Raw genomic sequence first — 56,817 nt, 5'->3', positions numbered from 1 at the left:
GTCGCTCATGCCGCGCGGCTCGTCGGAGTGGGGCACCCGCACCGAGACCAAGAACGTCAACTCGCTGCGCAGCGTCGAGCGGGCCGTCCGGGGCGAGATCGAGCGCCAGGCCGCCATCCTCGCCGACGGCGGGCGGATCATCCAGGAGACCCGGCACTTCCACGAGGACACCGGGCAGACCACGTCCGGCCGGTCGAAGGAGGAGGCGCAGGACTACCGGTACTTCCCCGAGCCCGACCTGCTGCCCATCGCCCCCGACCCCGAGTGGGTCGAGACGCTCCGGGCCGCGCTGCCCGAGCTTCCGTCCGTACGGCGCAAGCGGCTGCAGCGGGAGTGGGGCGTGTCCGACCTCGACATGGAGGCCATGCACAACGCGGACGCGATCGACCTGGTCGAGGCGACCGTGTCCGCCGGTGCCCCGCCCGCCGACGCGCGCAAGTGGTGGATGGGCGAGCTGGCCCGCCGGGCCAACGAGTCGGCCACGCCGCTCGCCGACCTGCCGATCACGCCCGAGCAGGTCGCCCGGGTGACCGCGCTGGTCGCCTCGGGCGCGCTCAACGACAAGCTGGCCCGCCAGGTGCTCGAAGGCGTCCTCGCCGGCGAGGGCGGCCCGGACGAGGTCGTCGAGAGGCGCGGCCTGCGGATCGTCAACGACGAGGGCGAGCTGGCGGCGCTGATCGACCAGGTGCTGGCGGACAACGCCGACGCCGCGGAGAAGGTGCGCGGCGGCAAGATCGCGGCCGTGGGCGCGCTGGTCGGCGGCGTCATGAAGGCCAGCCGTGGCAAGGCCGACGCCGGCCGTGCCCGCGAGCTGATCCTGCAGAAGCTCGGCGTCGAGGAGTAGGCTCCGGCCCCTCCGCCGCCCGCGTGTCAGGGGCGGCGGAGGACTCTGTTACGGCCTTCCTCCATAAAACCGGCGGGCTGCGGAGACGGATGTGGCAGGGCCGATTTCACTGGTCTAGAGCGACACATCCGACACCTGTGAGAAGACCGTTGTTTTCTGACATATCCAGCAGAGGGTGCCTTAGGGTTAACTGACCGAAGTTACCCATGAGCCGGAGGAGACCGAGGCGTGCGGAACGCCGGAGCGTCCATCGACCCCCCGACGGATCCGTCCGCGGCGGGGCCCGACGACGCACCCGGCGCCGGTTCCGCGTCCGCCGGCTCAGCGGTCCCCGGCCCCAAACATCCGGTGCGCCTGGCGTCGGCGTCGCTTCCGCGCGGGGTCTCGGCGGACATCTTCGGCGAGCGGTCCCATCCCGTTCCCGCGGCGGCCCGGGGCCCCCGTAAGAGCTCCCTGCCCCCGCCCGCCCCGCCCGTCGAGCCGTGGGTGGTGGTCGAGCGGAAGGTCCAGGAGGAGCCGCCGGTCATCCTCATCGACCCCGAGCCGGAGTCCCGGGGCCGTACGCTGCGCTACGCGCTGATCGCGCTGTTCGGGCTGCTCGTGCTCGCCTACCTCGTGCCCGCCGTCTCGATGGCCGGGCGCATCCTGCCCGGCACCACCGTCCTCGGCGTCGACCTGGGCGGCCAGGGCCAGCAGGAGGCGGCCGATACGCTGCGCGAGCGCCTGTACGCCCAGACGCGGGCGCCCATCATCGTCCGGCAGGGCATGCGGCGGCTGACGGTCAACCCGGAGGACGCCGGTCTCGCGCTCAACGTGGAGCAGACGGTGTCCCGGGCGATGACCAGGTTCCCCAGCCCGGTCCAGGTGTGGACGGCGCTGACCGGCACCCACGAGATCGGTCCCGTGGTGTCCGTGGACAGGGCGAAGCTGGCGGCGGCGGTCGCCCGCGACGTCGCCGGGCACCTGGAGGAGCCCGGCCAGGAGGGCGGGGTCACGTTCAGGGGCGTCGTCCCGGTGCCGCAGTTCCCCAGACTGGGACGCAGGGTCGACGCGGCGGCCGTCGCGAGCGAGTTGCAGAAGGCCTATCTCAGCCCGGACGTCACGGTGGTCGTGCCCACGCTCCGCCAGGAGCCGCACGTGAGCCGCGCGGAGGTGCGGCGGGCGCTGGCCTGGGCCCGCCAGGCCGTCGCCGGGCCGGTCACGCTCGCCAACGGATCGGCGACCGCGCTGCTGCCGCCGGAGACGATCGCGCGGCACCTGACCTTCGTGCCCGACGGCGCGACGCTACGGCCCCACTTCGACGCCGCGGGAGCCCTCGCCGGGCTCGAGGCGCGGCTGGTCGACCCCGCGGACGCCGCCCGGGACGCCACCTTCACGGTCACGGACGGGACGCCGTCGCTGGTCCACGCCCGTCCCGGCAAGCGGATCGACGCCGACCGCCTCGCGTCCGACCTCGTCGAGGCGCTCGGGAACGGGAGCCGTACGGTCGCCGTGTCGGTCGTGGACGGCCAGCCGGAGATCTCCGACCAGGACGCGCTCGGCATGGGCGTCAAGGAGGAGGTGGGCCGGTTCACCACCTCCTTCCCCTGCTGCGTGCCCCGCGCGGCCAACATCAAGGCCGCGGCCGGGATGCTGGACGGCCGGCTGGTGAAGCCGGGGGAGACGTTCTCGTTCAACGCAGCACTGGGCAGGCGGGACGCGACCGCCGGGTTCGGCGGGCTCGGCCCGACGACGATCCGCGGGCGCACCGGCTCCGACGTGCCCGGGATGTCGCAGGTGGCGACGGCCCTGCTGAACGCGGTGCTGCGGGCCGGCCTCCAGGTGTCCGACTTCACGCCTCCGGACGTGCACGCCGCACAGCTCCCCGCCGGGACGGAGGCGGCCGTCAGCTACCCCGATCCCGACTTCTCCTGGAAGAACGACTCGCCGTACGGCGTGCTGGTGCAGGCGTCCGCCACGGGAAGCTCGCTGACCGTCCGGCTGTGGAGCACCAAGCGGTACGACGTGGAGATCCAGGACCCGATCAAGGGCGCGGTGACGACCCTGCCGGTCGTCCGGGGCGGCGGCGACGGCTGCGTGCCCGTGCCGCGGGAGGACGGGTTCACTGCCGAGGTGACGCGTATCCTGCGGCACGACGGCACGGTGGTCGACCGCCAGACGTTCCGCACCGTCTACCGGCCGCAGGCCCAGGTCGTCTGCTCCTGATCCGCCGCCCGCCCCATCAGGAACCGTTCTCACCCGGGTTTGATCACGAGGATCCGGTCGTCGCCCCGCCGGGGGGATCCGCGGCCGTCGCGGTTGCTGGTGGAGACCCACAGCGTGCCGTCGGGGGCCGCGGCGACGGCCCGCAGCCGGCCGTACTCGCCGGTGAACCGGGCGACGGGACGGCCGGCCCGGCCGGACGCGTCGACGGGGATCTGCCACAGCCGCTCCCCGCGCAGCGCGCCCGCCCACAGCGACCCGGCGGCGTACGCGAGGCCGGAGGGCGACGCCTCGTCGGTCGACCAGGTGAGCAGGGGATCGGTGTAGCCCGGCCGCCCGCCGACCCCCTCGACCTCGGGCCATCCGTAGTTGCGGCCCTTCTCGATCAGGTTGATCTCGTCGTAGGTGTTCTGGCCGAACTCGCTGGCGTACATGTGCCCGTGGCCGTCCCAGGCCATCCCCTGGACGTTGCGGTGGCCGTAGGTCCACATGAGCGTGCCGAAGGGGTTCCCGGGGGCGGGCCGGCCGTCCGCCGTCATCCGGAGGATCTTGCCGCCGAGGGACCCCTTGTCCTGGGCCAGCCCCCGCTCGCCGGTCTCCCCGGTGGACGCGTAGAGGTAGCCGTCGGGGCCGAAGGCGAGGCGGCCGCCGTTGTGGATGGTGCCCTTGGGGATGCCGGTGACGATCGGAACGGGGTCGGACAGGCCGCCGTCGTACCGGTACCGGACCACCCGGTTGTCGCCGGCGGAGGTGACGTACAGGAACACCCGGTGGTCGGTGGCGAAGTCCGGCGAGACGGCCACGCCGAGCAGGCCGCCCTCCCCGCTGGGGTCGACGCCGTCGACGACCGCCACCCGCCGGACGCGGCCGTCCGGGGAGACCCGCAGCAGCCGCGCCGAGTCCCGCTCGGTGACGAGGGCGTCGCCGCCGGGCAGGAACGCGATCGCCCAGGGCACGGCGAGATCGGTGACCAGTGTGCGCGGCGTCGGGGGCGACGCCTGCGGGGTGCCCGGGGCCGCCGGCGTCGCTGCGCCGGTGGCCGGCGCCGGGTCGAGAGGGGCGGGCGTGCGCGCCGTGCCGACGCCGCCCTGCGAGCAGCCCGTCAGCGCCGCCGCGCCCACCGCCACCGCCAGGAGCAGGGCTCCGCGGCCCGTACCGACCATGATTGCGACCTCCTCGTCCCCTCCATACTCGCGTCTCCCCGGGAAGGTTCCCTAGGTTTGTCCTCGTGAAGATCTGGGTCGCCTCACAGGCCATCGCCGACGCCCTGTCCGACCTGCCGGAAGGCATGCCGGCTCTCGACTGTTCGGTGTACGACGGGAAGGGACCGCTGCCCGGCCGTCCCGAGGAGGTCGAGGTCTGGGTGCCGCCGCTCGTGCCGGTGCCCGACATCCCCGGGCTGCTCGGCCGGATGGGCAAGCTGCGCCTGCTCCAGACCGTGACCGCGGGCGTGGAGCCGTACCTGCCGCACGTGCCCGAGCACGCCGTCCTGTGCAACGCCCGGGGTGTGCACGACGCCGGCACGGCCGAGTGGGCGGTGGGCGCGATGATCGCCGTGTTGCGGGAGTTCCCCGGCTTCGCCGCCGCCCAGGCGCGCGGCGAGTGGACCTACCACCACACCGGCGTGCTGGCCGACGCGACCGTGCTCATCGTGGGGTACGGCTCGATCGGCGAGGCGGTGGAACGGCGCCTGGCCGGGTTCGAGGTGGAGATCGTCCGGGTGGCCCGGACGGCCCGTCCGGGCGTGCACGGCCAGGACGAGCTGCCCGCCCTGCTCCCGTGCGCCGACGTCGTCGTGCTGCTCGTGCCCGCCACCGCGTCCACCGCGGGCCTGGCCGACGCCCGGTTCCTGGCCGCGATGAAGGACGGCGCGCTGCTCGTGAACGCCGCCCGCGGCTCGGTCGTGGACACCGCCGCCCTGCTGGCCGAGCTCGAGTCGGGCCGCCTGCGGGCCGCCCTCGACGTCACGCCGGTCGAGCCGCTGCCCGCCGATCACCCGCTGTGGACCGCCCCCGGCGTGTTCATCACCCCGCACGTGGCGGGGAGCACGCCCGCCTCCGTACGGCGGACCACGAAGCTGGTGCGGGAGCAGGTGATCCGCCACCTCACGGGCGAGCCGCTCGCTAACATGATCACTGGGCATTACTGACCGCTCCGTTAAGGATTCCGGAACGTGGCTGCCCCGTGACCTGGGGTGCGTACGGTGATGCACATCGCACGGCTGGTTATCAGATCGGTGACGACTCGGTCGTTGTCCTCCTGTCGATCAGCGGCTGTGCGCACACTTGCCATGTGACAGGGAGAGTAAAGCCGAGTCGAGGACGGGAGGGGCAGTGATGTCAGACCCCGCCGGACTCGGCGACGCCGACACGACTCCGTCCCCGGTCGCCGAGGCGACGGGCATGGCCGCCACCGGTCCGGACGCCCCTGACGGGCCGACGGCCGGGGCGATCGGCATCGGCACCGGCGCCGCCGTCACGGCGGTTCCGACGACACGTACAGAGGCGACGCACGTGAACGGCAGGCGGGACCCCCGGGTCTCCCTCAGCGCCGCGGCCGGGCTGGGCGCGGCGGCGATCGCGGCCGCCCTCCTCGCGGGCGCCTCGGCCTCCGTCGTGGCGGCCGTCTCCGGAGTCGTCACCGGCCTCCTCGCGGCCGCCTCCCTGAGCGCCGCGGCCTCCCGCGTCGTCCCCGGTCACGGCCGCCAGCCCGCCGCGTGGCGGTGGCTGTCGGCCGGCGCGCTCACCTGGCTCGTCGGCATCGGGGTGCGGCCGGCGGCCGACGGCACCCCGTTCGTGCTGACCTTCGCCGACCTGCTGATGCTGGCGGGGTCGCTGCTCCTGGCCATCGGCTGCGGGCTGTCGGTCAAACCCCCCGCCTACAGCAGGGGCGTGCTGAGACAGGCCACCGACGCCTACCTGGGCGCGGCCTCCATCCTGTCGGTGGCCTGGGTCACCGTGCTGGGCCCCGCGTTCGCCAAGGCGGAGGAGCCGGGCGCCTTCTTCTTCACGCTGGCGCTGCCGGTCGTCTGCCTGCTCGCCGCGTGCGCCGTCACCCCGGCCGTGGCCACGTCCCGGTCGGGCGGCCGCCTCGTCGGCCTCACCGGGATCGGCGTGCTCGCCGCGGTCACGGTCGCCGAGACCGCCACGGCCCTCGCCCGGATCAACGGCGACTCCCCGCCGCTCGCGGCCGTCCTCGTCGCGCCCGCCGCGTTCCTCGTCCTCGCCGTCGTGCCCTGGGTGCGCCGGGACCCGCGGCCCCGGCGGTCGCCGCCCGCGGCGCTCGCGGCCGCCGCGCCGCTCGTCATGGTGGCCGTCGCGACCGTCGTCGTGGCCCTGCACGCGGCCGGCGGCCGTGACGCCGCGCTGGCCCTGGTGGCGGCCTCGGCCGTCCTCGTCCTGCTCGGGCGGCTGTTCGTGCTGCTCGTGGAGACCGCGGGGATGCGCCGCCTGGTCGACGTGGGCGAGCAGCAGCTGCGCCAGCTCGCCGAGAACACCGGCGACGTCGTGCTCGTCTGCGACCTGGACGGGATCATCCAGGAGATCGGCCCGGGGGTCGAGGCCACCTACGGCTACCCCCCGGACGAGCTGATCTGCCACCCCGTCTTCGACTACATGCACCCCGAGGACGTCCCCGCCATCCAGTCGCTGCTGCGCCGCCTGGCCGCCGAGGAGGACGGGCCCGACAAGCACGGCAGCTGCCGGGTCTCCTGCCGGGTCCGCGCCGCCGACGGCACCTGGCGGCCGACCGAGTCGGTGGCCACCCGCCATGTCAGGGGCGACGACCTGATCCTGGTCACCGTGCGCGACCTGAGCGACCAGGTCGCCCTGCGCAACCAGGTCACCCACCTGACCTTCCACGACGGGGTCACCGGCCTGCCCAACCGGGCGTACTTCGAGGAGCGCGCCCGCGACCTGCTGACCCGCCGTGGCGCGGGCGGCACCGCCGTGGTCTTCCTCGACCTCGACGGCTTCACCGCCGTCAACGACTCCGTGGGCCACGCCAGCGGCGACTACCTGCTCGGGCAGGCCGCGCGCCGCCTCCGCTCAGCCGTACGGGCGGACGACACCCTCGCCCGGTGGGGCGGGGACGAGTTCGCCGTGCTGCTGGAGGGCGGGACCTCCGCGGGATCCGACGCGCAGACCGCGATCGACCTGGCCGAGCGGCTCGTCCGCGCGGTCTCGAACGAGCCGTTCCGGGTCGCCGACCGGGACATCGCGCTCACCGCCAGCGTCGGGGTCGCCTTCGCCGAGGACGGCCTGCCCGCGGGCGACCTCCTGCGCAACGCCGACGTGGCGATGTCGCGGGCCAAGGAGCTCGGCGGGCGCCGCGTCGAGGTCTTCGCCACGCACATGCACGCCGACGTCGTACGCCGCCTGGAGATCGCCTCCGACCTCCAGCGGGCGCTGCACGAGAACCAGTTCGCCGTGGAGTACCAGCCCGTCGTCGACCTCGCCACCTCCCGCGTGACCGCCGTGGAGGCCCTGGTCCGCTGGTGGCGGGGGAGCACGTTCGTGCCGCCCGAGCAGTTCCTCGGGCCGGCCGAGGACACCGGCATCATCGTGCCGCTCAGCGAGTGGATCCTCCGGGAGGCATGCCGCGAGGTGGCCGCCTGGCGGGCCTCCTCGTGGGACATCGGGCTGTCGCTGAACCTGTCCGCCCGGCAGATCCTGGCGCCCCGGTTCGTCGAGAGCGTCTCCGAGGCGCTCGCGGAAAGCGGCCTGCCGGCCAGCGCGCTCACCCTCGAGGTGATCGAGGAGATGCTGGTCGAGGACGCCGAGGAGACCGTCACCAAGCTGTCGGAGCTGCGCGCCCTCGGCGTGCGGCTGGCCATCGACGACTTCGGCACCGGCTACGCCTCGCTCGCGTTCCTCCGCCAGCTGCCCGTCGACATGATCAAGATCGACCCGTCGTTCGTCGCGGGGCTCGGGCAGGACGAGACGCTGACCCTGCTCACCCGCACGATCGTCCGGCTCGGCCACGACCTCGGGCTCATCGTCGTCGCCGAGGGCATCGAACGGCCCGAGCAGCTGGAACTGCTGCGCGAGATGGGCTGCACCCGGGGCCAGGGCTACCTGGTCGCCCGCCCGATGGCCGCCCGCGGCGTCGACTCCCTCATGCGCACCACCCTGCAGAACACGGCGTAGCGTCCGGCTTCCCTCGGCCCGCGCGGTCCACAGTGTGAGATCGGCGTCCCACATGATTTGACGTGGAGGGCGTGCATCGGACATGGTGTAGCCATGCATAGCGGTGGGATTCTCGTAGTACTTCGCAGGCGCGCAGCCTGACGAAGCACTAGGTCCTGCGCGCGCCCCAGCTCCGCTCCGGCGGGTGGGGCATTTTTTATGCCGGAAGACACTTCAGCCACGCCAGCTCAGCCACAAGGAACGAGCCGATGACCGAACAGATGACAGGTGCCCAGGCCCTCGTGAGGGCGCTGGAGCACGTCGGGGTCGACACGGTGTTCGGGATCCCGGGCGGTGCCATCCTCCCCGCCTACGATCCCCTCTACGACTCGGTCAAGGTCCGGCATGTGCTCGTACGGCACGAGCAGGGCGCCGGCCACGCGGCCGAGGGCTACGCGCAGGCGACCGGCAAGGTCGGGGTGTGCATGGCCACCAGCGGGCCGGGGGCGACCAACCTGGTCACCCCGCTCGCCGACGCCTACATGGACTCGGTGCCGATCGTGGCGATCACCGGGCAGGTGGCCACCCCGCTCATCGGGACGGACGCCTTCCAGGAGGCGGACATCTCGGGCATCACGATGCCGATCACCAAGCACAACTTCCTTGTCACGAAGGCCGAGGACATCCCCAGGACGATCGCCGAGGCGTTCCACATCGCCTCCACGGGCCGTCCGGGCCCGGTGCTGGTGGACATCGCCAAGGACGCCCTGCAGTCGCTGACGACGTTCTCGTGGCCGCCGGTCATGCAGCTGCCCGGCTACCGCCCGGTGACCCGGCCGCACTCCAAGCAGATCCGCGAGGCCGCCCGGCTGATCGGCGAGGCCCGCCGGCCGGTCCTGTACGTCGGCGGCGGCGTGCACAAGGCCCGGGCGTCGGCCGAGCTGCGGGAGCTGGCCGAGCTGACCGGCATCCCGGTCGTCACGACGCTGATGGCGCGCGGCACGTTCCCCGACAGCCACCCGCAGCACATGGGCATGCCGGGCATGCACGGCAGCGTCTCGGCTGTCGGGACCCTGCAGCGCTCCGACCTGCTGATCGCGCTCGGCACCCGGTTCGACGACCGCGTGACGGGCCAGCTGTCCAGCTTCGCCCCGCACGCCAAGGTCATCCACGCCGACATCGACCCGGCGGAGATCTCCAAGAACCGCCACGCGGACGTCCCGATCGTGGGCGACTGCCGCGAGGTGATCGGCGACCTGATCAACGCGGTGCGCAACGAGCAGAACGAGGGCCGCAAGGGCGACTACGCCGACTGGTGGCGGGTCCTCAACGGCTACAAGGAGACCTACCCGCTGGGCTACGACCAGTACGAGGACGGCTCCCTGGCCCCGCAGTACGTCATGGAGCGGCTGAGCGCGCTCGTGGGCCCGGACGCGTACTACGTCGCGGGCGTCGGCCAGCACCAGATGTGGGCGGCGCAGTTCATCGGCTACGAGAATCCGGGGACGTTCATCAACTCGGGCGGCGCGGGGACGATGGGCTTCGCCGTCCCGGCCGCGATGGGCGCCAAGATGGGCCGGCCGGACGCCACGGTGTGGTGCGTCGACGGCGACGGCTGCTTCCAGATGACCAACCAGGAGCTGGCCACCTGCGCCATCGAGGGCGTGCCGATCAAGGTGGCGGTCATCAACAACGGCAACCTCGGCATGATCAGGCAGTGGCAGACGCTCTTCTACGAGGAGCGGTACTCCAACAGTGACCTGAACAGGGTCAAGCGGATTCCCGACTTCGTGAAGCTCGCCGACGCGTACGGTTGTGTCGGCCTGCGGTGCGAGCGGCCGGAGGACGTCGACGCGACCATCCGGAAGGCCATGGAGATCAACGACGTGCCCGTGGTGATCGACTTCGTCGTCCACCAGGACGCGATGGTCTGGCCGATGGTGGCGGCCGGGACGAGCAACGACGACATCAAGTACGCCCGCGACATGGCGCCGAAGTGGGAGAGCGAAGAATGAACGAGCGGAGCAACCGGACCGGCGCATCGGGGAGGTCGGCATGAGCAGGCACACGCTGTCGGTTCTCGTGGAGAACAAGCCCGGCGTCCTGGCCCGGGTCGCGGCTCTGTTCAGCCGCCGCGGGTTCAACATCGACTCGCTGGCCGTCGGGCAGACGGAGCACGACGACATCTCCCGGATGACGATCGTCGTCAACGTGGAGGAGCTCCCGCTGGAGCAGGTCACCAAGCAGCTCAACAAGCTGGTCAACGTCATCAAGATCGTGGAGCTCGACAACACGCAGTCGGTGCAGCGCGAGCTGATGCTGATCAAGGTGCGGACCGACTCCGACAGCCGGTCCCACGTGCTGGAGCTGGTGAACCTGTTCCGGGCGCGCTGCGTCGACGTCGCCCCGGACGCCGTGACGATCGAGGTCACCGGCACCACCGACAAGCTGGAGGCCTTCGTCCGGGTCCTTGAGCCGTACGGCATCAAGGAGCTCGTGCAGTCGGGCATGGTGGCCATCGGCCGCGGCGCCCGTTCCATCACCGATCGCTCGCTTCGCGCCCTCGACCGCAGCGCCTAGCCGTACGGCGTCGAGCCACGCACGTCGCGACAGACCAATTCCGAAAGGCAAGCATGTGACTGAGATCTTCTACGACGACGACGCCGACCTGTCGATCATCCAGGGCCGCCACGTCGCCGTCCTGGGCTACGGCAGCCAGGGCCACGCGCACGCGCTGAGCCTGCGCGACTCGGGCGTGGACGTGCGCGTCGGCCTGCCGGAGGGGTCGAAGAGCAGGGAGAAGGCCGAGGCCGACGGGCTGCGCGTGCTCACGCCGTCGGAGGCCGTCGAAGAGGCCGACCTCACCATGATCCTCGCGCCCGACCACGTCCAGCGGCACCTGTACGCCGAGCACGTCGCGCCGAACCTCGTCGAGGGCGACGCGCTGTTCTTCGGCCACGGCCTCAACATCCGGTACGGCCTCATCGAGGCCCCGGAGGGCGTGGACGTCGCCATGGTGGCGCCCAAGGGCCCCGGCCACCTCGTCCGCCGCCAGTACGCCGCCGGCCGCGGCGTGCCGTGTCTGGTGGCCGTCGAGCGCGACGCCACGGGCGACGCCTGGCCGCTCGTCCTGTCGTACGCCAAGGGCATCGGCGGCACCCGGGCCGGCGCGCTCAAGACCACGTTCACCGAGGAGACCGAGACCGACCTGTTCGGCGAGCAGGCCGTGCTCTGCGGCGGCGTGTCCGAGCTGATCAAGGCCGGTTTCGAGACGCTGATCGAGGCGGGCTACCAGCCCGAGGTCGCGTACTTCGAGTGCCTCCACGAGATGAAGCTGATCGTCGACCTGATGTACGAGGGCGGCGTCTCCAAGATGTACTGGTCGGTCTCCGACACGGCCGAGTACGGCGGCTACACCCGCGGCCCGCGCGTGGTGAACGCCGAGACCAAGAAGGAGATGCGCCGCATCCTCGACGAGGTCCAGGACGGCCGCTTCGCCCGTGAGCTGGTCGAGGAGTTCGACTCCGGCCAGACCAACTTCAAGCGCTTCCGCGAGGAGCTGGCCGGCCACCCGATCGAGCAGACCGGCGCGAAGCTGCGCCCGATGATGAGCTGGCTCAAGGGCGCCCAGGACTGACACCCTCCCGGCTGTCGCGAACGCGGCGCCGTCCCCTCGGGGGCGGCGCCGCGTCGCGTTCCCGGCGTCGCGTCACCGGGAGCTCGGCCGCCGCTGGGTCAGCAGGCGGCGGGCTTGCGCCAGGAGCACTCGAGGTCGGCGCCGCCGGACGCCGCGGACCTGAGGGCCGGCGTCGTGTCCGCGGTGTCCACCGCGGCGGCCCGGCTGAACCGCGCCAGCCGGACGGCGATCGCGTCCTCGATGTCCTTGGTCGAGGAGGCCAGGAAGCCGTTCGTCACGACGGAGAAGACCAGCGGCTCGCCGTCGGCCGCCGTCACGTAGCCCGACAGCGCGGACACGCCGGTCAGGGAGCCCGTCTTGGCGTGGACGTTCCCGGCCGCCGGGGTGCCCTGCATCCTGCTGCGCAGCGTGCCGCCGACCATCCGGTCCGGCACGCCCGCCACCGGCAGGGCGTCGTACCAGGTGCGGAACCAGGGCTTGCCGCGGACGGCGCGGAGCAGCGACGTGATGCCCGTCGGGGTGAGCGCGTCCACCCGGGACAGGCCGGAGCCGTCGCGCAGCCGCAGCGTCTGCACGCCGTTGGCCCGGGCGAACGCCGTCGTCACGGCCAGCCCGGCGTCCCAGGTGCCCTGGCCCGCGGCCTTCCGTCCCATGGCCTTGGTGAGGATCTCGGCGTGCATGTTGTTGCTCAGCTTCAGGAACGGCGTCAGCAGCCGGCTGAGCGGCATCGACTCATGTGACGCCACCGCCGCGGCGCCGGCCGGCGCCGCCCCCCGCGCGGTCGGCCCGAGCACCCGGACGCCGTGGGCGGCCAGGCCTCGGCGGAACAGCGAGGCCGCGTAGAGCGTGGGGTCCCAGACGGCCACCCACTCGTCGTACTCGTCGGCGACCGTCCCGCTGACGACCACGGTGTTGCCGCCGTGCTCCCGGACGACGGCGACGTCGGTCTCGGCGCCCGTGGTCGCCCGGTTCACGATCGTCACGTAGTCGGTCTCGGGTGTGGTGGTGACCTTCGCCGGCTTACCGGGTGCGTCCCCGGGGCTGACCGACACGATGACCGAGCCGGCGTCGTAATCCGTGTCGGGCGCCGCCGTCAGGGCCGATATCTGCCCGGCGTAGTAGTACGGCTCGTCGTCCCAGGCCCAGTCGGTGCCGAGCCGCACGTCGTCGAACCAGGTGTCGTCGGCGACCAGCCGTCCGGTGACGACCTTGACGCCGGCGGCGGCCACCTGGGCGGCGAGCGCGTCGTAGTCGGCGGCCAGCATCGTCGGGTCGCCGGTGCCCTTGAGGACGAGGTCGCCCACGACGGCCTTCCCGGCCTTCGGCGTGGCGAGGACCTGGGTGGTGAAGCGGTAGTCGGGGCCGAGCGTGTCCAGCGCGGCGGCCGAGGTCAGCAGCTTGGTGTTGGACGCCGGGGCGAACAGCTTGCCCGCGTCCAGGGAGTACAGCTCCTCGCCGGTGTCCGAGTCGCGGACGACGACCCCGGCGCGGGCGGGCGCGAGACGGGAGTCGCCGAGGATCCGGTCGAGGTCGTGCGTCAGGTCGGTCACGCCCGGCGGCGGGTCGAGCGCCCCGGCGGGGACGCCGGAGCCCGCGATCCCGGTGACGAGGACGACGGCGGCGAGCGTGATCGTGGTTCGTCGTGACAACCGCACAGCAGGCTCCCGGGTGAGTGGCTTTCCGCGATCGTCGGAGAGACCGCCCGGGGCAATCAATACGGAAATATGCGTATCTGGGCTGTGGGGTGTGGATCAGACGACGGGAGCGGACACCAGGAAGACGCAGTCGCCGAAGGCCACCTCGTCGCCCGCGCGGACCTTCGCCGGGCCCACCAGCCGCCAGCCGTTGAGCCGGGTGCCGTTCATCGACCCGAGATCGACCAGCATCCAGGCGTCGTCGTCCCTCCTGAGCTCCGCGTGGACGCGGGAGACCGTGAGGTCGGCGAGCACGAGGTCGCAGCCCGAGCCCCGCCCGACCACGTAGCGCGTGCGTCCGTCCGTGGGCAGGGCGAGCCGGGGCATCCGCGGGCGGCGCCAGGCCGACTCGACGCGGCGGGTGAGGTCCGAGACCGACGACACGGCGTCCGTGATGCGCCTGCGCCAGCGCCCGCGGTGCGGCAGGTCCGCGATCAGCTCGTCGAGCTCGCTGCGGCTGCGTGCGCGCAGCGCCATGTCGACGCGCCCGACGAAGGTCTCCATGGACAGCCGGCCTTCGGCGGCACGGTCCCGGAGCTCGCTGAGCGCGCGGTCGCGGTCCCCGTCCGAGGCGCGAACCGGGGGAGAGCTCATGATTGGAGTATCCGCTGGAGCGCCGTGAGGTGTCCAGAAGACCGGTGCATTCCCTCCCAATCCACAACTCGTGGATGTCCGGGAGGGGCGGGGGCCCCGCGCGGGCGGCGCCCCCGCCTCACCGGAACGGCGATCAGTGCTTGCCGAAGTCCTGCGTCCAGTACGGCCCGCCGGCGGCGACATAGCCGACACCGATGTCGGTGTAGGCGCAGTTGAGGATGTTCTGCCGGTGGCCGGGGCTGTTCATCCACCCGTCCACGACGGCCTGGGCGGTCGGGTAGCCCTTGGCGATGTTCTCGGCGGCGGCCGTGAACGAGTAGCCGGCGGCCTTGATCCGGTCGGCGAAGGTCCGGCCGTCCTGGGACGTGTGGTCGAAGTAGTTCTTGGCCGACATGTCGGCGGAGTGGGCGTAGGCCGCGGCGTGGAGCTTCGCGTCGTGCTTCAGCGCGCCGCAGCCGGCCTTGGCCCGCTCGATGTTGGTCAGGCGCAGGACCTCGTTCTCGATGTCCGTGCCGACGGTGGCCCCGGAGGTCGGGGTGGCGGTCGGGGTGGGAGCCGGGGTTCCTGAGGCGGTCCCCGTCGGCGTGGGGGTCGGGGTGGGCGCGCAGGACGTCAGCCGCACCGGCTTCGACCGCGACGAGTGGCCGCGGTAGTCGGTGACGACGGTGTAGTAGACGCCGCGCGCGCAGGGCAGGGTCACGGTGATCCGGGCGTTCCTGACGGCCTTCGACCCGCTCTTCACGACGCGGTCGGGGCCGGGCTGCGCCTTCCAGATGCGGACCCGGAATCGGGCGGTGTCGAAGCAGCCGGCCCGCGAGCCCGCCGCGTGGATCTTCCCGTCCGCGGCGACCTTCGGCTTCGCGGAGGCGACCCGGCAGCCCGTGGGCTGGGCCTGGGCCTGAGCGGGCACGGCGGACACGCCGAAAGCCGCGACGCTCCCGAGGCACAGGACCGCTCCGAGCGCTCTGTTCACGATCATTCCTCCAGTGGGGGTTAGACGCTGGATGGAAGTCGTCATTATGGTGCGCTCGGACCCCACTTGTCCGAAAAAATCACTGCATTGACTAAAATATCTACCATCCCTTAAGGCTCGTTTATACCTTCTGCCCCACCAGAAACATGCCTAATCACCCACGTACGCCCAGGTCAGCGGGGGGATGTCGGGGTGATCCCCGGGTGTCAGGCCTCGACGGGGCCGGGGGCGGCGGAGGGAGCGCGCACGGCGGCGGCCACGCGGCCGGCGGTGAGGTCGTACTTCAGCGTCATCACCACGCCGGCGAGCGTGATGAGGGCCGGGACCACGGACAGGCCGACGACGACGGCCACGTGGGCGCTGCCGGGCTGGGTCACCGGGTTGTCGGGGTCGGAGGCAAGGAACCCGCCCAGCGCCAGCACCCAGCCGTAGATCGTCGCCCCGAGGGCGGAGACCGCGTTCTCGACGGCCGTCCACAGCCCGGTGAACACGCCGCCGCGCCGCTCCCCGCTCACGGCTCCGTCGTACGCGATCACGTCGGCGAGCATCGAGAACTGGAGAAGCTGGAGCCCCGCGTAGCCGAGGCCCACGATCATCACGACCAGGTGGGACCACAGCGAGCCGAACGCGGGGGCGGCGACGACCAGGATCGCGCCGCCCGTGAACAGCGACCCGGCCAGGACCATCGCGCCGCGCTTGTCGAGCCTGCGGGCCAGCCAGACCCACAGCGGCATCGTGACCAGCATGGGCCCGACGAGCGCGGCGAACAGCGTGCTGGTGGCGTCGGGGTCGTTCAGCGTGTAGGCGGCGAAGTAGGGCGCGCCCGCCAGCATGATCCCGGCGGCGAGGTTCTGCGCCGAGCTCAGCCCGAGCAGCCACATGAAGGGCTTGCTGGTGCGGGCCGCGGCGATCTGGGCGCGCAGCGTGCCCTCCGAGCGCTGCTGCCCGGTGAAGGGCGCGCGGGCGGTGCCGAAGAACGACCCGAGCATCGCGACGAGCAGGATCACGCCGAAGACGATCCCCATCAGACGGTGGCCGTCGAGCGTCTGGCCCGCGATCATCGGCGCCACGATGCCGCTCAGGGCCACCGAGATCGCGATGAACACCATCCGCCACTGGAGCAGCGAGGTGCGCTCGTGGTAGTCGGTCGTCATCTCGGCCGGCATGGCCTTGTACGGCACCTCGTAGAGGGCGTAGCCGGTCGCGGCGAGCAGGAACACGACGCCCACGTAGACGGCGGCAGGGGCGCCCCGCAGCGGGAGCCCGGCGAACATGAGGGCGAACGTCAGCGGCAGCACGACGGCCCCGGCCAGCAGCCACGGGCGCCGCGGCCCCCAGCGGCCGGCGGTGCGGTCCGACCACCGCCCGACGAGCGGGTTGGCCACCAGGTCCCACGCCTTGGGCAGGAACAGCACGACGCCCGCGAGGAAGGCGGGCACCGCCAGCACGTTCGTCATGTAGAAGAGCAGCAGGAGCCCGGGGATCGTGGAGAAGTTGGCCGTGCAGAACGAGCCGACGGCGTAGCCGAGGCGCACCCCGAGGGGCACGTTGGTGGGGGAGGGCGTCGCCGCCGAGGAGACCATGCGCGACATTCAAGCCGAGCATGCACCCGATCGGAAGGTCAAACCATCACAAACAGACCACGCCTGGCCCCGGTCAGGACGGGGCCAGGGGTCAGTCGCGTACGTCGGCGCAGACCACGTGGGCGCCGATCTCGATCATGCGCCGTTCCGTGTGCGCGTCGGTCACCCGGGCCATGAGCACCGGCGCCTCGCTCGCGGCGAGCTGCGGCAGCCGGGCCCGCACCCGCCGGTGCAGGTCGCGCACGATGTCCTCGGCCGACAGCGTGTGCACCTTGACGTGGAGCATGATCCCCCACGAGCCGGAGACCGTCCGCGCCTCGGAGATCCACACGTGGTGCACGAGGGGGTAGTCGCGCAGCAGTTCGCCGATCGCCACCCGCAGCGCGGGCAGGATCGGGTGGGACGTCCTGCGGTAGCCGGGGTCCACGACCTGCATGGCCCCCGACAGGTGCTGGCGCGGCGCGGGGATCCACTGGTTCGCGGCCGGCACGGGCTGCTGGACGGGCGCGGGAACGGGAGCGGCGGGGGCCGGGGGCGGCGGCGCGCCGTGCACCACCTGGGCGCGGGTCACCGTCGCCATCGCACCCGTCGCGTACGCCGTCGGGGCCGCCATGGGGGACCCGAGCGCGGACAGCGCGTGGGCCGGTCCGGTCCTGGTGGCCTGGAGGTAGCGCTTGAGATCGTCGATCGGGACGGCCGCCGCCGCGGGGCCGGCCGCGTCGATCACGATGTCCCGCACGCCGGTGACGCGCTGGATGTCGATGATGGTGTCGGCGTCGCAGACCGACAGGGAGTGGCCGCCGCGGTGCCGGGCGTAGGTTCCCGGTCCCGTGTATCCGAGCAGCACGCGCTCGCCGCTCTGGGTCGTGCCGAGCACCACCGAGCGGTCGGGCCGTACGGCCACCAGGATGCCCCACTCCGCGAGGGCCGCCAGCAGTTGCTGGGGGCTGCCGTGCCGCGCGAGAACGTCGCCTAGGGAGGGGTTCCCGATGCTCATAGCCTGAACGATAGGGACTGGACCATGGCGAATCAGGCTAATCGTGAAGATTAGGTGCGATCAATACCAAGAAAGCGGCTGTGTGGATGGGACCGGTCCAACCCGGGTACACCGATCGACTGGCCGAATATATGAGCGAGTCTCACGACTCTCTGACGTCACATCGGCACCGGGAACCGTGGAACGGACACGGGTCCCGCCCCCCGCCCCGTCTCGGATGCCGGATCGCTCGTGAGAGCTTTCACAAGCACCGATAGACTCACGGCTGTCCGTGCCATCGCACTTTCCGAAGGACTCACCAGTGAACAAGCCCGTCGTACTTGTCGCAGAAGAGCTCTCCGAAGCGGGCCTCGCCGTGCTCGGCGCGGACTTCGAGGTCCGTCACACCGACGGCTCCGACCGCTCGCAGCTGCTGCCCGCGCTCGCCGACGTGGACGCCCTCATCGTGCGCAGCGCCACCCAGGTGGACGCCGAGGCCGTCGCGGCCGCGCCGAAGCTGCGGGTGGTGGCGCGCGCGGGAGTCGGCCTCGACAACGTCGACGTGGAGGCCGCCACCAAGGCGGGCGTCATGGTCGTGAACGCCCCGACCTCCAACATCACCAGCGCCGCCGAGCACACGGTCGCGCTGATCCTCGCCAGCGCCCGCAACGTCGCCCAGGCCCACTCCGCGCTCAAGGGCGGCGAGTGGAAGCGCTCCAAGTACACCGGCGTCGAGCTCGACGAGAAGGTCGTCGGCATCCTCGGCCTCGGCAAGATCGGCCAGCTCGTCGCCCAGCGGCTCCAGCCGTTCGGCGTCGAGATCATCGCGTACGACCCCTACCTGCAGCCGGCCCGGGCCGCGCAGATGGGCGTGCGGCTGGTGTCGCTGGAGGAGATCCTCCAGCAGTCCGACTTCATCACCGTGCACCTGCCGAAGTCCAAGGAGACCGTCGGCCTGATCGGCGACCGCGAGCTGCACCTGGTCAAGCCGTCCGTCCGCCTGATCAACGTCGCCCGCGGCGGGATCATCGACGAGAACGCCCTCTACTCGGCCCTCAAGGAGGGCCGCGTGGCCGGCGCGGGCATCGACGTGTTCGCCAAGGAGCCGTGCACCGACAGCCCGCTGTTCGAGTTCGACCAGGTCCTGGTGACGCCGCACCTCGGCGCGTCCACCCACGAGGCCCAGGAGAAGGCCGGCACCCAGGTCGCCCGCAGCGTGAAGCTCGCCCTCGCCGGCGAGTTCGTGCCCGACGCGGTGAACGTCCAGGGCGGGGCGGTGGCCGAGGACGTCAAGCCGGGCCTGCCGCTGACCGAGAAGCTCGGCCGCATCTTCACCGCCCTCGCCGGCGAGGTGGCCACCCGGCTCGACGTGGACGTCCGGGGCGAGATCGCCTCCCAGGACGTGCGGGTGCTGGAGCTGGCCGCGCTCAAGGGCGTGTTCACCGACGTCGTCGAGGACGCGGTGACCTACGTCAACGCGCCGCTGCTCGCCCGTGACCGCGGCACCGTCGTCGAGCTCGTGACCAGCTCGGAGAGCCCCGACTGGCGCAACGTGATCAGCGTGCGCGGCGTCCTGGCCGACGGTCGCACGGTGTCGGTCTCCGGCACGCTCTCCGGCCCCCGGCAGATCACCAAGATCGTCGAGGTGAACGGCTACGCCATGGAGATCGAGCCCACCGAGCACCTGGCGTTCTTCACCTACACCGACCGCCCCGGCATCGTCGGCATCGTGGGCCGCTTGCTCGGCGAGCACGGCGTCAACATCGCCTCGATGCAGGTCTCCCGGGACGTCAAGGGGGGCAAGGCGCTGATCGCCCTCACCGTCGACTCGGCCATCCCGTCCGACGTCGTGGAGCAGATCGCGGGCGAGATCGGCGCCGACAGCGGCCGTACGGTCGACCTGGAGGACTGACGCCCCCCGGCGCCCGCGCCGGACACGAACACGGCCGGCCCCCGTCCTCGACGGGGGCCGGCCGAGTCATGTCCGGGGCCGGAGGCTGCCACGGCCGGATCGGCACGGGTCCGCACCTGCCCTGTCTCGAATAGCGAGATACTAGGTCGTCCTACGAGATTCTGGGGTAGTGTGAGCGTAATGAAGCGCCAGGTGTCCGTACTCCTCACCTGCCGCGGCGGGGCCTGATCAGGTAGGCCGGCCCGCCGCGGTGTGCGGCGCTGCCGCCTCCGGCCACCGGCTCCAACGGCCGACGACGCGTGACCCGCGTCCGATCCGGAGCCGTGCACGCCAGCCGGGTCCGCCCTCGCGGATCCGCTCTCGACGACGCACTCTGCCGAGCCTTCGAGCGCCGAAATGAGATCCGCCATGTACGAGATGTATCCCTGGAACCGACCCGAGGACGCCGAGGACGAGGCCGCGGCGGCGCTGCAGACGGCGCTGGACCGTCGCGACAACGGCGGCGTGCCCCAGCGCTAGACCGTTCCCGTTTCCCGCGGCCTCCCTCCGTGAGGCTCCCGTGCCCGCCGCCGGCGGGCGGCGGGAGACGAGGGCGGGGACCTCAGGCCGTGCCCCCGCGGCGGCTGAGTGAGTCGATGGCCACGGCCAGCGCGAGGACGGCCGCGGTGACCATGTACCGGACCGAGGAGTCGACGCTGAGCAGGAACATCCCGTTCGTGATCGACTGGATCACCAGGATGCCGAGCAGCGCCGCGTAGGTCCGGCCGCGGCCGCCGAACAGCGACGTCCCGCCGATGACGGCGGCGGCGATCGCCATGAGCAGGATGTCGCTGCCGCCCGAGCCCTGGTTGACGGCCGCCAGGCGGCTCGCCGACAGGATGCCGCCGAACGCCGCGAGCGTCGACGACAGCACGAACGCGAGCACGCGGATACGCCGCACGTCGATGCCGGCGCGGCGGGCGGCCTCGACGTTGCCGCCGACGGCGTACATCCACCGGCCGAACGCCGTGTGCCGCAGGACCAGGTCGAACACCACCACCAGCGTGCCGAAGATCACCAGCAGCAGCGGCACGCCGCGGTCGGCGGACATGACGGCCACGGCCGCGACCAGCACGACCGCGAGGCCGGCCACCTTCACGCCGAGCCACCAGGTGGGCGCGACGGGCAGGTCCGCGGCGAGCCGCATCCTGCGGGTGACCAGGTTCGACGCCGCGAAGACCGCGACCAGGACGAGGGTGAGGAGCCAGGCCGCCAACGGGGTGAGCCAGGTGTCGCTGAGCTTGGCCACGAACCCGTCGAACGGCAGGTTGACGATGCCGCCCTGCCCGAGCAGGTAGAGCAGCAGACCCTGCCAGCCGATCAGCCCGGCCAGCGTGACCACGAACGACGGCATCCGGAGCCGGGTGAACATCAGCCCGTGCAGCAACCCGATGAGGGCCCCCGCCACCAGGGCCACGACGATGGCCACCAGGGGGTTCCAGCCCTGCCGTACGGACAGGATGGCCATGACGACCGCGCACAGGCCGCTCACCGAGCCGGCCGACAGGTCGATCTCGCCGAGCAGCAGGACCATGATGATCCCGAGCGAGATCGTCCCGGTGGCCGCCATCTGCAGCGCCAGGTTGGTCAGGTTCTCCGGCGACAGGAAGTGCTCGTTCAGCGTCCCGAAGACGACGGCGATGGCGACGAGCCCGCCGACGACGGGCCACGCGCCGAGGTCGCCGTGCCGCAACCGGTCGAGCGCGCCCTTCGGCGTGTACGGCTCCCGCGTGATCGCGGCTGCCTGGGTCATGCGGCTGCTCCCGTGATCGCGGCCACGATCGACTCCTGTGTGGCCTCTGCCGTGCGGAACTCGCCGGCGTTGCGGCCCAGGCGCAGGACCACGACGCGGTCGCTCACGGCCCGCACGTCGGCGAGGTTGTGACTGATGAGGAGCACGGCCAGGCCGCGCTCGCGCAGCCGCCTGACCAGGTCGAGCACCTGGGCGGTCTGCTCGACGCCCAGGGCGGCCGTGGGCTCGTCGAGGATCACCAGCCGGGGCTCGCCGAGAAGCGCGCGGGCGATCGCCACCGACTGGCGCTGGCCGCCCGACAGCATCGCCACCGGCACCCGGATGTCCTTGATCCGCACGTCGAGCGAGGTCAGCAGGTCACGGGTGGCCCGCTCCATGCGGATGTGGCGCAGCAGCGACCACCTCCGCGGCTCGGAGCCGAGGAAGAGGTTGGCCACCACGTCGAGGTTCTCGCAGAGCGCGAGGTCCTGGTACACGGTCGAGATGCCGAGCCGCTGGGCGTCGTGCGGGCTGCCCACCCGGACCCGCTCGCCGTCGATGGCGATCGCGCCCGAGTCGGCGGCGACCACCCCGGCGATGACCTTGACCAGCGTCGACTTGCCCGCGCCGTTGTCCCCGACCAGCGCCACGACCTCGCCGGGACGCAGGTCCAGGCTCACCCCCTGGAGGGCCTGGACCGCGCCGTACCGCTTGGAGACGTCCGTCACCGAGATCATCTACTGGATGCCCGCCTTCGCGCACGCGTCCTTGAGCTCGGGGGTGCAGATCTCGGACGCCTTGTAGAAGCCGTCCTTGACGATCGTTCCGGCGATCTTGTCGGCGGTGACCGCGATGGGGTCGAGCAGGAAGGACGGGACGTCCGCCGTGCCGTTGTTCACGGTCGTCGGGGCCGCGGGCTTGTCGCCCTTGGCCAGGGCGACCGCCAGCTCGGCCGACTTCTCGGCCTCCGAACGGATGTCGAGGTAGATCGTCATGTACTGCTCGCCGCCGAGGATGCGCTGCACGGCCGCCAGTTCCGAGTCCTGGCCGGTGATCGGCGGGATCTTGGCGTACCCGGCCCGCTTCATGGCCGCGATGGCGCCGCTGGCCATGCCGTCGTTGGCGGACAGCACGCCCACGATGTTGTCGCGGCCGAGCGCGGTGATGGCCTGCTCCATCTCCTGCTGGGCCTTGTCGGGGCTCCAGTCGGGGGTGTCGAACTCGCGCCCGATCTTGACCTTGCCGTCGAGGACGTTGTGCGCGCCCTTCTTGTAGTCGGCGGAGCTGGGGTCGGTGGGCGAACCGTGGATCATGACGATCTCGCCCTTGTCCTCGGTCCCGTTGGCCTTGAGGGCGTCGAGCAGGGCCTGGCCCTGCATCTCGCCCACGCGGACGTTGTTGAAGGAGACGTAGTACTCGTAGCCGATGCCCGAGATCAGCCGGTCGTAGGCGATCACCGGCACCTTCCGCTGCTTGGCCTGGTTCACCAGCGGCGCGACCGCGGCGGCGTCCACGGCGTCGAGGACGAGCACGTTCGCCCCCTGCGTGAGAGCCGCCTCGACCTGCTGCTGCTGCTTGGCCGCGTCCTGGTCGGCGTTGCTGTACAGCAGCTTGCAGTCGGCGCAGAGCGCCTTCACCTTGGCCTCGAACAGCGGCCGGTCGAACGCCTCGTAGCGTGTCGTCTTCGACTCTGGCAGGAACAGGGCGATCGTCCGGGCGCCCCCCTGGCTCCCGGAGGGGGTCGCCGTGGTCGAACCGCTCTGGCAGGCGGTCGCGGCCAGGAGCGCCGCCACGGATATGGCCACCAACCCTCGACGCATGTCACCGGATCCTTTCTTCACGGCCCCCGATGCATTGATTAAAAAGGTATTTTACTATCAGCCGGATGGCTAGCCCCTAAGGGTGGCGAGGATGGTGGAGGGCGGACTGTGCGCTGGGATCCACTGGAGGTCAACTGGCCCGCCTTCCGCGGAAGGTATGCCAATCTTGGGAGCGTGGTGAGCATCGGCGGCGGGCCCGCCAACACGACCAGCCTGCTCCGGGTGATGAACGAGCGGGCGGTTTTCGCGGAGATCTTCCGTTTGGGGAAGGTCTCCCGGCCCGAGCTCGCCCAGGCGACCGGCCTGTCGAAGCCCACGATCTCGGTCGCCCTTGCGGATCTGGAGCGTGCCAGACTCGTACGGCCCGTGGGGCTGCGCACCGGCAACGCCGGCCGGGCGGCGCTGCTCTACGAGATCCGTCCGGAGGCCGGCTGGGTGCTGGCGGTCGACGTCGGCCGGGCCTACGTCCGGCTCGCGCTGGCCGACCTGGTCGGCGAGATCGCCGCCCGCGCCGAGGAGCCGTCCCGGGCCGAGTCCCTCGACGGCCTGCTCGACCAGCTCTCCCGGATGGTCGCCGGCCTCACCGCCGGGGCCGGGCTCGCGCCCGGCGACGTCACCGTGGCCGTGTTCGGCACGCCGGGGATCCACGACAAGGAGACGGGGGCGCTGCGGCTCGCCCCCAACCTGCCGGGGTGGGAGCGGCCCGGCGCCGTCGAGCGGCTCGCCGTCGTCACCGAGTCGCCGTACGTGCTGGAGAACGACGTCGACCTGGCCGCCGTGGGCGAGGGGGCGTACGGCCTCGGCGAGGGCGTGTCCCACTTCGTGTTCGTCTCGATCGGGACCGGCATCGGCATGGGCGTGGTCATCGACGGCAAGCTCTACCGGGGGTCCCAGGGTGCGGCCGGGGAGATCTCCTATCTGCCGGTGGGAGAGGGTGACCCGCTGGTCGACCTCGGCCGGGGCATGTTCGAGTCGGTCGCCTCCGCCGGCGGCGTGGTGGCCATCGCCGAGCGGCTCGGGCTGTCCACGGGCACGGCCAAGGACGTGTTCGAGGCGGCCCGCGCGGGCAACGAGGCGGCGCTCAAGGCCGTCGCGGCCGAGGCCGACCACGTGGCCCACGCCCTCGCCGGGGTCATCGCGGTCCTCGACCCCGAGCTCGTCGTGCTCGGTGGAGGGATCGGCGCGCAGGCCGGCGACCTGTTGATCCGGCCGGTGTCCGAACGGCTGGAGTCGCTGGTGGCGTTGCGGCCCCCGCGGATCGAGGTGTCCACGCTCGGCCCCGACGCCGTCCTGCTCGGGGCGCTCGCCGTGGGCCTGGCCACGGCCCGCGACCTGGTCTTCGAACGGGCGGTCGCCGGCCCGGCGCGCTGAGACGCGGCCGATAGGCCCGAATAGTGAGACTGGTGTTCAAGCTCCGAGACACCCGGTAAGGTAATCGCATGGAGTCGAGCAACATCCGTCTGGCCGTCATCCCCGGTGACGGGATCGGCACCGAGGTCGTCGCCGAGGGCCTCAAGGTGCTGAACGCCGTGGGCGTCAAGGCCGAGACCAGCGAGTACGACCTCGGAGCGCGACGCTACCACGCGAGCGGGGAGACCCTGCCCGACGCCGTGCTGGACGAGCTGCGCGGTTACGACGCCATCCTCCTCGGCGCGGTCGGCGACCCCAGCGTCCCGCCGGGCGTCCTGGAGCGCGACCTGCTGCTCCGGCTCCGCTTCGAGCTCGACCACTACGTGAATCTCCGCCCGGTCAAGCTCTTCCCCGGCGTGGCCACGCCGCTGGGGGAGGCCGGTCCCGAGGACATCGACATGGTCGTCGTCCGCGAGGGCACCGAGGGCCCGTATGCCGGGGCCGGCGGCGTCTTGCGCCGCGGCACCCCGCACGAGATCGCCACCCAGGAGTCCCTCAACACGGCGTACGGCGTCGAGCGTGTCGTGCGGTACGCGTTCGAGAAGGCGCTGTCCCGGCCGCGCCGCAAGCTGACCCTCGTCCACAAGACAAACGTGCTGACCTACGCGGGCGACCTGTGGGCCCGCACGGTCGACCGGCTCAGCCTCGAGTTCCCCGAGGTGGAGACCGACTACTGCCACGTCGACGCCGCCTCGATGTTCTTCGTGACCCAGCCGGCGCGGTTCGACGTGATCGTCACCGACAACCTGTTCGGCGACATCCTCACCGACCTCGGCGCCGCCGTCGCGGGCGGCATCGGGCTGGCGGCCAGCGGCAACGTCAACCCGGCCCGCACCGCCCCCTCCATGTTCGAGCCCGTCCACGGCAGCGCGCCGGACATCGCGGGCCAGGGCAAGGCCGACCCGACGGCCACGATCCTGTCGGTCGCCATGCTCCTCGACCACCTCGGCCTGACCGAGGCCGCGGGCCGGGTGGAGCAGGCAGTCGCCGACGACCTGCTGGAGCGTCAGACCGCCTGGACGCCGCGGACGACCCGTGAGATCGGCGACGACATCGCCGCCCGAGTAGCCGGCTGATCCGGGCCGCTACTCCCCGATCAACGCGCATGGCGGCCCGGTTCGGGCCGCCATGCGCTTTTTCATACCTTCCGAATGCCCTAGTTTTCCGTTAGCCCCGCCGTCGCACAATGACTATGACGACGTAGAGAGAAGGATCCTCGCCATGACCACCCACCTCAGGTTCGACGTGCAGCTCAATCAGCAGACCCGCAGCGCGGCCGAGCGGGAGCAGGCCCTGGCGAGCCCCGGCTTCGGGCAGACCTTCACCGACCACATGATCTCCATCGACTGGACCGAGGGCACCGGCTGGCACGACGCCCGGCTCCAGCCGTACGCGCCGCTCCTCCTCGACCCGGCGACCGCCGTCTTCCACTACGCCCAGGAGCTGTTCGAGGGCCTCAAGGCGTACCGGCAGGCGAACGGCTCGATCGTCGCCTTCCGGCCGTACGCGAACGCGGCGCGGTTCAACCAGTCGGCGCTGCGGATGGCCATGCCCGAGCTGCCCGAGGACGCCTTCGTCGAGTCGCTGGAGCTGCTCGTCCAGACCGACAGGGAGTGGGTGCCGACCACCGAGGGACACAGCCTCTACCTGCGCCCGTTCATGATCGCGACGCAGGTCGCGCTCGGGGTGAACCACCCCTCGCGGACGTACAAGTACATGGTGATCGCCTCGCCCGCCGCGTCGTACTTCACCGGCGGCGTCAAGCCGGTCTCGGTCTGGCTGTCCACCGAGTACACCCGCGCCGCCCCCGGCGGGACCGGCTTCGCCAAGTGCGGCGGCAACTACGCGGCCGCCTTCGTCGCCCAGCGCCAGGCCGTCCAGGAGGGCTGCGACCAGGTCGTCTGGCTGGACGCGTTCGAGCACCGCTGGGTCGAGGAGATGGGCGGGATGAACCTGTTCTTCGTCTTCGGCGACCGGCTTGTCACCCCCGCGCTCACCGGCACCCTGCTGCCCGGCATCACCCGCGACTCGATCCTCAGCCTGGCCGGAGAGCTCGGCTACAAGGTCGAGGAGGGCAAGATCTCGATCGAGGAGTGGCAGGCGGGCTGCGAGTCGGGCGAGCTGACCGAGGTGTTCGCCTGCGGCACCGCGGCCGTCGTGACCCCCGTCGGCTCCGTCAAGGGCGTCGACCGCGCCTGGACCGTCGGCGACGGCACCCCCGGTCCCGTCACCAACCGCATCCGGGAAGAGCTCGTCGGCATCCAGTACGGCAGCCGCCCCGACACCCACGACTGGATCCACAAGATCTGCTGATCTCGGGTGGGGACCCTTCCGCACCCGACCACCGGAGGGGAGGACGCCGATGACCCGCGACGCCGCGCGGTCGCAGGACGAGCGAGAACGGGACGAGCGGGAACGGGACGAGCGGTCACGGGATGAGCGGGAACGGCTGCGGGAGACCTTCACGCAGGTGGCCGACCTGTACGACCGTGCCCGTCCCCGGTATCCGGAGCCGCTGTTCGACGACCTCGCCGCGCTGACGGGGGCAGGTCCGGGCAGCCGGGTGCTGGAGATCGGGTGCGGGACGGGCCAGGCCACGCTGCCACTGGCCGAGCGCGGCTGCGCCGTGGTCGCGGTCGAGCTGGGCAGCCGGATGGCGTCGGTGGCCCGGCGCAACCTCGCCGCCTTCCCGCTGGTCGAGGTGGTGACGGCCCGCTTCGAGGAGTGGCCGGCGCCGGACGAGCCGTTCGACCTGGTGGTGTGCGCGACCGCCTTCCACTGGATCGACCCGGCCGTGCGGATGGACCGGTGCGCCGACGCGCTGCGGCCCGGCGGCGCCCTCGCGACCGTGGTCACCCATCACGTGGCCGGCGGCACCGAGGACTTCTTCGCCCGGGTCCAGGACTGCTACGAGCGGTTCGACCCCGCCACGCCTCCCGGGCTGCGCCTGCGGCCCGCCGCCGAGATCCCGTACGACGACGACGGGGAACTGGAGCGCTCGGGCCGGTTCGGCCCGCCCGTCTTCCGCCGGCACGAGTGGGAGCTGTCGTACTCGACCGCGGAGTACCTCGACCTGCTCCTGACGTACTCCGGGCACCGGGCGCTCGACCCGGCCGCGCGGGAGGGACTGCTCGCGTGCATCGCCCATCTGATCGACACCCGTCACGGCGGCCGTATCACCAAGCGGTACCTGGCCGAGCTCCGGGTGGCCCGCCGCCTCCCCTGACGCTCACTGCCCGGCCAGAACTCCGGTGTCGATCGTGAGGTCCCACGGGCTCGGGAGTCCCAGCGGGTCGCCCAATGCCACCTCGACCTCCGTCCGGTAGGTGCCACCGTCCGGTTGGGACAGGAGGCGGGCGGTGGCCGTGAACGTGTCGATGACGAGGAAGAGCGGCACGCCCGCGATCGCACAACTCTCAGGCTTGACCACGTGGTCGTCCCGCACGCTGCTCTTCGAGACGACCTCGACCACCAGGAGTGTGCTCGCGCCGTAGACCTCGTCCTCTCCCCACATGCGGCGGTCCTTCGGGACGATCGTGAGGTCGGGGATGTACCGGTCGACCTGCGGCCCCAGGAAGAGTTTGATGTTGGTCCACACACTCCATCCGCGGCTCGCCACCAGGGCGGCCAGCTGCAGGATCAGACGAGATACCACGTCGTTGTGCTCGCCGGTCGGCACCTCCCTCACCACGATCCGGCCGTCGATGACCTCCACCCGCGCATCGGGCAGGAGATCGCACACCTCCCGATACCGCCGCAGCAGCTCGGCCGATTTGATCTCGGCGGGCGTCTCGTGCCGGTCCAGAACCTTGGCCATGCACTCATCATCTCCTCCGGGGGGCGGTCGTAACGTGATCGGCGCGACACGTAATGTAATCGCAAACCGGGCCGCCCCGGCGGAGGATTCGAAAGTCAGTTCTTCCGGACGAGGGTGAGGCCGTCGGCGACCGAGAGCAGGGCGCCGGTCACCCGGTCGTCGGCGGCCACGAGGTCGTTGAAGGCACGCATGCCGGGCACGTTGCCGCCGGCGGAGGGGTCGGTGATCTCGCCGTGCTGGAGGGTGTTGTCGACGGCGATGAGGCCGCCGGGGGCCAGCCGTACGAGGACCTCCTCGTAGTAGACCGGGTAGCCGGACTTGTCGGCGTCGATGAAGGCGAAGTCGAACAGCTCCTCGCGGGGGAGGGCGCGGAGGGTGTCCGCCGCCGGGCCGAGGCGAAGCTCGATCTTCCCGGCGACGCCGGCCTTGTCCCAGTAGCGCCGGGCGACCGAGGTCCACTCCTCGCTCACGTCGCAGGCGAGCAGCCGGCCGTCCTCGGGCAGCCCGCGGGCGATGCAGATCGAGGAGTAGCCGGTGAAGGTCCCCACCTCGACGGCGCGGCGGGCGCCGGTCAGCCGGACGAGCATCGTGAGCAGCGTGCCCTGCTCCGGCGCGATCTGCATGCTGAAGCGGTCGCCGGCGAGCCGGCGGGTCTCGTCCGCGAGGCTGAGCAGCAGGTCGTCGGGCGGCGTGGTGTGGGCGGCGGCGTACTCGGCGACGGCGGGGGAGATGTAGGAGGCAGCCTTCATGGCATCACCTTAGGACGGCGCGGGCGGGCGTGCGGGGACGTCCCGTTTCCTGCCCCGGGGGAAGCGCTCTGAGCTGCGGGAACACCCTCAGTCGTCTCGTAGTATGAGATCGACGTGCCAGATGGTGAAGGCGTGTGGCAGACTCCAAGACACCATGCGCTACGGTCTGCTCATTATCGGCAGGCGCGCCGGCTGAAAAAGGACAACGCCGGCGCGCAGACCTCTCACGTCCGTGAGGGGTCTTTTTGTTTGGGCCGGTGAACCGGTGAGCGCGCGCGGCGAGATGACATCCGCGAAGGAGACACGATGGCCGACGACGGCTTCCATGTGTACGACACGACGCTCCGCGACGGGGCGCAGCAGGAGGGGCTGAACCTCACGGTGGCCGACAAGCTGGCCATCGCGCGTCACCTGGACGGCCTCGGCGTCGGCTTCATCGAGGGCGGATGGCCGGGCGCCAACCCCAAGGACACGGAGTTCTTCAGGCGGGCACAGACCGAGCTCGACCTGAAGCACGCGCAACTCGCCGCGTTCGGCGCGACCCGCCGGGCCGGTGTGAAGGCCGCCGACGACCCATTGGTGGCCGCCCTGCGCGACTCCGGCGCGCCGATCGTGACCCTTGTGGCCAAGAGCCACGACCGGCACGTGGAGCTGGCCCTCCGCACGACGCTGGAGGAGAACCTCGCGATGATCCGCGACACCGTCTCCCACCTGAGTGCGGAGGGCCGGCGCGTCTTCCTCGACGCCGAGCACTTCTTCGACGGCTACGCGTCCAACCCGGCGTACGCGCTGGAGGTCGTGCGCACGGCGGCCGAGGCCGGGGCGTCGGTGATCGCTCTGTGCGACACCAACGGGGGCATGCTCCCCGACGAACTGGCCGACGTCGTCCACGAGGCCGTCTCCACGGGCGCGCGCGTCGGCATCCACTGCCACGACGACACCGGCTGCGCGGTGGCCAACACCCTCGCGGCCGTCGCGGCGGGGGCCACGCACGTCCAGGGCTGCGCCAACGGGTACGGCGAGCGGTCGGGCAACGCCAACCTGTTCACGGTGGTGGCCAACCTGCAGCTCAAGCGGGGGTTCGACCTGGTCCCGCCGCAGTCGCTGCGCGACATGACCCGTATCGCGCACGCCATCACCGAGGTCACCAACGTCACGCCGAACTCCCACCAGCCGTACGTCGGGACCTCCGCCTTCGCGCACAAGGCCGGCCTGCACGCCTCGGCGATCAAGGTGGACCCGAACCTCTACCAGCACATCGACCCGGCCGAGGTCGGCAACGACATGCGCATGCTGGTCTCCGACATGGCGGGCCGGGCGTCGGTCGAGCTCAAGGGCCGCGAGCTGGGCTACGAGCTGACCGCCGAGCAGTCGCGCGAGCTCGTCGACCGGGTCAAGGAGCTGGAGTCCCGCGGCCACACCTTCGAGGCGGCCGACGCCTCGTTCGAGCTCCTGCTGCGCGGCACGGTCAGCGGGGAGCCCACGCGCTACTTCACGGTCGAGTCCTGGCGGGTGATCGTCGAGCGCCGCCCCGGAGGGGACGTCGTCAGTGAGGCGACGGTGAAGCTGCACGCCAAGGGGGAGCGGATCGTCGCCACGGGCGAGGGGAACGGCCCGGTCAACGCCCTCGACAAGGCCGTGCGGCTCGCGCTGGAGAAGCTCTACCCCGAGCTCGCCGAGGTCGAGCTGATCGACTTCAAGGTCCGCATCCTCGAGGGCGCCCACGGCACCGACGCCGTCACCCGCGTCCTCATCACCTCAAGCGACGCCACCGGCGAGTGGGCCACCGTCGGCGTCGACGAGAACATCATCGAGGCGTCCTGGCACGCCCTGGAGCAGGCCGTCACGTACGGCCTCCTGCGGGCCGGGCACAGCGTCTGATCGGGCAGTCCGGCCGGCTCGGGCCGGGGAGAGGGCCGGCTCCGCCGCGGCAGGCGGGGCCGGCCCTGGTCGTCTGCCGGTTCCGGACACCCGCGAACGGTCGCAAGTCAGATTTATCGTGAAAAGGCGTGTTGTTGCTGTGACATATGGTGCGAATGCTGCTTAGATAAGCGGAGTCTCCGAGGCGGTGTCCCCACCGTGACCGTCGGTCACGGAGGCCGCCCCGGCGTACCGAGCTCTGGTCGCGACGGAGGGTGACGGCAGGAAGCACACGACCATCACTCATCCCCACCACTCGCGGGCGCCCTGATTCCAGCGTCCCGGGTGCCAGGCTGCGCCCGTTCAGCACGTTCCGCGTCATGACCGTGGTGAGTTCGATAAATCATCGAACACAGTCAACCGGTCTCTCGACGCACGCCCATTTGGAGGCCCTGTGACAACCTCGCTGTCCTACTACGAGCAGGTCGGCGGCGCGCCGGCCGTCCGCACCGTCGTCGACGGCTTCTATGTGCGCGTCCTCGACGACGCCGATCTGAGGCCCTACTTCGCCGGCGTCGACATGCCCAGGCTGAAGCGGCACATGGTGGTGCTGCTGTGCTCCGTCCTCGGCGGCCCCGAGCCGTACGAGGGCCGCGACCTGGCCGAGGCGCACCGCGGCATGGGCATCACCGCGGAGCACTACGCGAAGGTCGGGGAGCACCTGCTGTCCGTCCTGCGGGAGGCCGGGGTGGGCGACGAGATCCTGCAGCACGTGGTGCTGACCCTGAACAAGGTGGAGTCGTCCATCGTCGCCGAGCCCGCAGAGACGGCCGACTGAGTGGACACGCAGGCTCTGAAGGACAGCTGGCACCTGGTCGCCCGGTCCGGCGACCAGGTGCCGCTGTACTTCTACTCGGCACTGTTCCTCGCCAACCCGGAGACGCGGGACCTGTTCCCGGTGTCGATGGCCCGCCAGCGCGACCGGCTCGTCAGCGCGCTCGGGCACGTCGTCAGCAACGTCGACCGGGTCGACGAGCTGGTCCCGTTCCTGCAGCAGCTGGGCCGGGACCATCGCAAGTTCGCCGTCGTGGCGGAGCACTACCCGGCGGTCGGCAGGGCGCTGCTCGCCACGCTGGAGCACTTCCTCGCCGACCGGTGGACGCCCGCCCTGGCCCAGGACTGGGCCCAGGCGTACGGCCTGGTGGCGCAGGTGATGGCGGACGCCGCCGACGACGCGGCCAAGACCTCGCCGCCCTGGTGGGAGGGCGAGATCATCAGCCACGAGACGCGCGCCCTGGGCATCGCGGTGATCCGGGCCCGGCTGAACTACCAGTACCCCTACCGTCCCGGCCAGTCGGCCTCGCTGTCGTACTCGATGCGGCCGCGCATCTGGCGGTTCTACTCCTTTGCGAACGCGCCCCGGCAGGACAACACCGTCGATTTCCACGTGCGCATGGTCGACGGCGGGGTGCTGAGCGCCGCCCTGGTCATGGGCGCGCGGCGCGGCGACGTCCTGCGGGTGGGGGCGCCGGTGGGCGACAAGCTGACGATCTCCGCCGACACCCCGGGCGACCTGCTGCTCGTCGCCGGGGGCACGGGCCTCGCGCCGCTGCGGGCGCTGGTGGAGCAGGTGATGTACGAGGGGCCGTCGCGCAGGGTCGACCTCGTCGTGGGCGCCCGGAACTCCCGGGAGCTCTACGACCTCGAGGCGCTGTCCAAGATGGCCGCCGAGCATCCCTGGCTGAATGTCGTCCCGGCCGTCTCCCACGACCCGTTCTACCGCGGCACCCGGGGCAACGCGGTGGACGTCGCACTGCAGGCGTGGCGTGGCCAGCAGGTCTTCGTCTGCGGCTCGGAGGAGATGGTTCAGGGCACCGTGGGGCGGCTGCTGGACGCCGGCGTGCCCCCCGAGCAGGTCCACTTCGACGAGTTCACGAGCGACAGAGGTCGGGAGTCATGACGGCAGAGACGTCCTGGGGAGATCGCCCGCTGCGCGACCGCCAGCCCCTCACCCCGGATCGGGTGCGCAAGCAGGAGTTCTCGCGCACCGCGCTCGGGCGCCGCGGCTACAGCGAGGACGAGGTGCGCTCGTTCCTGTACCGGATCGCGGACGACATCGCGGCCGGCGACAAGGAGAAGGCCGACCTGCGCGCCTACATCGAGCGCATGAGGCAGTGGTACAAGGAGCACGGCCTCAACCCGGAGCAGGCCGTCCCCCAGCAGGGTCTCAGCGTCGACGCGATCAACATCCTGTCCCGCGCGCAGCAGACCGCCGACGCCCAGATCGCGGAGGCGGAGGACTACGCCCGGCGGATCGTGGGCCAGGCCCGCCAGCAGTACGAGGAGATCCTCCAGGAGGCGCAGCGGCAGGCCGAGGAGGCCGCCAACCAGGCGGTCGGCGCCTACCGCTCCGGCGAGGGCGCGCACAGCGCCGAGGCCGAGGAGCTGGAGCGGCGGATCGCCTACCTGCGGACGTTCGCCGAGGTCACCCAGGTGCAGCTGCGCTCGGTGCTGGAGGGGCTGGCCCAGGAGGTCGGCAAGCTCGGGCACATCCCCGACCAGGGCCGGCAGGTCCTCAACGGCTCCTCGCCGCGCTGAGGACGGCCTACGCCAGACCCCCAGAGGACGTCGTCCGCAGGGTGACCGGCCCGCCGGGGGCGTGCACGATCACCGTGTGGCCGGAGCACGTCACACGGGGGTCGTCCGTGCCCGGGACGACGATCGTGAGCAGGGCCTTCGCCGTGGGCGAGACCACGACGGAGGCGGGCACCCGCTGCAGGTACGCCGGTGAGACCCACCCCTGGTAGGGGCTTGTCCGCCCGCGCACGATCTTCTGCCCGCCCGCCGGCCTGCACGACGGCAGCGACAGCTGGACCAGCGAGGCCCGCCACGAGCCGTTGGCGACCACGACCTTGCCCTTGCCGGAGGAGACGACCGTCAGCGCGGGGTCGAGGTGCCACAGGTCGCGCATGGGCCGCTCCGCGGTGTCGAGCACGGCCATCACGTCGTCGTGGTGGTTGACCAGCACCGATCGGGAGCGGCGGACGCCGTACGCCCGGTCGGTCAGCGTGAACGACTGCCGGTCCTCGCCGATCGAGCGGTGCGTGAGGGCGGTCGCGGTGCGCGGGCGCAGCTTCGCCCCCGCCACGATCGGCACGTTGTGGGCCTCCGGCGACTGCGTCCACCGCCGGTACGGCGTGCCCTCGTAGGAGACGAAGCCCGCCTCGGTGAGGATCGACCGGCCCTGGGCGTAGTAGGTGACGCCCAGATGGTCTTCGTGGCCGTGGAACTTCTGTCCCGGCCCGAAGCGGATCGAGTAGTAGGCCGACTGGGGGTCACCCCAGGCCGTGCGGCCGAAGACGTACCCGGCCTTGAACACCTGGACGGTGGCGTCGGCGTGGGCGAACCCGGCCGGCTGCACGTTGGCGGGCCCGTCGCCGATCGGCACGAGATAGCCGTTGGGCTGGGTGGCGGCGCTGATGTGCTCGGGCAGCCGCTTCCAGCGGGTGGCCAGGTCGGCGGGGACCGGGAGGCCGCAGTCGCCGATCGTGTCGACAGCCACCCTGAGCCGGTCGTAGACGTACAGGGCGTAGCGCGGGGCCTGCTCCCGCAGCGAGCCCTCGGAGTCGATGTCGAGCTTCGCGGAGCGCGCCATGCGGGTCAGCGCGAGCCGCTGCCAGCTCTTCTGCCGGTAGCGGCAGCCGATCCGCAGCAGGCCGATGTCCTGGTCGAGGCCGTGGTTGTGGCCGGCGTCGTAGTGCCGCGGGTCGGACAGCATCTTCGCGTGGACGGCCAGGCTGTCCTTCAGCCAGCGGTCGGGAACGTGCCTGCTCAGGCAGACCAGGGCGGGCGCGCGCAGCGCGATCGGGTGCTCCGACCAGGCGTACGGGCTGGTGGTGCGCCCGCCGGGCGGGTTGCGCGCCACCCAGTCCCTGGCGAGCTCGGTCGCCCGGGACAGGTAGTCGTCGCGGCCCGTCGACTCGTAGTCGGCCACCAGGCGGCCCACCCACCGCAGCGACTGGAACATCATCTCCCAGGACCGGTTCTTGTACGGGTCCATGCGCCAGTCGACCTGCTTGCCGATGGACACGGCCGGCAGGTCGAGGAACGACAGCTTGCCGTTCATGATGTCCGGCGACGTGGGGGTGGCCGGCAGCCAGTCGCCCTGGCACTCCGGCGTGCGCAGCACCCCGGAGGCCGCCCGCGCCGGCAGGGGCGCGAGCACGCCGAGGAGCAGGAGGGCCAGCAGGCCGAGGAGAGGGGTGCGGCCGCGCACGCCGGTTCCTTTCGAGCGACCGTGATGTGGAGGCGGGACATGCTGTCCGAATCCCGGTGATCTCGTCAAGTCGCAGGCGTATCCCTCGCCACGGCCGTGCTCTCCCAGATGCTCGGGCGGGGGATCGGCAGGCGGGCCTCCACGGCCTCGATCCAGCGGTCCGTCGTCGTGACGGCCGCGAAGTTCGACTGCATGACCACCAGCACGCTCTCGTGGACCTCCTCGGCCGTACGGCTCCCCGCGGCGTTCGCCAGGGGCACCGTACCGGTCGCGTCCGACAGGAACTCCACGGCGAACCCGAGGTGGAAGGCGTCGCGGGCGGTGGACTCGTCGCAGTTCTGCGTCATGTATCCCGCGACGGCCAGCGTGTCGACCCCGAGACCGGCCAGCAGGTCGCGCAGCCCGGTCTCGTGGAAGGCCGACGCCTTCGCCTTGTCCACCAGGTGCCGGTACCGCCGGCCTGCCACCTCGCCGCGCAGCTCCCACCCGTGGGAGCCCCGGGCGAACAGCGGGGACGACTCGGGGGCGGTGTGCCTCACCACCACGACGGGCACGCCGTTGCGTCCGGCGGCGTCCATGGCCCGCAGGATCGCGGCCAGGCTCTCCTCCCGCGGCGGATGCGCGATGGGCAGGGACCCCGTGAAGTACTCGTTCTGGACGTCGATGACGATCAGCGCTCGGTTCATGCCCCCAAGACTGGCCTGGCCGTCCCCGGCGCTGTGAGCGGGGTTCCCGCAAACGGCCGCTCGTGCCGGGACGGGCTCTCTGGCAGCCTGGAGCCCATGTTCCCCGAGACGCCCGCCGCCGCGGCCGCCCTGGCCGTCGCCACCCGCTTCTGCTCGCCCGCCCTGCTCAACCACTCCATCCGCTCGTACCTCTGGGGCGCCATGTACGGCCGGGCGCACGGCATCGCGTTCGACGACGAGCTCTACTACGTGTCCTCGCTGCTCCACGACATCGGGCTGACCGAGGGGTTAGACGGCCACCGGGTGGCGTTCGAGGAGGCGGGCGGCCACGTGGCCTGGGCCTTCGGGGTCGCCGCCGGCTGGCCGCGGGAGCGGGCCGCCCGCGCCGAGGAGATCATCGTGCTGCACATGAGGGACGACGTATCCCCGGCCGCCGACGCGGAGTCGCACCTGTTGCAGATCGCCACGAGCTGGGACGTCTCCGGGCGGCGGCCGGAGGAGTTCCCGCCGGAGGCGCGGGCCGAGGTGCTGGCCCGCCACCCCCGGCTCGGGTTCGGCGCGGAGTTCCTGGCCGCGTTCGAGGACGAGGCGCGGCGCAAGCCGTCGAGCGCGGCGGCGGAGGCGGTCATCGGCGGCATCGCGTCCCGCATCGCCGCCAACCCCCTCGACGCCGTGTCCTGAGCCCCCGCGCCCTGGACGTCAGCCCTGCTTGGGCGCCGCCGTCTCGACGACCTCGAACGACCACAGCTCCGAGCCGCTCGCGGCGGGACCGCCGTGGCCGTGACCGTGACCCTGGCCGTGCGGGTGGCCCTGCCTCTGGCTCTCCCCCTGGCTCTGGGCCTGCGCGGCGGCCTGGGCGTGGCCCGCCTGGAAGGCCTGGCTCTCCTGCCAGCGCTGGAAGTCCTCCTCGCTGCGCCAGCGGGTGTACACGAGGTAACGGTCGGTGCCCTCGATGGGGCGCAGGAGCTCGAACCACTCGAACCCGTCGGACGACTCGACCATGCCGGCCCGGTTGGCGAACCGCTTCTCGAGCTGCTCCCGCATCTCCTGGGGCACCGTCAGCACATTGATCTTCACGACCGAAGGCACTTGGACTCCCGTACGAAATCGATCCCCACGTGGCCGTGATCGGCCACCACGACCACCTTACGAGGGCGCTCCCGCCGGTCCCCGGAGGCGGGCCGCCCGTCGTCCACAGGCACGGGGCGGCGGGCGTGAGACCTCGGGGACATGACCTAGGCTCGTCACGTGCGTATCGCGAGGTTCTCCAAGGGCGACGGGGTCGCGTTCGGAGCGGTGGAAGACGGCGGCGAGGTCGTCGCAAGGATCAACGGCCACCCCTTCGGCGGGGTGGAGTTCACCGGTGAGAGGTTCCCGGTGGCCGAGGTCCGCATGCTCGCCCCGATGCTGCCCAGCAAGGTCGTGTGCATCGGCAAGAACTACGCCGACCACGCGCGGGAGATGGGCGGCGAGCCGCCGGAGGAGCCCACCCTCTTCCTCAAGCCGAGCACGTCCGTGATCGGGCCGGGCGAGCCGATCGCCTACCCGGAGAAGCTGTCGAGCCGGGTCGACTTCGAGGGAGAGCTCGCCGTCGTCATCGGGCGGCTGTGCCGCGACGTGCCGGTGGAGCGGGCCCACGACGTGATCTTCGGGTACACCTGCGCCAACGACGTCACCGCCCGCGACCTGCAGAAGAAGGACGGGCAGTGGACCCGGGCCAAGGGCTTCGACACGTTCTGCCCGCTCGGCCCGTGGATCGAGACGTCGGTCGACCCGTCCGACCTGGCGATCACCACCGCGCTGAACGGCGATCTGCGGCAGAGCGCGCGCACGTCCCTGCTCCTGCACGACGTCCCGGCGCTCGTCGCCTACGTCACCTCGGTCATGACACTCCTGCCGGGCGACGTCATCCTGACGGGCACGCCGGCGGGGGTCGGCCCGATGGCCGTCGGCGACGAGGTCAGCGTCGGCATCGAAGGAATCGGAACTCTCACTAACCGGGTGATCTCACGTGACTAGGGTGCGCTTCGCCCCCTCGCCCACCGGCATGTTCCACGTCGGCGGCGCCCGTTCGGCGCTGTTCAACTGGGCGATCGCCGAGCAGTCCGGCGGCACGTTCGTGCTGCGCATCGAGGACACGGACGCGGCCCGCAACCGTCCCGAGTGGACCGAGGGGATCATCTCGGCCCTCGCCTGGATCGGGATCAACGGCGACTCGCCCCACTTCGAGGGGCCCTACTTCCAGTCCGCCTATGAGCAGCAGCACCGCGAGGCGGCGGCCAGGCTGCTCAAGGACGGCAAGGCCTACCACTGCACCTGCACCCGCGAGGACGTCAAGGCGCGGACCGGCTCCGAGCACCAGGGCTACGACGGCCACTGCCGCGACCTCGGCCTCGCCGAGGGCGCCGTGCGCTTCCGGACGCCGGACGAGGGCGTGACGGTCGTGGACGACAAGGTCCGGGGGCGGGTGGAGTTCCCCAACTCCGCCATGGAGGACTTCGTCATCGTGCGCGGCGACGGCTCGCCGCTGTTCATCCTGGCCAACGTGGTCGACGACATGGAGATGCGGATCAGCCACGTCGTCCGGGCCGAGGAGCACCTGTCGAACACGCCGAAGCAGCAGCTGCTGTGGGAGGCGCTCGGCGCCCGGCCCCCGGTCTGGGCGCACGTCCCGGTGATCGTCAACGAGAAGCGCCAGAAGTTGTCCAAGCGGCGCGACAAGGTGGCCCTGGAGTCCTACCGCGAGGAGGGCTACCTCGCGGAGGCGATGGTCAACTACCTCATGCTCCTCGGCTGGGGGCCCGGCGACGACCGGGAGATCCTTCCCTGGTCGGAGATGATGCCGCTGTTCCGCCTGGAGGACGTCAACCAGGCCCCCGCGTTCTTCGACGAGAAGAAGCTGCGGGCGTTCAACGGGGAGTACATCCGGGCGCTGCCCCTGGACGTGTTCGTCTCGCGGTGCGAGCCGTGGCTCGACCGGTCCTGGGACCGGCAGGTGTTCGCCCGCGTCGCCGAGCTCGTGCAGACCCGGGTCGCCGTGCTGTCGGAGGTCACGGCCGCCGTCGACTTCCTCTTCCTCGACGAGCCGGTGTTCGACCAGGCCTCCTGGGACAAGGCGATGAAGCAGAGCGCCGCCGAGATCCTCACGGGCTACGCCGAGCGGCTGGAGTCGGCCGCCTGGGACCCGGAGTCGCTCAAGGAGGCGCTTGAGGAGGTGGGCGCCGCCCACGGGCTCAAGCTCGGCAAGGCCCAGGCGCCCGTCCGCGTCGCGATCACCGGCCGCACGGTCGGCCTGCCGCTGTTCGAGTCGATCGAGGTCCTCGGCCGCGAGCGCGCGCTCGGCCGCGTCCGCAGCGCTCTGGAGCGGCTGACGGCCGCCTCCTGACGGTCCCGGTCGGCCGCGGCGCGGAGCCCCCTTCAGGGCCCCGCGCCCGGGTGTGCTCCGGGACCCGCGTCGAGAGCCCCCGCCGTCGCGGTCCGGCTGTGGAGTCCTGCGCGGAAGGCCCCGCATCGGTCGCGATGCGGGGCCTTCGCGCGAGCCCGGCGTCCGCCGGGGCGCGTCAACGGGTCACAGGAGGCCGCGGCGGGCCAGCAGGGGCGTGATCTCCGGATCCCGGCCGCGGAACGCCCGGAAGGCCGTCATCGCGTCCACGCTGCCGCCCCTGGAGAGCAGGTCCCGGCGGAACCTGTCGCCGTTCTCCCGCCGCAGGCCGCCGTTCTCGTTGAACCACTCGACCGTGTCGGCGTCGAGGACCTCGCTCCAGATGTAGGAGTAGTAGCCGGCGCTGTAGCCGCCCGCCCAGATGTGCGCGAAGTAGGTGCTGCGGTAACGCGGGGGCACGGCCGGCAGATCCACGCCCGCGTCCCTGAGTGCCCGGGCCTCGAACTCCGCCACGTCCTCGCCCTCGTACGCCGTGTGCCACGCCCAGTCGAGCAGGGTGGCCGCCAGGTACTCCACCGTGGCGAACCCCTGGTTGAACTTCTGGGTCTCCAGCATCCGGTCGACGAGGTCCTGCGGCATCGGCTCGCCCGTCTCGTGGTGCCGCGCGTAGTTCGCCAGGATCTCCGGATGGGTGGCCCACATCTCGTTCACCTGGGACGGGTACTCCACGAAGTCGCGCGGCACCGCCGTACCGGAGAAGCGCGGGTAGCGGACGTCGGAGAACAGTCCGTGGAGCGCGTGGCCGAACTCGTGGAACATCGTGTTGACCTCGTCGAACGTCATGAGCGTCGGCTCGCCCTTGACGATGTTGAGGTTGTTGACCACGACGGGCCTCGTGCCCTCCAGGCCCGACTGCTTGACCAGGCTGTTCATCCACGCGCCGCCCCGCTTCGAGGCACGCGCGTGGAAGTCGCCGATGTACAGCCCGAGCAGGCTGCCGTCCTCGTCGGCGACCTCGAACACCCGCGCCTCCGGGTGGTAGGCGCGCAGGTCGGGCCGCTCGGTGAACGTGACGCCGTACAGGCGGGTGGCCGCGTGGAAGACCCCCTTCTCCAGGACGGTGTTCAGCTCGAAGTACGGCCGCATCTGGGCGCTGTCGATGTCGTACCGCGCCCTGCGCACCTTCTCCGCGTAGAACGACCAGTCCCACGGCTGGACGGCGTGCCCGGCGACCTCCTCCAGGTCGGCCTGCTCCTTGCGGGCGTTGGCGACGGCCGGCGGGACCAGCCGGTCGAGCATCTCGGTGACGGCCGCGGTCGTGCCGGCCGTCTGATCGGCCAGGACGTACTCGGCGTGGCTCCCGTAGCCCAGCAGCCGCGCCCGCTCCCGGCGCAGCCGCGCCATCTCCTTGATCAGGTCGGCGTTGTCCGCGCCGCGCCCGGCCGACGCCTCGTGGACGCGCCGCCGCAGCGACCGGTTCGCCAGTTCCGCGAGGGACGGCTGGCCGGTCGGCAGCACCAGCGTGATCAGGTACCTGCCGTCCAGTCCGCGCTCCCGGGCCGTCTCGGCCAGCCCGTTGACGGCGTCCTCCGACAGGCCCTCCAGCTCGGCCACGTCGTCGACCACGACGGCCCGGGCGTTCGTGTCGGCCAGGAGGTTCTGCTGGAACGTCGTCCCGAGCGTGGACAGCCGCTCGTTGATGGCCCTGAGGCGCTCCTGGTCGTCCGGGCCGAGCTCCGCCCCCGCCCGCACGAAGTCGGTCAGGTAGCGCTCCAGCAGCCACCGCTGCTCGTCGTCTGCCGGCTCCACCGCCCTGATGCGCGCGAACAGCCGGGGATTGAGGTGGATGGCGTCGGCGTGCTGGGTCAGCTTGGGCGTCACGTCCTTCTGGATGGCCTGGACGCCCGGGGTGGTGTCGGACGACGCCTTGTTGAAGAACACCGCGGACACCCGGTCGAGCAGCCGTCCCGACCTCTCCAGCGCCTCGATCGTGTTCTCGAACGTCGGCGGCGCCGGGTCGTCCGCGATCGCCTCGATCTCCGCGAGGTGCTCGGCCATGCCCTGTTCGAACGCCGGCCCGTAGTGCTCCTCCTCGATCTCCTCGAACGGGGGCAGCTGGTACGGCAGCGTGCTGGGACTGAGGAAGGGGTTCGCGGCCGAGATCATCTCTCGCGGCTCCTCACGTGGTGCGGGGCGGGGTGCTGGCGTTCGCCCCCAGCCTTACACAGGGACGTCGTCAGACGAGATCGTGGGGCACGCGGTCAATCGTTTTGGTGGTGGGTGCCAAGCTGGGCTATCCTTTCGGAGTCGCAAGCGGGACCGACGGGTCTCGCGAGCAGATGGGGTATGGGGTAATTGGCAGCCCGACGGATTCTGGCTCCGTTAGTCTAGGTTCGAGTCCTGGTACCCCAGCTGGATCCCCCCACCAAAGGGATTCTGCTGGATAGAAGAACAGCGCAGTGCACGGTCCCGTCGTCTAGTGGCCTAGGACGCCGCCCTCTCAAGGCGGTAACGGCGGTTCGAATCCGCTCGGGACTACCACACTGCACACGGCTCCGTCGTCTAGTGGCCTAGGACGCCGCCCTCTCAAGGCGGTAGCGCCGGTTCGAATCCGGTCGGGGCTACACCCACGAAGAACCCTCGGCACTCACTGCGCCGGGGGTTCTCGCATTTCGCGACCCCGCTTGAGGGATCGAGGGTCGGCCCGGCGCAGACTCGGAAGAGGGCGCCGAGCCGATCGGAGGACCGCCATGGCGCGGCAGACCATCGCGGAGCAGTTCGTCGACATCCTCGCCCAGGCCGGCGTCCGGCGGATCTACGGAATCGTCGGCGACAGCCTGAACCCGATCACCGACGCCGTGCGCAGGAGCCCGGACGTCACGTGGGTCCAGGTCCGCCACGAGGAGACGGCCGCCTTCGCCGCGGGGGCCGAGGCCCAGATCACCGGGCGCCTGGCGGCCTGCGCGGGAAGCTGCGGCCCGGGGAACGTGCACCTCGTCAACGGCCTGTACGACGCGCACCGCAGCATGGCGCCGGTCCTCGCGCTCGCGGCGCACATCCCCAGCAGCGAGATCGGGACCGGCTACTTCCAGGAGACCCACCCGGACCGGCTGTTCGCCGAATGCAGCCACTACTCCGAGCTGATCTCCCACCCCTCGCAGATGCCGCGGGTCCTGCAGACGGCGATCCAGCACGCGGTCGGCCGGTCCGGGGTGTCCGTGGTCAGCCTGCCGGGGGACGTCGCCGGCCGGGAGGCGCCGGAGCGCGCGGCCGAGCTGGCCCTGGTCACCCGCAGGCCGGCGATCCGTCCCGGCGAGGACGAGATCGCGGCGCTGGCCCGGATGGTCGACGCGGCCCAGCGGGTGACGCTTTTCTGCGGCAGCGGCACGGCGGGCGCGCACGACGAGGTGATGGAGCTCGCCCGGCGGATCAAGTCGCCCGTCGGCCACGCTCTGCGCGGCAAGGAGTGGATCCAGTATGACAACCCGTTCGACGTCGGCATGTCCGGCCTGCTCGGATACGGCGCCGCGTACGACGCCATGCACGAGGCGGATCTGCTGATCCTGCTCGGCACCGACTTCCCGTACCGTCCCTTCCTCCCGGACGATGTGCGGACCGTGCAGGTGGACGTCCGGCCCGAGCATCTGGGACGGCGGTCGAAGCTGGACCTCGCGGTGTGGGGCGACGTCCGCGAGACGCTGCGGGCCCTCATCCCGCGGGTGCGCGAGAAGACCGACCGGCGGTTCCTCGACCGGATGCTGAAGCGGCACGCCGACGCTCTCGAGGGCGTCGTGGCGGCCTACACCCGCGACGTGGACCGGCACGTCCCGATCCACCCCGAGTACGTCGCCTCGGTCCTCGACGAGGAGGCCGCCGACGACGCGGTGTTCACGGTGGACACCGGGATGTGCAACGTGTGGGCGGCGCGCTATCTGACGCCGAACGGCCGGCGGCGGGTGATCGGCTCGTTCAGCCACGGCTCGATGGCCAACGCCCTGCCGCAGGCCCTGGGCGTGCAACTCGCCCAGCCGGGCCGTCAGGTGGTCTCGGTGTCGGGCGACGGCGGGTTCTCCATGCTGATGGGCGACTTCCTCTCCCTGGTCCAGCACCGGCTGCCCGTGAAGGTGGTGGTCTTCGACAACTCCTCGCTCGGCATGGTCGACCTGGAGATGATGGTCGCCGGGCTGCCCCCGTACGGCACCTCGTACCCGCACACCGACTACGCCGCCATCGCCCGGGCCGCGGGGGCGTTCGGCGTCCGCGTGGAGAACCCGAAGGAGGTCGCGGACGGGCTGCGGGAGGCGTTCCGGCACGACGGGCCGGCCCTCGTCGACGTGGTGACGGACCCGAACGCCCTGTCGATCCCCCCACGCATCACGGGGGAGCAGCTGACCGGCTTCGCGCTGTCGGCCAGCAAGATCATCGTCTCCGGCGGCGTCGGCCGGATGGTCCAGCTGGCCCGGGCCAACCTCCGCAACATCCCCCGCCCGTGATCCGGCCGCCCGGGCTCAGGCCTGGGGGTCGCCCTCGTCGCAGGCGACGGCGAGCATGCCCTCGATGTCGGCCAGGTCGCCGGTGAGATCGCAGACGGAGGCCCTGCCGTGCACCGACAGCCACATGGTCACCGTCCGCTCGCCACGGGCCTCCTCGGGCCGCTCCAGCGACATCTCGCTCACCGTGAACCCCCGGCTGCCGCACAGGTCGAGCGCGTGCCGCAGGACCCCGCGTCCGTCCAGGTACGTCAGCCGCAGCCGGGACGGCGCGAACCGGGAGCGGGGGAGCCGGGCGACCAGCGGGGTCAGCCCGAACATCACCAGGAAGTGGACCCCCGTGGCCAGGACGGCCAGCACCCAGAGCCCGGACCCCGCCGCCATGCCGACGCCGGCCGTCAGCCAGATCGCGGCGGCGGTCGTGAGGCCCTTCACCGCGTCGCGGCGGACGAAGATCAGTCCGCCGCCGATGAAGCCGATCCCGGAGACGATCTGGGCGGCCACCCGTGAGGGGTCGAACGACACGCCGTCGCCCAGCACGTCCGCGAAGCCGTACTTGGAGACCAGCATGAACAGCGCCGCCCCGAGCCCGACGAGGATGTGGGTCCGCAGTCCCGCGCTCTTCTGGCGGATCTCCCGTTCGAGGCCGATGGCGGCCGACAGCACCAGAGCGACGGCGAGGTCACCGGCTTGCGCCCATCCCTGGCCGGCGCCCGCTCCGAGCGACGCCAGCACCATGCAGCCAGAGTAATCTCCCGACTCCGGATAAGCCCGGGGAAATGCGGGGCATCCGGACGTCGGCCGCGGCGGAGCGAGGTTCCGCTACCTCCCCGAGCGGGCCTTGAACAGCGCCCGCTTGGCCGCCTTCCCCACCTGACGGTCGGGATGGGCGTCACCGATGGCCTCCAGGAGCTCCTCCAGGTGCGGGTGCGGGATCTTCCAGATCACGTCCAGCAGCCCGACGAGGGTCGGGGCCGGGCCGATGTCGTGCAGGCTGCTGACGAACTCGGGCCGTCCGAGGCCGGCGGAGATCGTCCACATGTCGAGGATGAGCCAGTGGGTGTCGGCCTGGGTCGGCTCCGGCGCCTCCTCGACCTCCATCTGCGTCAGATGGGTGGCGGCGTACGGCCGCAGGGACGGCTCCTTGAGGGCCTCCAGCCACGCCGGGACGGCGGCCTCCCCGAGCGAGCCCACCAGGCTGGCCGCCTGGACCCGCACGAGGGCGTCCGACTCCTCCTCTGCCGCGGCCTTCAGCAGCTCGGAGGCGGCCTCGGCCGGGTCGCGCAGGGCCAGCCAGGCGGCGAACTCCTCGTCCGCCTCCTCCTCCGACATGTCCGCGCTGAACGACAGCAGGTCGAGGGCCGTCATCGCGTCGATCGCCGGGCGGGCGTCGATCTCGATGTCCTCGTCGTCCAGCATGTGGACGAGGCCCTCCGTGCCGAGCGGGGTGAGCGTGACGTCGTCGCCCTCGACGGTGACCATGCCGTACCCCGTCAGCCACGCCACGACGGGGGCCAGCGGGTCGCCGGCGGCCGACCACGCGTCCGGGCCCAGGTCGTCGTACTCGGCGACGGCCTCGGCCAGCTCCTCCCGCAGGTCGGTGAGCGAGCGGGAGCCGCCGTTCAGCAGCACGCGGACCAGCAGCGCCCGGGTCAGCCCGGACAGGGCCAGCGTCAGGTCGTCGTCGTCGAGCTCGGGATCGCCGTAGTCGATCGAGTGGAGGCCGAGCATCCAGACGTCCAGGACGTCCTCGTCGTCGTCGAACGGCCAGGCGGCGGTGTCGGAGTCGACGCTCACCGTGTCGTTGCCGTCGGGGGCGAGGAACTCCAGGTCGATCGCGAGGTTCCAGAGGTTCCAGATGTTGCCGGCGTCGGGCAGGCCGATCGTGCGGACGGCCTCGTCCACCTCGTCGTCGCTGAGCAGGGTCTGCTCGCCGACCTTGCGGCCGGTGCCGACCCACAGGGCCAGGTCGCGGGCCTGCCGGACGAGGGTGACCTCGCGGGCCGCGGCGGCGAGCTCGGCGTCGGGACGCAGCCGGATCGTGGGCAGGGCGCCGATCTCGTCGGCGAACGGCTCGAAGTCGCCGAGGCTCTCGTCCTCCTCGTCGCCGTCGAGCTCGTCCTCCTCCTCGTCCCAGTCGCGTTCGGAGATCATGTCCTCCATCGCGTCGACGAAGTCGTCCTCGACGTCGTCGAGCTCGGCGAGCAGGCGAGGGAGCGGGTCCGACCCGGGCGAGAGCCGGCCGGTGGCCGACAGGAACGTCAGGTACGCCCGGACGGCCTGGACCATGCCGTCGGCGGCGGCGTCCGGGTCCTCGACGACCTGGGGCATGCGCTCCAGCAGGACGCTCCGCAGATCGCCGCGCTTCCACAGCCCGACGTCCTTGCGGGCCTCGAGGCGGTGCCACAGAGCGACCGGCCCTATCAGATCGGGGTCGCTGCCGGGTGCGTTGTCCGGCGCCCAGAGGATGAATTCTTGGAGCAGGGGACGCAGTTCAGCGGCGGCTGCCTCGATGCGATCTGTCACTCCGCCAGCCTAGGGCTTTCGGGACACCGTCCTCTAATCAGTTGTCGCGCCGCGCCCGGCCCGGCGTCGCTGCCGGGGCGGTCAGTTGGCCCGCCGCATGGCCTCCGTGATCCTTTCAGCCGCCGCGACCACCGGCGCCGCGTGCATGCGGCCGGGCGTACGGGTGAGCCGCTCGATGGGCCCCGACACCGACACGGCCGCGATGACCTTGCCGCCGGAGCCGCGGATCGGCGCGGAGACGCTGGCCACGCCCTGCTCGCGCTCCCCGACGCTGTGCGCCCAGCCCCTGCGGCGGACGCTCGCCAGCGTCGCCGCCGTGAACTTGGCGCCCCGCAGGCCGCGGTGGAGGCGGTCGGGCTCCTCCCAGGCCAGCAGGATCTGGGCGGCCGACCCCGCGGTCATGGGCAGGGCCGAGCCGACGGGCACGGTGTCCCGCAGGCCGCTCGCGCGCTCCGCCGCGGCCACGCAGACCCGTTCGTCGCCCTGCCGACGGTAAAGTTGCGCGCTCTCCCCGGTCATGTCGCGGAGCTGGGTGAGGACGGGCCCGGCGACGGCCAGCAGGCGGTCCTCGCCGGCGGCGGTGGACAACTCCGACAGCCGGGGACCCAGAATGAAACGGCCCTGCGTGTCGCGGGAGACGATGCGGTGGTGCTCCAGCGCGACGGCCAGCCGGTGCGCCGTCGGCCGGGCCAGACCGGTGGCCTGGACGAGCTGTGCCAGGGAAGCGGGGCCCGCCTCCAGGGCGTTCAGTACGAGAACCGCCTTGTCGAGTACTCCGACCCCGCTAGAGTTGTCCATGCCTCGATACTGCCGTCTCGCATTGCGAGATGCAAACGCAATACTGGAATTCGCCAGATACACTGTCCATATCCCGATATTTCCGTCTCATCATTAGAGACCGACACCCGGGGGAAGAACGCGAGGAGGCGTCACAACCATGGGTCGCACACTGGCTGAGAAAGTCTGGGAGCAGCACGTCGTACGCCGTGCCGAGGGCGAGCCCGACCTGCTCTACATCGACCTTCACCTCATCCACGAGGTGACCAGCCCGCAGGCGTTCGACGGCCTGCGTCTCAGCGGCCGCACCGTGCGGCGTCCCGACCTCACGATCGCCACCGAGGACCACAACGTCCCGACCGTGCTCGGGCCGATCGCGGACCCGGTCTCGCGCACCCAGGTCGAGACCCTGCGGAAGAACGCCGCCGAGTTCGGCGTCCGGCTGCACCCGATGGGCGACGCCGGTCAGGGCGTCGTGCACATCATCGGCCCGCAGTTCGGCCTCACCCAGCCCGGCATGACGATCGTCTGCGGCGACTCCCACACGTCGACGCACGGCGCGTTCGGCGCCATCGCGTTCGGCATCGGCACCTCCGAGGTCGAGCACGTCCTGGCCACGCAGACCCTGCCGGCCTACCGGCCGAAGACGATGGCGATCGAGGTCACCGGCGAGCTCCCGGTCGGCGTGACGGCCAAGGACCTGATCCTGGCCATCATCGCCAAGATCGGCACCGGCGGCGGCCAGGGCCACATCGTCGAGTACCGCGGCGAGGCCGTCCGCAAGCTCTCCATGGAGGGCCGGATGACGATCTGCAACATGTCGATCGAGGCGGGCGCCCGGGCCGGGATGATCGCCCCCGACGAGACCACGTTCGAGTATCTGCGCGGCCGTCCGCACGCTCCGACCGGGGCCGCCTGGGACGAGGCCGTCGAGTACTGGAAGAGCCTGCGCACCGACGACGACGCCGTGTTCGACACGGTCGTCGAGATCGACGCCTCGGCGCTCACGCCGTTCGTCACCTGGGGCACGAACCCGGGCCAGGGCGCCCCGCTGGGCGCGGCCGTCCCGTCGCCGGAGGAGTTCGCCGACCCGGTCCAGCGGTCGGCGGCCGAGCGGGCCCTGCAGTACATGGGTCTCGCCGCCGGCACCCCGCTGCGCGACATCCAGGTGGACACGGTCTTCGTCGGGTCCTGCACCAACGGCCGCATCGAGGACCTGCGCGCCGCCGCCGAGATCCTCCGCGGCCGCCGGGTGGTCACCCGCACGCTGATCGTGCCGGGCTCGATGCAGGTCAAGAAGGCCGCCGAGGCCGAGGGGCTGCACGAGGTCTTCACGGCCGCCGGCGCCGAGTGGCGCGAGGCCGGCTGCTCGATGTGCCTCGGCATGAACCCCGACACGCTCCAGCCGGGCGAGCGCAGCGCGTCGACGTCCAACCGCAACTTCGAGGGCCGCCAGGGCAAGGGCGGCCGGACCCACCTGGTGTCGCCGCAGGTCGCCGCCGCGACCGCCGTCACCGGCCGGCTGACCGCGCCCGCCGACCTGTGACCCGCGGGACCGTGAGGGCGGCCCGCGCGGCCGCCCCGGTCCACCGCCCCGGCGGCGCGCGGCAGACGCGGCGCCCGGCGTCCCGAACCGACTCGTCCTGAGGAAAAAAGATCACCATGGATGCCTTCACCACCCACACCGGCCGGGCCGTGCCGCTGCGGCGCAGCAACGTGGACACCGACCAGATCATCCCGGCCGTCTGGCTCAAGCAGGTCAGCCGGACCGGCTTCGAGAAGGGCCTGTTCGCCGCCTGGCGCGAGGACCCGTCCTTCGTCCTGAACGACCCCGCCTACGACGGCGCCTCCATCCTGATCTCGGGCCCCGACTTCGGCACCGGCTCCTCCCGCGAGCACGCCGTCTGGGCGCTCCAGCAGTACGGTTTCCGCGCCGTGATCTCCTCCCGGTTCGGCGACATCTTCCGGAACAACTCCACCAAGATGGGCCTGCTGCCGGTCGTGCTGCCCGAGGACGTGGTCGAGCGCCTCCAGGCGGCCGTCGAGGCCGACCCCGCCACCGAGATCACGGTGGACCTGGCCGAGCGCCGGGTGCGCGCCGGCGACGTCGACGCGCCGTTCGAGATCGACGACTACACGCGGTGGCGGCTCATGGAGGGGCTCGACGACATCGGGCTGACCCTGCGTCACGCGGACGACATCGCCGAGTACGAGAATGGGCGGCAGCCATGGCTGCCGACGACCGTCTGAACGATCATCAGACCCCGGATGACCTGCTGGCGCGGCGACTGCGTGATGCGCATCGCCGCGTCAGGGCGTTAGCCTTACCACAGGAGGAGCGGGCTCGCCTGACCAGACGGCTGCTCGCCATCTGTGACGTGGCAAAGCGGGACATAGGCCATGCGGCCGCCCGGCTGGACGCCTTCATCGCCTATCTGGACGGCACATCCGACACGCCGAGCAGGCGAAACATGCCCCCCGGTGATTGAGTCCCGTGACCTCGTCCCCTAATTTCAAGCGCGTAAGGGGGAGGAACCAAATGAACAAGAAGGAACTCGTCGACGCGATCGCCGACCGTGTGGGCGACAGGAAGACGGCCACCGAAGCGGTCAACGCGGTCCTCGACGCCATCCAGGGCGCGGTCGCCAGCGGCGACAAGGTCTCGATCACCGGCTTCGGCGCGTTTGAAATGGTGCACAAGCCCGCCCGTACGGCTCGCAACCCTTCGACCGGCGACCCGATCAAGGTGGCGGAGAGCTGGGCGCCCAGGTTCCGCCCGGGGGCCGAGTTCAAGGAGCAGGTCAACGCGGGCGGCAAGGCCTCATCCGCGAAGAAGAAGTAACAGCCATCAGACCCTGAGCGGCGTCCGGACCCCGTCCGGGCGCCGCTCGTCTACTCCCGGCCCCGCTCAGGGCGTCGGGAACGTGGAGAGCGTGACGTAGGTGACGCGGCCGTCCGTCATGACGACGTTGACCCGCTGCCCGGATCGCAGGTGGCGCAGCGGCCCCGCGTCGAACGCCTCCGCGCCGAACGGGATCTCCGTCCCGTCGTCGAGGTACAGGGATCCCGACCGGGTGTCCCGGTCGAAGGTCTTCACCGTGGCCTGCACCCGATCAGCGTACCCGCGCCGCGCCCGCCGGCCCGAGCCTCACTTCTCCGGCAGGTACGACGCGAGACCCCGCACGATGATCTCCAGGCCCAGCTCGAACCGGTAGTCGTTGGACTCGTCCACCATGAGGTCCGCCAGCGCCACCATGTTGGGGAACCGCTGGGGCGGGAGCGACTCGAAGTACTTCTGGAACTCCTCACGCATCCGGTCCCACGACCCGTCGCCGGCCTCGCGGTAGCGCTCCTGCCACATCGACTCCTCGAGGGTGAAGCCGTCCATGTAGGTCGAGATCATGTCGCCTGCGATCGCGACGACCCGGTCGGGCAGGCCCGCCGCCCGGAAGATCGCCAGGAGCTTCTCGACGTACGGGAGCAGGTCCGGGGTGAACGGGATCTGGCCCATCGAGATGCGGGCCATGTCGCGGTGCCGCAGCAGCCGGGTTCGGCCGTCCCGCGCGAACTGCTTGACCTGCTCCTGCCAGTTGTCGGGGTCGGGGTCGGGCAGGTCGGCGCCCTCGAACAGCCGCCGGTACATGAGGTGGAGCAGCTCGTCCTTGCCGCTCACGTGGGCGTACAGGGCCGAGACGGCCACCTTCAGCTCGGCGGCGACCTGGCGCATGCTCAGGCCGTCGTAGCCGTCCCTGTCGAGCACGACGAAGGCGGCGTCCACGATCCGCTCCTGCGTCAGGGGGATCCGCGCCGTGGCCTGACGCTTCCGCGGACGCTCCCACGGCGGTGTGGGCATGTCCGGCTGACTCATGAGGGACCTCCCGCTGTCCCGCCCATCGTAGTGAACGGTGCTCCGGTGGGGCGAACAGCGCTCTCGGTTTGAGATATATCTTGTCCCTCCCTTACTTGAGATATATCTTATGAACGCTGCACTTGCTGACGAACACTGCTCAATGGTAGAACACTGCTCAGTAAACGAACAGTGTTCAGAACGCTCAGGAGGAGCGATGTCGAATCCGACCGGCGTGACGGCGTCCGCGACGCCGGACATCGCAGCGCCGCCGTACCGGTGGCGCTGGGCGGCCCTCTTCGTGATCCTCGCCGCGGAGGTCATGGACCTCCTCGACGCCATGGTCACCAACATCGCGGCGCCGACGATGCGCGCCGACCTCGGCGGCACGGCCGCCACCATCCAGTGGATGGGCGCGGCCTACACGCTCTCGATGGCCGTGGGCCTGATCACCGGCGGCCGTCTCGGCGACATCTTCGGGCGCAGGCGGATGTTCCTGATCGGCGCGGCCGGCTTCACCCTGGGGTCGCTGCTGTGCGCGGTCGCGCAGTCGCCCGAGATGCTGATCGGCGCCCGCGTGATCCAGGGCCTGTTCGGCTCGGTCATGCTGCCGCAGGGGCTCGGCATGATCAAGGAGATGTTCCCGCCCAAGGAGATGCAGGCGGCCTTCGGCATGTTCGGGCCGATCATGGGCCTGTCGGCCGTCGGCGGGCCGATCCTCGCCGGGTGGCTCGTGGAGGCCGACTACTTCGGCACCGGCTGGCGCATGATCTTCCTGATCAACCTGCCGCTCGGCCTGGCCGCCCTGCTCGCCGGGATGCGCTTCCTGCCCGAGTCCCGATCGCCCCACCCGCTCCGGCTGGACATCCCCGGCGTGCTGCTCGCCTCGCTGGGCGGCTTCCTGGTGATCTACCCGCTGGTCCAGGGCCGCGAGCACGACTGGCCCGCCTGGGCGTTCGTCATGCTGGCCGCCTCGGTCGCGGTGTTCGCGCTGTTCGGGTGGTTCGAGGCGCGCAGGAGCAGGTCGGGCGGCGACCCGCTGATCGTCCCGAGCCTGTTCCGCAAGCGCGCGTTCACCGGCGGCCTGCTCACCGGCACGGTCTTCTTCTCCGGCATGGCCGGGTTCATGCTGGTCTTCAACCTCTACACGCAGACCGGGCTCGGCTACTCCACCCTCAAGGCCGGGCTGTCGATGGTGCCCTGGTCGGCCGGCATGATCGTCGGCTTCGGCATCGCCCAGGCCGTGCAGAAGTTCGGCCGGAAGGTCCTGCACGGCGGCACGCTGATCATGACGCTGGGCGTGCTCGGCGTCCTCGTCACGCTGAACGTCGCGGGGATGCACGTGACGCCGTGGCAGCTCACCCCCGCCCTCGTCGTCACCGGGATCGGCATGGGGCTGCTGATGGCGCCGTTCTTCGACATCGTGCTCGCCGGCGTCGAGCAGCACGAGACCGGGTCGGCGTCCGGCACGCTCACCGCCGTCCAGCAGCTCGGCAACGCGTTCGGCGTGGCCCTGCTCGGGACGATCTTCTTCGACGTGCTCGGGAAGATCCCGACCCCCGGCACCTTCGACCACGGCATGAAGATCACGCTGTGGGTCGTGGCCGGCATGCTCGTCGCGACGTTCGCCGTGGCCTTCCTGCTGCCGAAGCAGGCGCGCGAGGAGGCCGAGAGCGTGGCGGCGTGACCCCCGCCCGTCCCGGCGAACCCGCCGATCCGGCGTCGCCCCCCTCGTCCCCCGCCCCGCGCCGGCTCACGCGAGGCGCCGGCCGATGAGGGGGGCGACCGCCGCCGTGGCGGGTCCCACCCCCAGCGCGAGCGCCTCGCGGAGGTCCTCGATCGTGTCCACGTCACGGCGGACCGAGGGGATGCCGTCCGGGGCCAGCTCCTTGGCCCCGGCCGACAGGTGCCGGGCCCGCGACTCGCCGCCGAACCCCGGCCGGAACGCCACGCCCGGCCGCACCCCGTAGAACGTCGTCCCGACCTCGGCCGCGTCCGGGACGAAGGCCTGCTCGAACTCCGCGGCGGCCGTCAGGACGACCTCCAGCTCCGCCGGCCGCAGCGCCGGCAGGTCGGCCTGCAGCGCCCCGATCGCGTCGTCCGGCGCCAGCCGCAGCGCCTCGGCGGCGCCGAAGCGGAGCGCCGCGTTCAGCCCCCGGTCCGGATCGGTCACCACGTGCGCCCCGAGCGCGGCCAGCCGTTCCGCGGGCAGCGGGTCGGCCGTCACCACGATCACCCGCGCCACGAGGGGGCAGCGCAGCGCCGCCGCCACCGTGTCGCTCGCCACCGCGACCGCCAGATCGGTCCGGTACGGCCCGGCGGCCCCCGCCAGGCGCGTCTTCGCCCGGATCAGGGTCTTCACCGGTACGACAATGGACCATCGCGCGAGCTGCATAGCTGTAGCATCCCGCCTCGACATCGCCCATGGCCAACCGGGAGACTTGTCGGCGATCCCGGTGATTTGGAGAACCCAGTGAGCCACCCCAGCGAGCCAGCGCCCGGCGCGGACGAACGGACCCCCGGCGCCCTCGACGACCCCGCGGGCCGCGACCCCGCCCAGCAGGCGGCCGTGGACGCCGCCGCCGCACCCGTCGTCCCCACGCCCGCCGCACCTGTCTCGCCCGCCGCGCCCGCCGCCGGGTCCGGCGCCGCGCGGGCCGCAGTGTCCCGGGACGTGCCGGACGGAGGGCAGGCCGGGTGGCGCCCCGGGCGCCGGGCCGGCCGGCCGCCGCGCTTCTGGGAGTACTTCGCCGTCGTCGTGGTCAAGCCGCTGTCGCGCCTGTTCGTGCGGCGCAGGTGGCGCGGGGGAGAGCACATCCCGCGCAGCGGCGGCCTCATCATCGCCGCCAACCACCTGTCCTGGTCCGACCCGGTGCTGCTGTCCCACTACCTCTACAACAACGGACGGTGGCCCACCATCCTGGCCAAGTCCGGCATCTTCAAGGTGCCCGTCCTCGGGCACATCATCACGCAGCTGCAGGCCATCCCCGTCCACCGGGGGAGCACCGAGGCCACCCAGTCGCTGAAGACCGCCGAGTACCGCCTGAGGAACGGCGCGTCGATCATGTTCTACCCCGAGGGCACGATCACCCGCGATCCCGCCAAGTGGCCGATGGTCGGCAAGACCGGCGTCGCCCGCCTCGCGCTCACCACCGGTGTGCCGGTGATCCCGATCGCCCACTGGGGCGCCCAGGACCTGCTGCCGTACGGGGAGAAGAAGCCGCGGCTGCTCCCGCGCAAGACGTTCCACGTGCTGGCCGGGCCGCCGGTCGACCTGTCGAAGTACGAGGGGCAGCCGCTGCGGGCCTCGGTCCTGAGGGACGCCACCGCCGACATCACGGCGGCCATCACGGCCCTGCTCGCCGAGATCCGGGACGAGAAGGCGCCCGAGACCCCCTACGACCCGCGCAACGCCGCCAACAGCTGACAAAGGCGTACGGTGAGGGCGGGACCGGGTACGGCCCGGGAGAGCAACAGGAGTGGGTGCGGCGAGTGAGCACGGCGGTCGTTTTCGGTACGGGCTCGTGGGGCACCACGTTCGCGACGATCCTCGCTGAGGCGGGCACCCGCACCACGCTGTGGGGGCGCCGGGCGGAGGTCGTCGACGCGATCAACAGCACCCACGAGAACCCGGAGTACCTGCCGGGCGTCCCGCTCCCCGAGACCCTCCGTGCGACGACCGACCCGGCGGAGGCGACGGACGGCGCGGAGTTCGTGGTCCTCGCCGTCCCGGCGCAGACCCTCCGGGCCAACCTCACGGCCTGGAGGACCGCCCTCCCCGCGGATGCCGTCCTGGTCAGCCTGATGAAGGGCGTCGAGCTCGGCACGTGCAAGCGGATGAGCGAGGTCATCTGTGAGGTGGCCGAGGTGCCGGAGAGCCGGGTGGCCGTGGTCTCCGGGCCCAACCTGGTCGGCGAGCTGGCCCTGCGGCAGCCGGCGGCGGCCGTCGTCGCCTGCACCGACGAGGCCGTCGCCGACCGCCTCCAGGAGGCGTGCCACCTGCCGTGGTTCCGCACGTACACCAATCCGGACGTGGTCGGCGTGGAGCTCGGCGGCGCGGTGAAGAACGTCATCGCGCTGGCCGTGGGCGTCGCGGTCGGCATGGGCCTCGGGGACAACGTCCGGGCGACGCTGATGACCCGCGGGCTCGCCGAGATCGCCCGCCTGGGCGCCGCCCTCGGGGCCGACCAGCACACGTTCGCCGGTCTGGCCGGCATGGGGGATCTCATAGCGACGTGTACGTCTCCGTTGTCCCGCAACCGCACGTTCGGGGAGAATCTGGGGCGCGGGATGACCCTGGCCGAGGTCGTTGCGGCGACTCGGCAGACGGCCGAAGGGGTCAAGTCCTGCGAGTCGGTGCTCGAACTCGCCAGGAAGCACGATGTGGAGATGCCCATCACCGAAGTGGTCGTCGGTGTCGTCCACGACGGCATGACCCCCAGTGAGGCCGCGATGCTGCTGATGTCCCGCACGCCCAAACCCGAGCGCTACGGCGTCTGACGCCCGATGAGGCGCAGCCGCAGGAAGCTGGGGGAGAACTCGCGGGCCGTCCACCTGCCCTCCCCGCCGCTGCCCCGCCAGGTGCCGATCGGCCTGCCCGTGTGGCGCTCGGCGGCCTGGAGCTTCGAGAACGCGGCCGAGTACGGCGACGTGCTCGCCGGCCGCAGGACCGGCTTCGCCTACAGCCGCGTCGACAACCCGACGGTCGCGGCCTTCGCGGCGGCCGTGGCGTCGCTGGAGGGCGCGGCCGCGCCTGAGGACGTGGCCGGCGAGGCGTTCGCGTCCGGGACGGCGGCCGTGACCGGCGTCTTCCTGACGTTCCTGCGCTCCGGGTCGCACGTGGTCGCCCCCGCGCCGCTGTACGGCGCCACCTACTCCCTCCTCACCACGGTCCTCGCCCGGTTCGGCGTGGCCGTGGACTTCGTCGACTACTCGGACCTGCGCCGGGTCTCGGCGGCCGTGCGGTCGTCCACCCGGATCGTGTACGCCGAGACGCTGGCGAACCCGACGATGACGGTGGCCGACATCCGGGGGCTGTACCAGATCGCCCGGGAGGCGGGGGCGCTGCTCGTGGTGGACTCCACGACGGCCACGCCGATCGTGTGCCGCCCGCTGGAGCACGGCGCCGACCTGGTCGTCCACTCGGCGACCAAGTACTTCGGCGGCCACGACGACTGCACGGGGGGCGTGGTGGTCGGGCGTCCCGACCTCATGGGCCAGATCCGCCAGGTCAGGATGGACACCGGCGCCTCGCTGTCGCCGGACGACGCCTTCCTGCTGCGCCGCGGGCTGGAGACGCTCACGCTGCGGATGCGGCGCATGTGCTCGACGGCCATGGAGTTCGCGGCGGCCGTGGCCAGGCACCCCGCCGTACGGCGGGTGGACTACCCCGGGCTGCCCGGCCACCCCGCGCACGAGATGGCCCGGCAGCTCTTCGACGCCGGTCCCGAGGGCACCCGCTTCGGCGCGTGCGTGACCGTAACCCCCCACGGCGGCTACGAGGCCGGCGCGGCACTGGCGAACGGGCTGCGTCTCGCGGGCATCGCGTCGTCCCTCGGCGGGACGCACACCCGGGTCGCCCACCTCGCCTCGGCCACCCGTTCCGACGAGGCCCTTTCCGGCGTCGACGCGGGGGCCGTACGGTTCTCGATCGGCCTGGAGGACGCCGACGACCTCATCGTGGACGTGGCCTCGGCGCTCGACGCTTTGCGCACGACAAGCCCGACACGCGGCTGACAAGCCGTTTTGCCCCTCGAACACGGTAGATTCGGGCATCATGAACGAGGATCGCGAGTCGTCGTCACGCGTGCGCGTGGCAGTCGTCTTCGGTGGCCGCAACTCCGAGCACGCCGTCTCCCTGATGGG

At 71.7% G+C, this 56,817-nt stretch carries 50 protein-coding genes and 3 tRNA genes (2 of these 53 running past the window's edge); 32 read left to right on the top strand and 21 right to left on the bottom strand.

Translation table 11 applies throughout. The features are described from left to right. On the top strand, positions 1-844 hold the 3' portion of the coding sequence (gatB, locus tag Mco01_RS16445; protein WP_204057750.1) for an Asp-tRNA(Asn)/Glu-tRNA(Gln) amidotransferase subunit GatB. It extends 665 nt beyond the left edge of the window; 844 of the gene's 1,509 nt are visible here — the last part of the coding sequence; the start codon falls outside the window, past its left edge; its stop codon occupies positions 842-844. A gap of 228 nt (positions 845-1,072) precedes the next feature. Beyond that, positions 1,073-3,049, top strand: a complete 1,977-nt coding sequence (locus Mco01_RS16440) for a VanW family protein (RefSeq protein ID WP_204057749.1) — start codon at positions 1,073-1,075, stop codon at positions 3,047-3,049. A gap of 29 nt (positions 3,050-3,078) precedes the next feature. Here Mco01_RS16440 and Mco01_RS16435 read toward each other — a convergent pair whose 3' ends face one another. Then, positions 3,079-4,209, bottom strand: coding sequence for a PQQ-dependent sugar dehydrogenase (locus tag Mco01_RS16435; protein WP_204057748.1), 1,131 nt, complete (start codon positions 4,207-4,209; stop codon positions 3,079-3,081). A 65-nt stretch (positions 4,210-4,274) separates the two neighbouring features. On the opposite strand from Mco01_RS16435, the gene Mco01_RS16430 reads away from it, so the two are divergent. The 5 genes from Mco01_RS16430 to ilvC all read left to right on the top strand — a co-directional run bounded on the left by Mco01_RS16430 (position 4,275) and on the right by ilvC (position 11,809). Beyond that, positions 4,275-5,195, top strand: coding sequence for a 2-hydroxyacid dehydrogenase (locus Mco01_RS16430; RefSeq protein ID WP_239103651.1), 921 nt, complete (start codon positions 4,275-4,277; stop codon positions 5,193-5,195). 187 nt (positions 5,196-5,382) lie between these two features. Continuing rightward, a complete protein-coding gene (locus Mco01_RS16425; protein WP_239103650.1) occupies positions 5,383-8,193 on the top strand; it encodes a putative bifunctional diguanylate cyclase/phosphodiesterase in 2,811 nt (936 codons plus the stop codon). 191 nt (positions 8,194-8,384) lie between these two features. Beyond that, positions 8,385-10,187 carry an acetolactate synthase large subunit gene (locus Mco01_RS16420; RefSeq protein WP_275410508.1) on the top strand — a complete coding sequence of 601 codons (1,803 nt, stop codon included), beginning with the start codon at positions 8,385-8,387 and terminating at the stop codon, positions 10,185-10,187. 40 nt (positions 10,188-10,227) lie between these two features. Further along, positions 10,228-10,752: an acetolactate synthase small subunit gene (gene ilvN, locus Mco01_RS16415; RefSeq protein WP_036331280.1), complete on the top strand. Its 525-nt coding sequence runs from the start codon at positions 10,228-10,230 to the stop codon at positions 10,750-10,752. Between the two features lie 64 nt (positions 10,753-10,816). Then, positions 10,817-11,809 carry a ketol-acid reductoisomerase gene (ilvC, locus tag Mco01_RS16410; RefSeq protein WP_036332013.1) on the top strand — a complete coding sequence of 331 codons (993 nt, stop codon included), beginning with the start codon at positions 10,817-10,819 and terminating at the stop codon, positions 11,807-11,809. 98 nt (positions 11,810-11,907) lie between these two features. On the opposite strand, the gene dacB is transcribed toward ilvC, so the two are convergent. The 5 genes from dacB to Mco01_RS16385 form a co-directional block, all read right to left on the bottom strand. Continuing rightward, on the bottom strand, positions 11,908-13,464 hold the full coding sequence (dacB, locus tag Mco01_RS16405) for a D-alanyl-D-alanine carboxypeptidase/D-alanyl-D-alanine endopeptidase (protein WP_204057746.1): 1,557 nt from the start codon (positions 13,462-13,464) through the stop codon (positions 11,908-11,910). Positions 13,465-13,560: 96 nt separating this feature from the next. Next, entirely contained in the window at positions 13,561-14,097 is a 537-nt protein-coding gene (locus Mco01_RS16400) for an FHA domain-containing protein (protein WP_204057745.1), read from the bottom strand. A gap of 133 nt (positions 14,098-14,230) precedes the next feature. After that, entirely contained in the window at positions 14,231-15,070 is an 840-nt protein-coding gene (locus Mco01_RS16395; protein WP_239103649.1) for a CAP domain-containing protein, read from the bottom strand. A gap of 206 nt (positions 15,071-15,276) precedes the next feature. After that, entirely contained in the window at positions 15,277-16,662 is a 1,386-nt protein-coding gene (locus tag Mco01_RS16390) for an MFS transporter (protein ID WP_204057743.1), read from the bottom strand. Between the two features lie 82 nt (positions 16,663-16,744). Next, entirely contained in the window at positions 16,745-17,650 is a 906-nt protein-coding gene (locus Mco01_RS16385) for a hypothetical protein (RefSeq protein WP_204057742.1), read from the bottom strand. 301 nt (positions 17,651-17,951) lie between these two features. Between Mco01_RS16385 and serA the strand changes: the two genes are divergently transcribed. After that, positions 17,952-19,541, top strand: a complete 1,590-nt coding sequence (serA, locus tag Mco01_RS16380; protein ID WP_204057741.1) for a phosphoglycerate dehydrogenase — start codon at positions 17,952-17,954, stop codon at positions 19,539-19,541. 601 nt (positions 19,542-20,142) lie between these two features. On the opposite strand, the gene Mco01_RS16375 is transcribed toward serA, so the two are convergent. The 3 genes from Mco01_RS16375 to Mco01_RS16365 are packed head-to-tail and all read right to left on the bottom strand — an operon-like array spanning position 20,143 to position 23,132. Next, on the bottom strand, positions 20,143-21,333 hold the full coding sequence (locus Mco01_RS16375) for a sugar ABC transporter permease (RefSeq protein ID WP_204057740.1): 1,191 nt from the start codon (positions 21,331-21,333) through the stop codon (positions 20,143-20,145). Then, positions 21,330-22,049 (bottom strand): ATP-binding cassette domain-containing protein, encoded by a 720-nt coding sequence (locus Mco01_RS16370; protein ID WP_036331285.1) that lies wholly within the window; start codon positions 22,047-22,049, stop codon positions 21,330-21,332. Before Mco01_RS16370 ends, Mco01_RS16375 begins: the two co-directional genes overlap by 4 nt. Next, positions 22,050-23,132 (bottom strand): sugar ABC transporter substrate-binding protein, encoded by a 1,083-nt coding sequence (locus Mco01_RS16365; protein WP_204057739.1) that lies wholly within the window; start codon positions 23,130-23,132, stop codon positions 22,050-22,052. 435 nt (positions 23,133-23,567) lie between these two features. Here Mco01_RS16365 and Mco01_RS16360 point away from each other — a divergent pair, with 435 nt between their 5' ends. The 4 genes from Mco01_RS16360 to Mco01_RS16345 all read left to right on the top strand — a co-directional run bounded on the left by Mco01_RS16360 (position 23,568) and on the right by Mco01_RS16345 (position 27,768). Next, positions 23,568-24,503 carry an ROK family protein gene (locus Mco01_RS16360; RefSeq protein ID WP_372444855.1) on the top strand — a complete coding sequence of 312 codons (936 nt, stop codon included), beginning with the start codon at positions 23,568-23,570 and terminating at the stop codon, positions 24,501-24,503. Between the two features lie 68 nt (positions 24,504-24,571). Beyond that, positions 24,572-25,618 (top strand): 3-isopropylmalate dehydrogenase, encoded by a 1,047-nt coding sequence (locus tag Mco01_RS16355; protein ID WP_204057737.1) that lies wholly within the window; start codon positions 24,572-24,574, stop codon positions 25,616-25,618. Between the two features lie 145 nt (positions 25,619-25,763). Beyond that, positions 25,764-26,855, top strand: a complete 1,092-nt coding sequence (locus Mco01_RS16350) for a branched-chain amino acid aminotransferase (protein WP_204057736.1) — start codon at positions 25,764-25,766, stop codon at positions 26,853-26,855. A gap of 49 nt (positions 26,856-26,904) precedes the next feature. Next, the gene (locus tag Mco01_RS16345; RefSeq protein ID WP_204057735.1) at positions 26,905-27,768 is read left to right on the top strand and encodes a class I SAM-dependent methyltransferase; all 864 of its coding nucleotides are present in this window, start codon (positions 26,905-26,907) and stop codon (positions 27,766-27,768) included. Positions 27,769-27,771: 3 nt separating this feature from the next. Here the strand turns inward: Mco01_RS16345 and Mco01_RS16340 are convergent, their stop codons facing one another. Continuing rightward, positions 27,772-28,359, bottom strand: coding sequence for a Uma2 family endonuclease (locus Mco01_RS16340; protein ID WP_204057734.1), 588 nt, complete (start codon positions 28,357-28,359; stop codon positions 27,772-27,774). 95 nt (positions 28,360-28,454) lie between these two features. Beyond that, positions 28,455-29,108, bottom strand: coding sequence for an O-methyltransferase (locus tag Mco01_RS16335; RefSeq protein ID WP_204057733.1), 654 nt, complete (start codon positions 29,106-29,108; stop codon positions 28,455-28,457). A gap of 306 nt (positions 29,109-29,414) precedes the next feature. Here Mco01_RS16335 and cimA point away from each other — a divergent pair, with 306 nt between their 5' ends. The 4 genes from cimA (at position 29,415) to Mco01_RS16315 (ending at position 33,566) form a co-directional block, all read left to right on the top strand. Beyond that, on the top strand, positions 29,415-30,989 hold the full coding sequence (cimA, locus tag Mco01_RS16330) for a citramalate synthase (protein WP_204057732.1): 1,575 nt from the start codon (positions 29,415-29,417) through the stop codon (positions 30,987-30,989). Between the two features lie 433 nt (positions 30,990-31,422). Continuing rightward, the gene (locus tag Mco01_RS16325; protein ID WP_204057731.1) at positions 31,423-31,806 is read left to right on the top strand and encodes a group I truncated hemoglobin; all 384 of its coding nucleotides are present in this window, start codon (positions 31,423-31,425) and stop codon (positions 31,804-31,806) included. Beyond that, a complete protein-coding gene (locus Mco01_RS16320; RefSeq protein WP_204057730.1) occupies positions 31,807-32,928 on the top strand; it encodes a globin domain-containing protein in 1,122 nt (373 codons plus the stop codon). Beyond that, positions 32,925-33,566: a DivIVA domain-containing protein gene (locus tag Mco01_RS16315; RefSeq protein ID WP_204057729.1), complete on the top strand. Its 642-nt coding sequence runs from the start codon at positions 32,925-32,927 to the stop codon at positions 33,564-33,566. Before Mco01_RS16320 ends, Mco01_RS16315 begins: the two co-directional genes overlap by 4 nt. Before the next feature lie 7 nt (positions 33,567-33,573). On the opposite strand, the gene Mco01_RS16310 is transcribed toward Mco01_RS16315, so the two are convergent. Both Mco01_RS16310 and Mco01_RS16305 read right to left on the bottom strand, forming a co-directional pair. Further along, complete coding sequence (locus tag Mco01_RS16310; RefSeq protein WP_239103648.1) at positions 33,574-35,244, bottom strand: heparinase II/III domain-containing protein; 1,671 nt, start codon at positions 35,242-35,244, stop codon at positions 33,574-33,576. Positions 35,245-35,309: 65 nt separating this feature from the next. Next, on the bottom strand, positions 35,310-35,930 hold the full coding sequence (locus Mco01_RS16305; protein WP_204057728.1) for a cysteine hydrolase family protein: 621 nt from the start codon (positions 35,928-35,930) through the stop codon (positions 35,310-35,312). Positions 35,931-36,026: 96 nt separating this feature from the next. Between Mco01_RS16305 and Mco01_RS16300 the strand changes: the two genes are divergently transcribed. Next, positions 36,027-36,611 carry an HD domain-containing protein gene (locus Mco01_RS16300; protein WP_204057727.1) on the top strand — a complete coding sequence of 195 codons (585 nt, stop codon included), beginning with the start codon at positions 36,027-36,029 and terminating at the stop codon, positions 36,609-36,611. A gap of 18 nt (positions 36,612-36,629) precedes the next feature. Here Mco01_RS16300 and Mco01_RS16295 read toward each other — a convergent pair whose 3' ends face one another. Beyond that, positions 36,630-37,019, bottom strand: coding sequence for an antibiotic biosynthesis monooxygenase family protein (locus tag Mco01_RS16295; RefSeq protein ID WP_204057726.1), 390 nt, complete (start codon positions 37,017-37,019; stop codon positions 36,630-36,632). A gap of 159 nt (positions 37,020-37,178) precedes the next feature. Here Mco01_RS16295 and Mco01_RS16290 point away from each other — a divergent pair, with 159 nt between their 5' ends. Beyond that, a complete protein-coding gene (locus Mco01_RS16290) occupies positions 37,179-37,949 on the top strand; it encodes a fumarylacetoacetate hydrolase family protein (RefSeq protein ID WP_204057725.1) in 771 nt (256 codons plus the stop codon). After that, positions 37,942-39,315: a glutamate--tRNA ligase gene (gltX, locus tag Mco01_RS16285; RefSeq protein ID WP_275410505.1), complete on the top strand. Its 1,374-nt coding sequence runs from the start codon at positions 37,942-37,944 to the stop codon at positions 39,313-39,315. The genes Mco01_RS16290 and gltX overlap by 8 nt, the downstream gene beginning before the upstream one ends. A gap of 183 nt (positions 39,316-39,498) precedes the next feature. On the opposite strand, the gene Mco01_RS16280 is transcribed toward gltX, so the two are convergent. Continuing rightward, on the bottom strand, positions 39,499-41,478 hold the full coding sequence (locus Mco01_RS16280) for a M3 family metallopeptidase (RefSeq protein WP_204057724.1): 1,980 nt from the start codon (positions 41,476-41,478) through the stop codon (positions 39,499-39,501). A 174-nt stretch (positions 41,479-41,652) separates the two neighbouring features. Here Mco01_RS16280 and Mco01_RS16275 point away from each other — a divergent pair. From Mco01_RS16275 to Mco01_RS16260, 4 genes are all read left to right on the top strand, one after another. Further along, positions 41,653-41,724: transfer RNA gene (locus tag Mco01_RS16275), tRNA-Gln, on the top strand. 53 nt (positions 41,725-41,777) lie between these two features. Next, positions 41,778-41,853, top strand: a tRNA-Glu gene (locus Mco01_RS16270). Positions 41,854-41,863: 10 nt separating this feature from the next. After that, positions 41,864-41,936 (top strand) — tRNA-Glu (locus Mco01_RS16265). A 126-nt stretch (positions 41,937-42,062) separates the two neighbouring features. Next, positions 42,063-43,805: a pyruvate dehydrogenase gene (locus Mco01_RS16260; protein ID WP_204057723.1), complete on the top strand. Its 1,743-nt coding sequence runs from the start codon at positions 42,063-42,065 to the stop codon at positions 43,803-43,805. 15 nt (positions 43,806-43,820) lie between these two features. On the opposite strand, the gene Mco01_RS16255 is transcribed toward Mco01_RS16260, so the two are convergent. From Mco01_RS16255 to Mco01_RS16245, 3 genes are all read right to left on the bottom strand, one after another. Further along, positions 43,821-44,540 carry an MgtC/SapB family protein gene (locus Mco01_RS16255; protein WP_204057722.1) on the bottom strand — a complete coding sequence of 240 codons (720 nt, stop codon included), beginning with the start codon at positions 44,538-44,540 and terminating at the stop codon, positions 43,821-43,823. A gap of 84 nt (positions 44,541-44,624) precedes the next feature. Continuing rightward, on the bottom strand, positions 44,625-46,328 hold the full coding sequence (locus Mco01_RS16250; protein ID WP_204057721.1) for a hypothetical protein: 1,704 nt from the start codon (positions 46,326-46,328) through the stop codon (positions 44,625-44,627). An 81-nt stretch (positions 46,329-46,409) separates the two neighbouring features. Further along, positions 46,410-47,126: an IclR family transcriptional regulator gene (locus Mco01_RS16245; protein ID WP_036331308.1), complete on the bottom strand. Its 717-nt coding sequence runs from the start codon at positions 47,124-47,126 to the stop codon at positions 46,410-46,412. Positions 47,127-47,265: 139 nt separating this feature from the next. Between Mco01_RS16245 and leuC the strand changes: the two genes are divergently transcribed. The 4 genes from leuC to Mco01_RS16225 all read left to right on the top strand — a co-directional run bounded on the left by leuC (position 47,266) and on the right by Mco01_RS16225 (position 49,947). Further along, positions 47,266-48,651, top strand: coding sequence for a 3-isopropylmalate dehydratase large subunit (gene leuC, locus Mco01_RS16240; RefSeq protein WP_204057720.1), 1,386 nt, complete (start codon positions 47,266-47,268; stop codon positions 48,649-48,651). A gap of 116 nt (positions 48,652-48,767) precedes the next feature. Then, positions 48,768-49,355: a 3-isopropylmalate dehydratase small subunit gene (gene leuD, locus Mco01_RS16235; RefSeq protein WP_204057719.1), complete on the top strand. Its 588-nt coding sequence runs from the start codon at positions 48,768-48,770 to the stop codon at positions 49,353-49,355. Continuing rightward, positions 49,334-49,594, top strand: coding sequence for an SCO5555 family protein (locus Mco01_RS16230; protein WP_084370171.1), 261 nt, complete (start codon positions 49,334-49,336; stop codon positions 49,592-49,594). The genes leuD and Mco01_RS16230 overlap by 22 nt, the downstream gene beginning before the upstream one ends. A gap of 50 nt (positions 49,595-49,644) precedes the next feature. Further along, the gene (locus tag Mco01_RS16225; protein ID WP_036331315.1) at positions 49,645-49,947 is read left to right on the top strand and encodes an HU family DNA-binding protein; all 303 of its coding nucleotides are present in this window, start codon (positions 49,645-49,647) and stop codon (positions 49,945-49,947) included. Between the two features lie 66 nt (positions 49,948-50,013). On the opposite strand, the gene Mco01_RS16220 is transcribed toward Mco01_RS16225, so the two are convergent. Together Mco01_RS16220 and Mco01_RS16215 are read right to left on the bottom strand one after the other, a co-directional pair. After that, positions 50,014-50,214 (bottom strand): cold-shock protein, encoded by a 201-nt coding sequence (locus Mco01_RS16220; protein WP_036331317.1) that lies wholly within the window; start codon positions 50,212-50,214, stop codon positions 50,014-50,016. A 39-nt stretch (positions 50,215-50,253) separates the two neighbouring features. After that, on the bottom strand, positions 50,254-50,973 hold the full coding sequence (locus tag Mco01_RS16215; RefSeq protein WP_204057718.1) for a TetR/AcrR family transcriptional regulator: 720 nt from the start codon (positions 50,971-50,973) through the stop codon (positions 50,254-50,256). 196 nt (positions 50,974-51,169) lie between these two features. Between Mco01_RS16215 and Mco01_RS16210 the strand changes: the two genes are divergently transcribed. After that, positions 51,170-52,639 carry an MFS transporter gene (locus Mco01_RS16210; protein WP_204057717.1) on the top strand — a complete coding sequence of 490 codons (1,470 nt, stop codon included), beginning with the start codon at positions 51,170-51,172 and terminating at the stop codon, positions 52,637-52,639. A gap of 66 nt (positions 52,640-52,705) precedes the next feature. On the opposite strand, the gene cofC is transcribed toward Mco01_RS16210, so the two are convergent. Then, on the bottom strand, positions 52,706-53,347 hold the full coding sequence (gene cofC, locus Mco01_RS16205) for a 2-phospho-L-lactate guanylyltransferase (protein ID WP_239103647.1): 642 nt from the start codon (positions 53,345-53,347) through the stop codon (positions 52,706-52,708). Between the two features lie 78 nt (positions 53,348-53,425). On the opposite strand from cofC, the gene Mco01_RS16200 reads away from it, so the two are divergent. The 4 genes from Mco01_RS16200 to Mco01_RS16185 form a co-directional block, all read left to right on the top strand. Then, positions 53,426-54,379, top strand: coding sequence for a lysophospholipid acyltransferase family protein (locus Mco01_RS16200; protein ID WP_307825578.1), 954 nt, complete (start codon positions 53,426-53,428; stop codon positions 54,377-54,379). Positions 54,380-54,444: 65 nt separating this feature from the next. Then, positions 54,445-55,452 carry an NAD(P)H-dependent glycerol-3-phosphate dehydrogenase gene (locus Mco01_RS16195; RefSeq protein WP_204057715.1) on the top strand — a complete coding sequence of 336 codons (1,008 nt, stop codon included), beginning with the start codon at positions 54,445-54,447 and terminating at the stop codon, positions 55,450-55,452. Between the two features lie 6 nt (positions 55,453-55,458). Then, on the top strand, positions 55,459-56,688 hold the full coding sequence (locus Mco01_RS16190; protein WP_204057714.1) for a trans-sulfuration enzyme family protein: 1,230 nt from the start codon (positions 55,459-55,461) through the stop codon (positions 56,686-56,688). A gap of 40 nt (positions 56,689-56,728) precedes the next feature. Beyond that, a protein-coding gene (locus Mco01_RS16185; RefSeq protein WP_036331329.1) for a D-alanine--D-alanine ligase family protein crosses the window boundary here: on the top strand, positions 56,729-56,817 show its 5' end (the start). Its footprint extends 1,027 nt past the window's final position; 89 of the gene's 1,116 nt are visible here — the first part of the coding sequence; the start codon lies at positions 56,729-56,731; its stop codon lies off the right edge, out of view.

It is taken from the genome of Microbispora corallina (assembly GCF_016863035.1).
Taxonomy (GTDB): domain Bacteria; phylum Actinomycetota; class Actinomycetes; order Streptosporangiales; family Streptosporangiaceae; genus Microbispora; species Microbispora corallina.
The sequence above is the reverse complement of the archived record's forward strand: the minus strand, read 5'-3'. Positions and strand labels throughout refer to the sequence as shown.

Excerpts from the sequence above, each read along its gene's own strand:
- Mco01_RS16435 (WP_204057748.1), bottom strand. The coding sequence starts at position 4,209 with ATGGTCGGTACGGGCCGCGGAGCCCTGCTCCTGGCGGTGGCGGTGGGC.
- Mco01_RS16425 (WP_239103650.1), top strand. The coding sequence starts at position 5,383 with ATGTCAGACCCCGCCGGACTCGGCGACGCCGACACGACTCCGTCCCCG.
- ilvN (WP_036331280.1), top strand. The coding sequence starts at position 10,228 with ATGAGCAGGCACACGCTGTCGGTTCTCGTGGAGAACAAGCCCGGCGTC.
- Mco01_RS16400 (WP_204057745.1), bottom strand. The coding sequence starts at position 14,097 with ATGAGCTCTCCCCCGGTTCGCGCCTCGGACGGGGACCGCGACCGCGCG.
- Mco01_RS16390 (WP_204057743.1), bottom strand. The coding sequence starts at position 16,662 with ATGTCGCGCATGGTCTCCTCGGCGGCGACGCCCTCCCCCACCAACGTG.
- Mco01_RS16385 (WP_204057742.1), bottom strand. The coding sequence starts at position 17,650 with ATGAGCATCGGGAACCCCTCCCTAGGCGACGTTCTCGCGCGGCACGGC.
- Mco01_RS16375 (WP_204057740.1), bottom strand. The coding sequence starts at position 21,333 with ATGACCCAGGCAGCCGCGATCACGCGGGAGCCGTACACGCCGAAGGGC.
- Mco01_RS16370 (WP_036331285.1), bottom strand. The coding sequence starts at position 22,049 with ATGATCTCGGTGACGGACGTCTCCAAGCGGTACGGCGCGGTCCAGGCC.
- Mco01_RS16365 (WP_204057739.1), bottom strand. The coding sequence starts at position 23,132 with ATGCGTCGAGGGTTGGTGGCCATATCCGTGGCGGCGCTCCTGGCCGCG.
- Mco01_RS16355 (WP_204057737.1), top strand. The coding sequence starts at position 24,572 with ATGGAGTCGAGCAACATCCGTCTGGCCGTCATCCCCGGTGACGGGATC.
- Mco01_RS16350 (WP_204057736.1), top strand. The coding sequence starts at position 25,764 with ATGACCACCCACCTCAGGTTCGACGTGCAGCTCAATCAGCAGACCCGC.
- Mco01_RS16345 (WP_204057735.1), top strand. The coding sequence starts at position 26,905 with ATGACCCGCGACGCCGCGCGGTCGCAGGACGAGCGAGAACGGGACGAG.
- Mco01_RS16340 (WP_204057734.1), bottom strand. The coding sequence starts at position 28,359 with ATGGCCAAGGTTCTGGACCGGCACGAGACGCCCGCCGAGATCAAATCG.
- Mco01_RS16335 (WP_204057733.1), bottom strand. The coding sequence starts at position 29,108 with ATGAAGGCTGCCTCCTACATCTCCCCCGCCGTCGCCGAGTACGCCGCC.
- cimA (WP_204057732.1), top strand. The coding sequence starts at position 29,415 with ATGGCCGACGACGGCTTCCATGTGTACGACACGACGCTCCGCGACGGG.
- Mco01_RS16315 (WP_204057729.1), top strand. The coding sequence starts at position 32,925 with ATGACGGCAGAGACGTCCTGGGGAGATCGCCCGCTGCGCGACCGCCAG.
- Mco01_RS16305 (WP_204057728.1), bottom strand. The coding sequence starts at position 35,930 with ATGAACCGAGCGCTGATCGTCATCGACGTCCAGAACGAGTACTTCACG.
- Mco01_RS16300 (WP_204057727.1), top strand. The coding sequence starts at position 36,027 with ATGTTCCCCGAGACGCCCGCCGCCGCGGCCGCCCTGGCCGTCGCCACC.
- Mco01_RS16280 (WP_204057724.1), bottom strand. The coding sequence starts at position 41,478 with ATGATCTCGGCCGCGAACCCCTTCCTCAGTCCCAGCACGCTGCCGTAC.
- Mco01_RS16260 (WP_204057723.1), top strand. The coding sequence starts at position 42,063 with ATGGCGCGGCAGACCATCGCGGAGCAGTTCGTCGACATCCTCGCCCAG.
- Mco01_RS16255 (WP_204057722.1), bottom strand. The coding sequence starts at position 44,540 with ATGGTGCTGGCGTCGCTCGGAGCGGGCGCCGGCCAGGGATGGGCGCAA.
- Mco01_RS16245 (WP_036331308.1), bottom strand. The coding sequence starts at position 47,126 with ATGGACAACTCTAGCGGGGTCGGAGTACTCGACAAGGCGGTTCTCGTA.
- leuC (WP_204057720.1), top strand. The coding sequence starts at position 47,266 with ATGGGTCGCACACTGGCTGAGAAAGTCTGGGAGCAGCACGTCGTACGC.
- leuD (WP_204057719.1), top strand. The coding sequence starts at position 48,768 with ATGGATGCCTTCACCACCCACACCGGCCGGGCCGTGCCGCTGCGGCGC.
- Mco01_RS16230 (WP_084370171.1), top strand. The coding sequence starts at position 49,334 with ATGGCTGCCGACGACCGTCTGAACGATCATCAGACCCCGGATGACCTG.
- Mco01_RS16225 (WP_036331315.1), top strand. The coding sequence starts at position 49,645 with ATGAACAAGAAGGAACTCGTCGACGCGATCGCCGACCGTGTGGGCGAC.
- Mco01_RS16215 (WP_204057718.1), bottom strand. The coding sequence starts at position 50,973 with ATGAGTCAGCCGGACATGCCCACACCGCCGTGGGAGCGTCCGCGGAAG.
- Mco01_RS16210 (WP_204057717.1), top strand. The coding sequence starts at position 51,170 with ATGTCGAATCCGACCGGCGTGACGGCGTCCGCGACGCCGGACATCGCA.
- cofC (WP_239103647.1), bottom strand. The coding sequence starts at position 53,347 with ATGCAGCTCGCGCGATGGTCCATTGTCGTACCGGTGAAGACCCTGATC.
- Mco01_RS16190 (WP_204057714.1), top strand. The coding sequence starts at position 55,459 with ATGAGGCGCAGCCGCAGGAAGCTGGGGGAGAACTCGCGGGCCGTCCAC.